This window comes from Microcoleus sp. CZ3-B2 (genome assembly GCF_036705055.1).
Lineage (GTDB): Bacteria > Cyanobacteriota > Cyanobacteriia > Cyanobacteriales > Microcoleaceae > Microcoleus.
The window spans coordinates 177422-235092 of record NZ_JAUBTN010000001.1; the positions used below are offsets into that span (position 1 = coordinate 177422).

A 57671-nucleotide genomic window follows, 5' to 3' on the forward strand; every position below is an offset into this window, starting at 1 on the left:
GCGGTTACTGCGGTGAATTCAGAAACCGGGTTTCTGGCGATATTTCTGGTGACTCAACCCAAAATCTCCTAGAAACCGGGTTTCTCGCCCCTGCGGTGAATTCAGAAACCGGGTTTCTGGCGATATTCTGGTGACTCAACCCAAAATCTCCTAGAAACCCGGTTTCTCGCCCGCGCGGTGAATTCAGAAACCGCGTTTCTGGCGATATTTCTCGTGACTCAACCCAAAATCTCGTAGAAACCCAATTTCTGGGGCCCGCGCCTCAACCCTGTAGTTTGTAGTTTTGAGTCACCAAGCAAAAAAAACTTTATAAAGTTTTGAAATTAGTTTTGCAGCCAAATCATTCTTGAGTTCGGTTAAACAAGAGATTTTCCCTCTGAACCAACACTATTCTGCAGAGCCTAGAAACTTCTCTGAGAAAGAGATTGAGGACTATCCAACCACCTGCTGTTTCGGACAAAACACTGCTGCAGAATTAATCCCGACAAAAAAAGTCGGGTATGGTTGACGGGGTAGATCCACCGTGTTAATCTGTCCTAAGAATTAGAAAACATCGCAAAACTAGAGAGTTGAGCTATGACCCAAGCAACCAGAACCCAATCCACAGCAGCAACCTTCACAGCCCTCAAATGTAAAGAATGCGGCGAAGAGTACGAACTCCAAGCCAAGCACGTCTGCGATTGCTGTTTTGGCCCGCTTGAGGTCAAGTACGACTACGAAGCAATCCGCCGCCGCGTCACTCGCCAAACTATCCAAGCAGGCCCCAACTCGATCTGGCGCTACCGCGAATTTTTACCCGTCGCTACAGAGAACGTCATCGATGTCGGCACCGGCATGACTCCTTTAGTAAAATCCCACCGCTTGGCCCGCCGCCTCGGTCTAAAAAATCTTTATATTAAAAACGATGCCGTCAATATGCCCACTCTCAGCTTTAAGGACAGAGTGGTGTCAGTCGCCCTCAGCAGAGCGAGAGAATTGGGTTTCACAACGGTATCCTGTGCCAGCACTGGTAACTTAGCTAACTCCACCGCTGCGATCGCCGCCCACGCCGGCCTCGATTGCGTAGTTTTCATCCCCTCCGACTTAGAAGCAGGCAAAGTCCTCGGCACTCTGATTTACAATCCAACTGTAATGGCAGTTCACGGCAACTACGACCAAGTTAACCGCCTGTGCTGCGAAGTCGCCAATACACACGGCTGGGGATTTGTCAACATTAACTTGCGTCCCTACTACTCCGAAGGCTCGAAAACCCTCGGCTACGAAGTTGCCGAACAGCTAGGCTGGCAGTTGCCCGACCACATCGTCGCCCCCCTCGCTTCCGGCTCTTTGTTCACAAAAATCTACAAAGGCTTTAATGAATTCATCGAAGTCGGTTTGGTTGATGAGAAGAAAGTTCGGTTCAGCGGCGCTCAAGCTGACGGGTGTTCGCCGATCGCCCAAGCATACCGCGAAGGCCGCGATTTTGTAACGCCAGTCAAACCGAATACTATTGCTAAGTCGATCGCGATCGGCAATCCAGCAGACGGTATGTACGCCTTGGAAATCGCCCGCAAAACTAACGGGAACATCGAATCCGTCAGCGACACCGAAATCATCGAAGGCATGAAACTGCTAGCCGAAACCGAAGGCATATTCACCGAAACCGCTGGCGGCACGACGATCGCAGTCTTGAAGAAACTTGTAGAAGCAGGTAAAATCAACCCCGACGAAACCACCGTCGCCTACATCACCGGCAACGGTTTGAAGACTCAGGAAGCCGTCCAAGGTTACATCGGCGAACCCATCACCCTCGAACCGAAATTAGAAGCCTTCGAGCGCGCCCTAGAACGCGCCCGCACGCTCGAACGCTTAGAATGGCAGCAAGTTTCGGTTTAATTATTAGTCATTGGTCATTGGTCATTAGTCATTAGTCATTGGTCATTAGTTATCAAGCTGTTGACTGTTGACTGTTGACTGTTGACTGTTGACTGTTGACTACTAAGAGGGCGGGCCCGCACCATCCACCGCCCCTACTGACGACTGACTAAGGACTACTGACTACTGACTAAGGACTACTGACTACTGACTAAGGACTACTGACTGCGGGCTACTGACTACTGACTACTTACTACTTACTACTTACTAAGGACTAAAAAAATGAGTGTTAAAGTTTTAATTCCCACTCCGCTGCAAAAATTCACCAACAATCAAGCCACTATCGAATGCGGCGGCGAGAATATTTCTGAGTTGATTGAATCCCTCGAATCAAATTGTCCCGGTATCAAAAAAAGCTTGTGCGATGAAAAGGGAGAACCCCGCAGGTTTTTGAATTTCTACGTCAATAGCGAAGATATCCGCTTTTTGGACGGTTCACAAACTGCTCTCCAAGATGGCGATGAAGTGAGTATTGTTCCAGCAGTTGCTGGTGGTTGATGTTTTGCCAAGGCAGATGCTGGCAGATTAACACAAATGGACGCAGATAGAAGAATTAACTACTATCTGCGTTTTTTTACGTTCGTCTGCGGTTGAAAAATAAATCCCTGGCTTTACCAGGGATTGTTAATTCTAGGAGACGGTGGAAGCGACCTTGGCTGCAGTCCGGGGGCGACGACGACCTGTTACTTTATTCACAGGAACTGGCGCTGGCGGCGGCGTTGGTGCTGATGTCGGTGATGAACCTAATAGTTTGGGTGCTTCTAGAGAACCTGGTGTTACTTCTGCTGGTTCCCGCCGCACAAATGATGCTCCTTCGGGAATTTGCATCAGGAATACTAGCATGGGATTGCTTTGAAGTTCCCGGCGCAGCACTCGTGCAATTGCTCGTTCTATTTGCGTTTGCACTCCTGCCCAGTCTACGTCAACTCCTGATTCGGTAGTTGCAGAAGGCGTGACGAATTCTGACCAGCGATCGCTCAAAACTGTGTCTATCGTTTGAGCGATCGACTGTTGTAATAGTGCGCGATCGGCTGATGTGACTACACCTTTCAAGTGTATTTCTGGCTTAGCAACTAATTTGCCTTCTGCATTCAACGCCGCAGCTACTGTTACCGCGCCATCTCCGGCTAACTGCTGACGTTCTTTGAGGACGTTTGCTTTGACAACGCCCGATCGAGAAGAGTCTACTAATTCAATTCCTGAAGGTACTGTACCAGCAACTCGGATCGAATTTTCTGTTAGTTCTACGACATCGCCGTTGTCAATAATCACCATATTGCTCGCGGGAATGCCCATGCTTTGAGCTGTCTTGGAGTGCTGAATCAGCATCCGGTGTTCTCCGTGTACCGGCAAGAAGAACTTGGGACGGGTCATGTTGATCATTAACTTTTGATCTTCCTGACACCCGTGCCCGGAAACGTGAATGCCTTTGTCGCGCCCGTAAACTACGTTTGCTCCCAGCATCATCAGTTTGTCGATCGTGTTTACCACTGCGATCGTATTTCCCGGAATCGGATTAGCTGAGAAAATCACTGTATCGCCTTTTCTGATTTTCAGTTCGTGATGTTCGCCGTTAGCAATCCGAGTCATCGCCGCCATCGGTTCGCCTTGGGAACCTGTAGTCAAAATCAAAATTTTGTCTTCAGGCAAATTGCGGATTTCTCTGAGCGGTTTGAACAGACTGTCTTCGCATTTAATGTAGCCGAGATTGCGGCAGTGAGCGATGACGTTCAACATCGATCGACCTACCACTCCCACAAACCGATTGTTTTTCTTAGCCAATTCTAAAACAATTTGCAATCGGTGTACCGATGAAGCAAAAGTCGTCAGCAGTACCCGTCCCGTTGCTTGAGCGATAATTCTATCTAAATTCGGAGCTACAGAACGTTCTGAAGCGGTAAAACCGGGAACTTCCGAGTTAGTAGAATCGCTGATCAAGCACAGCACGCCTCTCTCGCCGTATTCCGCCAGCTTTTGCAAATCGAAATGTTCGCCGTCTACAGGAGTGTGGTCAATTTTAAAGTCTCCGGTGTGGATGATAATTCCGACTGGAGTGTGAATCGCCACCGTAAAGCTGTCGGCCATTGAGTGAGTGTTGCGGATGTATTCGACTAAGAAATTCTTGCCAATTCTCACCGTATCCCGCGGTCTAACAGTCCTTAATTCTGTGCGGTGAGATACTCCCGCTTCTTCCAATTTTCCGGCTAGCAAAGCCATCGCCAAACGCGGGCCGTAAATGACGGGAATTTCAAATTCTTTGAGGTGATAAGGGATGCCGCCGATGTGGTCTTCGTGACCGTGAGTCACGATCATACCTTTAATTTTGTGGCTGTTTTCCCGCAGGTAAGTCATGTCTGGGAGGACAATATTTACACCGTGCATTCCATCTGTCGGGAATGCTAAACCTGCATCTAAAAGAATTATTTCGTCACCGTACTCGAACACGCAAGTGTTTTTGCCAATTTCGTGCAGCCCGCCGAGGGGAATCACTTTTAGAGCCGATGCAGTTGTATTTTTGATCATGCGTATCCTTTGTTAGTTATTTTTGACTGTTAACTGTTAACTGTTGACTGTTGACTGTTGTCTGTTTTCTACTGTTTTTTGTCGTCTGCTGTTCGTTGATGGGGGCGATTTTTTCCAAGATATTTGTGAAAAATTCCCCTACGGGTTTTACTCTCCCGTACAGTCAGTTGTCTTCCGCCTTCAATCTTTAATTCTCAGTATTTAATCCTTCACTATTAGCTACTTACCAAAAGTTAATGACTAATGACTGAGGACTAATGACTAATGACTCATTACAACTAATATTCAGTTGTCTGAAAACTCGTTCTCGCCTATCTAGCTAGTAGATACTGCTGCTAGCTTATCCAGTACGTCCTTTAACTTTTTAGTTACCTCAACGGGCGGATCGCACAGGGGCGGACGGGTGGAACCTACATCCCAGCCTTGAAGTTTGAGAGCTGCTTTGACGGGAATGGGATTTGTGGTGAGAAAGAGAGCTTTAAACAAGTCAAAAAGTTGCAAGTGAATCTGGGTAGCGACTTGAACTTGACCGGTCTCAAAAGCTTCGATCATCTGTTGCAGTTGCTCTCCTACCAGATGGCTGGCTACGCTAACTACACCAGATCCTCCTACAGCCAACATCGGCAAGGTTAGGGAATCATCTCCAGCATAGATGGCAAATTCAGGTGGTGTCAAGCGTCGAATTTGGCTGGCTTGATCCAAGTTGCCACTTGCTTCTTTTACGGCCACAATGTTGGGTATTTGGGCCAGTCGAGCTACTGTTTCCGGCAACATATTTTGGCCTGTGCGACCGGGGATGTTATATAACATTATAGGCAATTCTGGAGCAGATTGCGCGATCGTCCGAAAATGATTGTACAAACCTTCTTGCGGCGGCTTGTTGTAATAAGGAACCACCTGCAAGCACCCGTCCAATCCGAGTTTAGCTGCTTTTTTCGTAGCTGCGACTGCTTCTGAAGTAGAATTCGATCCGGCTCCTGCTATTACCAAAGCTTTACCAGAGACTGCCTTTTGCACCACCTGAAATAATTCGTACTCTTCATCCCAGCTCATAGTGGGAGACTCGCCTGTAGTTCCGCACACTACCAAGCTGTCCGTACCGCGATCGGCTAAATGAACTGCCAACCGTTCTGCTACTGCATAGTTAACGCTGCCGTCTTCCTTAAACGGCGTAATCATTGCAGTCAGAACCCGTCCAAACTTTACCACACTTTCTCCGATTTTAGACTGTTGATTTTTGATTTTAACTTTTTGATTTTAGATCGAAGGTTTATCTAAAATCGCCATTTCTCTTGCCAAATTGCCAGCTTCAGTCGATTTTAGATACTTCGGCTTCGCGAGCCTACAAGTTTGAAATTTTTCGACTTGCTTCGGCTACGCTGGCTCACAAGTCGCTCTTCGGGCAAGTTTTTGATTTTAGATTTACTTGCAGCAGATTTATCTGGGAGCTTAACTCGATCCTAAAATTTTGGGTTTTTTACGACACTACTTAAACTTAAGTAGGAGGCTTCTATCCGTTTTTTTGGGTCGAGTCCACCTTAATTATAAGCAGCCGCTGCTTTGATTCGCAACAAATCTTTTTCTGCTAGCAACTCAGCTATCTGCACCGCATTTAAAGCCGCCCCTTTGCGAATTTGATCGCCGCTCAGCCACATCTCCAACCCGCAGGGGTGAGAAATATCTTGGCGAATCCTGCCGACTAACACCTCATCCTTACCACTGGCTTCTACAGGCATCGGGAAATAATTAGCTTGCCAGTCTTCTACCAGCTTAACCCCGATCGCCCCCTTTAAGATTTCCCTGGCCTCGATCGGACTAAAAGGCTCTGCAAACTCTAGATTAATCGCTTCGGAATGGGCGCGGAGTACGGGAACCCGCACGCAAGTTGCAGTAATTTTAATTTCGTCCGTACCGAATATCTTCCGAGTTTCGTTTAGCATTTTCATCTCTTCCTCACAATACCCCAAATCGTTAATCGGCGTATTGTGCGGAAACAAATTAAAAGCTAAGGGGTAAGGAAATATCTCAGTTTTGGGAGTTTCCCCAGCCAAAATTGCTCTGGCTTGAGCTTTCGTTTCCTCCATGGCTCTGGCTCCCGCGCCGCTAGCAGACTGGTAAGTCGCTACAACTATGCGCTTCACAGGCCTAACTTTGTGAAGTGGCCAAACGGCAACTGCCATCAAAATCGTCGTGCAGTTGGGATTAGCAATTATACCTCGGTGAGCTGCCACCGCTTGGGGATTGACTTCGGGAACCACTAGCGGTACCGTCGCATCCATGCGGAAAGCGCTGGAATTGTCGATGACCACTGCCCCAGCGGCCACGGCTTTCGGAGCCCATAGTTTAGAAGTAGAACCGCCTGCGGAGGCGAGTACTAGATCCACATTATCGAACGATCGCTCCGAAACTGCTTCGACCGTCAGCATCTCGCCGCCAAAGGGCACTTTTGTGCCCGCGGAACGCTCCGAAGCTAACAGCTTCAATTCAGAAATCGGAAATTTCCTGCTGTACAGGAGTTCTAGCAACTCGGCACCGACTGCGCCGGTGGCTCCTAATATGGCAACTCGGTAGGATTGAGACAAATTAGTTTCCTCCACAAATTATAGTTTCTACGATCGAAATCAAAAATTTAAATAACGGCACCACAAGCTGTTGCGCCTGAGAGATTGTGTATGGCGAATCAGGGGGAGAGAGTCCCAGAGTCCCAGAGTCCGAGGGGGAGAGGATTTTTAAGCTGTTCTGGAAATATACAATTTAAATTTACAATAGCTTATCAAAATTAATTTATTTTATGCGACATCAGGGCGCGAGCCGGTGGTAGAGCCGCAGTTAACCGCAGCCGTCGATCGCACTCAATCCCAGTTTAGCATCTTTCGCCTCGCGATCGCGTCCCATTCGCATCCGCTTAGCTTTTGGGAGCTACCTGCATTTTAGCAAGCGCATCCTTTGATAGCAGCGCCGCTCGTCCCGGCCACATTGACATCAGAGGGCGATTTGTGCTATTGTGCATCGGCGATTGGTGGATTTGACCTCCACATTTCTAGCAGCAAAAGCTAGTATCCTCAAACTAAAGCTATTTGGTAAGATCCAAAAAAGTAGCCGGAAACGACTTACAGTCTCATCCGGTAGAGGTGTTTGTAGCTGTACAGCTATGGAAAGCGTAGAAACTTAAAATGCAGGCAAAGTCAAATTTGTATGTATTTTTTGAAGGAGGCAGGAGGCAGAAGGCAGAAGGCAGAAAATCTTATTCAGCAGGGGTATCAATCCCCTTTTGAATAAAAGCCACCCAATTAAAATTTGGTGGGGTCTTAAAACCGAACTGCTGTCACAGGCAGAGGGTAGAAATCAGTATTCCTCCTGCCTCCTGCCTCCTGCCCTCTGCCTTTCTCGATAACTATTGTTTAATATCAAAAAAAGCCGATGAAAGTAACCCAGGAAAAACTTCCAGCCAGCCAAATTGGTCTGGAAATCGAAATTCCATCAGAAAAATCCAAACAAGCTTACGAGCAGGTAATTAAACAATTCGCTCGCGAAGTGAATATTCCTGGGTTCCGCAAAGGCAAAGTTCCCCGCCAAATTTTGCTGCAGCGCCTGGGCCAGACTCGTTTGAAGGCGACGGCTTTGGAAAATTTGATTAACGACTCGCTCCAAAAAGCTCTCGAACAAGAAAAAATTCAGGCAATTGGCAGTTTTGAACTGCGTACCGAGTTTGAAGAATTACTAGAAAAGTTCGATCCAGAACAGCCTCTGACTTTTTCGGCTAAGGTTGACGTACAACCAGAAGTGAAAATGAATCAGTACACCGGCTTGCAGCTTCAAGCAGAAGAAGTTAAGTACGATGAAGCTCAGGTGGATGAGGTACTGGCCAAATATCGATCGGACAAAGCAACTTTAATCCCCGTAGAAGGCCGGCCCGCTCAGTTGGGAGACGTGGCTTTGGTTGACTTCGCCGGTAGATTTGCCGAAGCACCAGAAGGCGAAACACCCGCAGAAATTCCCGGTGGCGGTGCAGAAGACTTTCAAGTAGAACTGTCGGAAGATCAGTTTGTACCTGGTTTTATCCAAGGCATGATCGGGATGAATCCCGGAGAAACAAGAGAAGTTTCCGTGCAGTTTCCAGACGAGTACAGCAGTGAAGAATTAGCCGGAAAACCAGCAGTTTTTACGATTACTCTGAAAGAACTTAAGGAAAAAGAATTGCCGGAGTTGGACGACGACTTCGCTCAAGAAGTTAGCGAGTTTGAAACTTTAGCCGAACTGCGCGCATCCCTAGAAACTCGGTTTAAAGCAGACCAAGAAAACAAGTTATCAGCTAATAAGGAAAAAGCCATATCAGCAGCACTTGTGCAGCTAATTGAAGTGGAAATTCCCGAAACAATGGTCGATCGCGAAATCGATTATTTGCTGAACCAACAAGCGCTGCAATTGAAAAATTACGGCATAGATATCAACCAACTGTTTACCGAAGAAAATATGGGGCCGATGCGGGAACGCTCGCGCCCGGAAGCAATAGAGAAGCTGAAGCAGTCTCTAGCTCTGGCAGAAGTAGCCAAGCTCGAATCCTTGTCTGTGGAAGACTCGGAAGTAGCAGCAGAAGTCGCAAAAGTCAGAAAGCAGTTTCCTAAAGGAAATTTTGACCCTGAAAAGTTGCGGGAATTTGTAGGAGAAGACTTGCTCAAACAAAAAACTCTGAAATGGTTGGAGGAAAAAGGTACGATCGAACTCGTACCTGAAGGCTCTCTAAATCCTGCTCTAGACGAAGAATCAGAAGCAGAAGACGCTGAAGTTTCTGGAGAAGAAGCAGCCACTAGCGTTGTTGATGTGGAAGTCGTAGGCCAAGAGTAAAACCTTCTACTTTTTGGCATTGCCAAAAACTACCAGCCTAGGGTGCAGCGAACTTACCCGCAGGGGGCTAGAAACCCGGTTTCTATGTAGGTAACTGACGCATTCGATCGCCAAAAAACCGGGTTTTTACCGAATCGGCAGCCTGCAACGAAAGCTGTTGGTAAAAAAAACCCGGTTTCTGAACGCTCGCGCCTCCAGCAGTGTAGATGCCTCATGGCCCAAGGCTGATGTTTCTTTGAAACCGGGTTTCTGTTGCTAAGTTCTATACAAGCTCGGGGCGCGCACTAAAAACGAGAAACTAGAAACAGCGACGATCGATCGGTAAGTATTTCAACTCATTCACCCCGCAGTCGTGGGAAGTCGCCTCAGCGTTGCGCTTCGCGGATGAAAGCAATTTGCCAACTCAAAACTCCCGATTCCCCCCATGTCGGTTCAGAAAAGGCATAATAGTTAAAAGCTGACGGCTTAATTTCAAGCTTTCATCAGCAGCAAATTGTCTAGTATCCTTGACTGGTGTCTTATGGTTGTATCTCAATCTTCCAATTACCTAATTACAAGCTATAACGATTTTGATGTCAGCTCTAGTCCCAGCAATGTAGTGCCGATGGTACTAGAACAGTCGGGGATGGGCGAGCGGGCATTTGACATTTACTCGCGCTTGCTGCGGGAGCGAATCGTGTTTTTAGGAACTCCCGTAACCGATGAAGTGGCTGACTCGATCGTAGCTCAGCTATTGTATCTAGATGCCGAAGATCCAGAAAAAGATGTCCAAATGTACATAAATTCCCCCGGCGGCTCGGTGACGGCGGGTATGGCAATTTATGACACAATGCAGCAAATCCGCCCGGATGTGGTGACGATTTGTTACGGCTTGGCCGCGAGTATGGGCGCATTTCTGCTGACAGCGGGAGCCCACGGGAAGCGGATGTCTCTTCCGAGTTCCCGGATTATGATTCACCAACCGCTTGGAGGCGCTCAAGGTCAGGCAGTTGATATTGAGATTCAAGCTAAAGAAATCCTTTATCATAAGCGTAAGCTGAATCAACTTTTAGCGCACCACACGGGTCAATCCCTAGAAAAGTTGGAGGCTGATACTGAGCGCGACTTTTTTATGTCGGCCGAGGAAGCTAAAGATTACGGATTGGTCGATAGAGTTATCGAAAAGGAAAATCTTCCGACGGCGGGAGAAAATGTCACTGCACTGAAATAAGAGGCTGTTATGTCTAAGTACGACTCCCATCTAAAATGTTCGTTTTGTGGCAAGTCTCAAGAGCAGGTACGCAAGTTGATCGCAGGCCCTGGGGTGTATATCTGTGACGAATGCGTTGACTTGTGCAATGAAATTTTAGATGAGGAGTTGTTTGATTCGAGTGCAGTGCCGGCGGCGGCGGCGGTTCCGAAGCAGGAAACAACCCAAAAACGCCGCGCTACCTCGGGCAAAAGTATGTCGATGAGCCAAATTCCCAAGCCGAGGGAAATTAAAAATTATCTCGACGAAAATGCGATCGGTCAAGAAGAGGCGAAAAAGGTGCTCTCGGTGGCGGTTTACAACCACTACAAGCGACTGAGTTTTATCCATGCCAAAAATAGCGGCAAGCACCCGCCGGAAGAAGTAGAACTGCAAAAATCAAATATTTTGTTAATCGGGCCGACGGGCTGCGGAAAAACTCTCCTGGCTCAGACTTTGGCGGATATGCTGGACGTGCCGTTTGCGGTGGCTGACGCGACGACTCTGACGGAAGCCGGCTATGTCGGGGAAGATGTGGAAAATATTTTGCTGCGGCTGCTGCAGGTGGCAGATATGGATGTGGAAGAGGCGCAGCGCGGAATTATTTATATTGATGAAATTGACAAAATTGCCCGGAAGAGCGAAAATCCTTCGATTACGCGGGATGTCTCTGGAGAAGGGGTGCAGCAGGCGCTACTGAAAATGCTTGAGGGGACGATCGCCAATGTACCTCCCCAAGGCGGCCGCAAGCATCCCTACCAAGACTGCATCCAAATTGATACCAGCAATATCATGTTTATTTGCGGCGGCGCTTTTGTCGGTCTCGACAAGGTGATCGAGCAGAGAACGGGTAAAAAGTCAATGGGTTTTATTCAGCCGGGAGAAGCTGTGCCGAAGGAAAAACGGGCCGCTGATGTGCTCAGGCAACTGGAACCAGACGATTTGGTCAAATTTGGGATGATTCCTGAGTTTATCGGGCGGGTGCCGGTGGCGGCGGTGTTAGATCCGCTGGATGAGGAAACGCTGATGGCGATTTTGACTGAGCCTCGCAATGCTTTGGTTAAGCAGTATCAAAAGCTGCTAAAAATGGATAATGTGCAGTTGGACTTTAAGCCGGATGCGATTCGGGCGATCGCCCAGGAAGCCTACCGCCGCAAAACTGGAGCGCGGGCGCTCAGGGGAATTGTCGAAGAATTGATGTTGGATGTGATGTACGAGTTGCCGTCGCGCAAGGATGTGACGCGGTGTACGATTACTAAGGAAATGGTTGAGAAGCGATCGACCGCCGAGCTCTTGGTACTTCCGTCTTCGCTACCAAAACCGGAGTCAGCCTAAAAGCAAGGTTTTCAGCACAGCCGCTTATGGAATCTCGCATTCAACTATACCTGCGCTTTGCCGCCAGCCAGCAGCGCGACACCGAGCGGATCGGGCCCTTCCTCGCTACCTTCAGCCCCCACAGCGCTAACCCTTATCTGAACTATGCCATTCCCGACGACGGCGCAGCACCTTCCCTCGCCGATGTCAACGCCCTAATCGCTGCGTACTCTTGGCGCGGGCGAAAGCCGCGTTTGGAGTATGTCTCGAAACTAGCGCCTGCTGTCGAAGAAGCCCTGATCTCGGCTGGTTTCACTGTTGAGGGACGCTTGCCGCTGATGATTTGTACTCCGGGCTCGGAGAAATTGCTTCCCATCCCCCCAGAAATTGAGCTAATTTTGCCAGTTTCCGACGCTGAGCTCCTCGGTACTGTGGCGGCGCAACACGAGGCTTACGGCGAAGTTGCACCAAGCCCTGAAGACGTTGACAGTCTTCGCAAAAGTATCGCGGCGGGCAGCATTGCGGTACTCGCCCGCGTAGCAGCAACGGGGGAACCTGCGGGGGCTGGAGTCTGTACCGTACCGGAAAATCTGACGACGGAAATCGCAGGTATCGGTGTCCGCCCTTCTTTTCGGCGGCGGGGCATCGCAGGGGCTTTGACGGCGCGGCTGCTGCGAGAGGCTTTCGACGCGGGTGTTGCGGTGGGGTTTTTGATGGCAGGACACGAGGAGGAATTTCGAGTTTACACCCGCGCTGGATTTTGTGCGATCGGCGAAATCTTGCACATTTCCCTCCCGCCCAATTTGATTACCAACCCATAAAATCATCCCCATCAACCTCAGCAGATAACTCAGGAAAATCCGGTTCAGATTCCAATCTAAAAGTTTCCGACTCCCAAATCTCTAAATCATCCGACAAATCGACTACTTCCCCCTCAAATATATGAGCCCACTCCCTAGCTAAATTTCCCACATCTCGCGCGTCATCTCGCACCGCTACAGCCTGAGCTTTAGAGTCATTCTGAGAGTCTGTAATGTGGTTTTTATCCCGCAGAGGTTCAGAAATATTTGGCAGTTTGGCGGCGGTATTTTCAGCCTCCCAAGAGCGTTTTTGCTCTTCTCCTTCATCCCTATAAAGATTATCTGGAACTTCAGAACCCGCCGAATTCTGCATCTGTTGCTTCCCATCGCCCGCCGGATGAGAATTCCTCAATTTTTCAGCAACCAGTCCGTTAGAAGCTGGCAAATCCTTGATGCTGGAACTATGAGTTTCAGCGGGATTTGTCAAGCCCACTTTTACTGTTACTCGACGGTTAAAAATTTGCACAAAAGCTTCTTCAAGATTAGCTACTTTGTCTTTGACCATCTTGAGTAACGGCTGGGAACTAATCTTAACATAAGCACTATCATTGCTAAAAATTACTAGCTGTCCGTGTTGGCGGAGTAGCGATTGAGTGCCGGGAGGGCGCACGCGATCGAGTACCTGTTCCCACACTCTATCTAAATCAATTTCATCGGCTGAATTAGTCGAGGCATAATTTGTTTGATTCGTTTCAGGAGTTGGTACAGGTGCGGGAATTGCAGCAGGAGGTGTGCTTTCTATTCTATTAGCCACAGGCGGCGACTGAGGCGGAGAATTTTGCGAATTGGGAACTGAAGATTGTTCAATATGAGATGTCTGATTCCCCCCCGATTGTAGGGGCGATGCCCCCTGGCCAGCCCTAGGTTGAGAGGGGTGAATTTGGGATTGAGCAATATTTCTAGCTGGTTCTGCTGTTTGTTGCTGCTGAGTTCTAATTGCTGAGGGCAATAATCCCAAGAGGGTTACTTCCAGCCACAATCGCGGCTGAGTGCTGTTTTTAATTTGCACTTCCTGGGTTTGCAATTGTTTCTGACTTGCTAAAATTAACTGGGTATCCCAGTTGCGAGCAACATCGCAAAGTTTTTCCCAAGTGGCGGCTGTTAAAGCGACTAAATCTGAGCGTTTGGGTGCTGTTTTGGCTATTAGCAAATCTCGGTAAAAGCTGGCGAGACTTTGCAGCACTATTAGCGGTTCCCGACCGCGATCCATGAGGTGGCGGGTCATGTCTATTAATTCTGTAGGGCGATCTTTTTCAATTGCTTGCAGCAGTTCCATTAAGTCGTTTTCGGGGACTGCACCGACTAAATCCCAAACTTTTTCGATTGTTATTTGGTCGGGAAATAAGCTGAGTTGGTCGAGCAAACTTTCGGCATCTCGCAGTCCTCCTTGGGCGATTTGAGCAACCATTTGTACTGCTTCGCTGGCAATGTTGATGTTTTCTAATTGGGCGATTTTGTGCAGGTGGGCGGTCATTGAGTCGAGGGGAATCCGGCGGAAGTCGAATTTTTGGCAGCGTGAGATGATGGTGGGCAGGACTCTTTGGGGGTCGGTTGTGGCGAGGACGAATACGACGCGATCGGGCGGTTCTTCTAGGGTTTTTAATAAGGCATTAAATGCCTGGGTACTCAGCATATGAACTTCGTCGATTACATATACTTTGTAGCGGCACTGGACGGGGGCAAATTGGGCTCGTTCGATCAAGTCTCGGATGTTATCTACTCCGGTGTTGCTGGCGGCGTCGATTTCGATGACATCTAGTGTGGAACCTCTGGCAATTTCTTGGCAAACGTTGCATTTGCCGCAGGGAGTTGGGGTGGGCGCGCCGGTAGAAATACAGTTGAGGGATTTGGCGAAAATTCTGGCGCTGGAGGTTTTGCCGGTGCCTCTGGGGCCTGTGAATAGATATGCTGGTGCTATGCGCTGTTGTAGGATGGCGCTGGTTAGGGTTTGGGCGATCGCCTCTTGGCCGACTAATTCGGCAAATGTCTGAGGGCGATATTTGTGATGGAGGGGTTCGTAGGTCACGATCGAATATTGGTGGTATTAGCTGTAATCTTAGCTAAGGACACGTTGTTCGATCGCACCGTTAGCGATCGTCTCCAACCAAATCACTCGCTATACCAGGCGACGGGAGCGAGGGAGCGCGTAGCAATTAGCACCCTCCTGGCCTGTACCCGGACGATCTCCGGGCGATCGGTTGTTTGGCAGAATTGTTTTGGGCAATCGCTCTCAGAGTTACTATTAATTTATGTGTGTTTGCTGTTCTTTTCTGAGAAGCAGAGCCCGCCGAACCTACTTATTTTTGAACTGTACTGGTATAATATAACACAGAGAATCCGCCATTTCTTTTTCCCATTGGCCGATCGCGATTTTGCGATATTTCGGGAACCAGCTTGCAGTTAAAGATAGAGTATTAATTAGAGGGTGCCTGTTCGAGTTGTAGAAATCCGGTTGTAGACAGATAGTGATAGAAAGAGATCGATGTTAGTCGATCGAGTTGCACTGCCAGCTCTACTCTGGAGTCCTGTAGAAATATAGTGCCAAATTTTACCCTTTAAAAGCCCATGTCAACCAAAATAATCCTTGTAGAATCAAGGTTGGCAGTAGCCTCTCCCAAGCCCAAACAGGCTAAACCTGCAGGTTTAGCCTCCGATCAACTCTTGATGGGAGCATCCGGGGCACTGTTGTTATTGCTTATCGGTTTAGCGGTGTTTACCAAGCTAAAACTCAAAGATTTGAGCAAGAAGCTCAAATTTGAAGAGTTTAGAAATCGAGAACTCCAGAAAAAATACAAAATGGCTCTGGAAACCTTGACAAAGATGGAAAAAAATCCCGACCTCATCCACTCGCGAGACTTTAATTTAGACTACCTGAGAATGCGGATGGCGGAAGAGGTTTTTCACTTTGCCATTGTGAACAAAATTAAGGTAAAAGTCAAAGACAAAATTAGTATTGCCCTGCGTCCGACTCAGGGTGCTGTCGGAGATAAAAACGGAAGTGCAGGCAGCGGCAGACAAGTGGATTCGACGTTTGATATCGAATACGAAACTGGCGATCCGGCAGTAAAAATAGAAAAGCGAGTGCTGTTTCGGATTCAAATTAAGCTGATGAAACTGCCGACTCAGGCAACATCGGCGACAATTAATCAAATTATTGATTGTTTGGAAACTTACCTGAGTCCTTCCGACGATCACGACAGTTGGCAGCCAACAATTCAAGGTCGCATTGTTCACATTGAGTGGGATCAAAAAGCCAAGCCAACGCCGATGTTGGTGCTGGAACAGTCAAACGAAGGGGTGAATGTTAGCTTTAGGACTACGAGAGCTGCTGCGGGCAGACTTGCGAACGATCTTCCAAGTCAAGTTGCCTCTGTTAAAAGTTCAAAAGGAACAAAAGGTGTTACCAAGATTCCAAGTAAAACTGCATCTAAAAGTTCTAGTAAAACTGGGGCGAAGCGCCCTGCTTCCCGCAAATAAGCGGATTTAATTAAGTTTATTTGCTGGCAATAGGAGCGGTGGCGGTGTTGGTGGCGGTGTCTTGTGCGAGGTAGCCGTCTTCCATGTGAATAATGCGATCGGCTATGTCTAAAATCCGGTTGTCGTGGGTGACGAGCAATATTGTACTGTGCTGTTCTTTGGCTAAACTTCGCATGATTTCTACCACATCTCTACCAGATTTGCTGTCTAGGGCTGCGGTGGGTTCGTCGGCTAATATTAATTTTGGTTGACTGACTAATGCGCGGGCGATCGCAACTCTTTGTTTTTGTCCGCCAGAAAGACTGTCCGGGTAATATTCTATTCTTTCTCCCAACCCTACAGCTTCCAGCATTCGCTCTATTTTATCGTGAGTTTCTTGGCTAGAAAGATGGCTGTGCAGTTCCAGAGACATTTGCACGTTTTGCCTTGCTGTCAAGCATTTGAGCAAATTGTGAGCTTGGAAAATATAACCGATGTCGCGGCGGAGTTGAACTAATTTATTTTTCTTGGTTCCCCGCAATTCTTGGTCGAGAATTTTGAGACTGCCTTCTTGGATCGATCGCAAAGCTCCAATCAAGGTTAACAACGTTGTTTTGCCAGACCCGGAAGGCCCGGTCATCAGCACGATTTCGCCCGGATAAATTTCGAGGTTGATGTCAAATAATGTCTGTTTGCGAAGTTGTCCTTCGCCGAAGGAATGATTGAGATTTTTAATGGAAACAACTGGTGTAGCGTTCATAATTAATTGGTATTATTTAATGAAATCAACCCCTAAGGTTCAAAATAATCAGACAAGGCTCAAATGAGATCGGGCTCGACTCCCTGCGATCGCAAATAAGCAGCCAATCGCTCTTTTTGTTCTCGTTCAGCATCGGCGCGTTGGCTTTCAACATCGGCGTCGAGGTAACGCTGTGGGGTTGAAGCTTTGGGTCATAGCGCAGAACCGAGGAAGAGTGCGATCGAGAGGGATGCTCTCTTACAGCATAGCGTTCGATCGGCAAAGCTATCAATAACCAATCACTAATAACCAATAACCAATAACCAATAACCAATAACCAATAACCAATAACCAATAACAAATTTAAAAAATATCCGCCGGGTCTGCAGCCTGCAACTTTCTAACTGCGATCGCCCCCGATAGACAACACATCACAACTGTCATTACAAACACAGTTACAGCCTTCCCCACCGTCATGTACATCGGCAAACTCGTAGCACTTCTCCCTAAATTGTACAGCACCACAGAAACCCCAAACCCAGGCAAATAGCCAAGAATTGCTAATATTAAAGCCTCTTGAAAAACCACCCCCAAAAAGTAAAAATCCTTATATCCCATCGCCTTTAGCGTAGCGTATTCCGGCAAGTGATCGTTAACATCAGTATAAAGAATTTGGTAAACAATCACTATCCCGACGATAAATCCCATTGCCGCGCCGAGAGTGAAAATAAATCCGATTGCCGTGCCTTCTTCCCAATACTTTTTCTCAAAAGCCACAAACTCTTTTTTAGAATCAATCCGCACATCTGACGGCAAAGTTGCCCTCATTTTTTCCACAACAGCCTTAACATCCGTTCCCGGTTGCAAGTAAACAATACCAATATCAATTAAACCTTTTGTTCTCCGCGTCGCAAAAATTCGCAGAAAGTTCAAATCGGTAGTAACAATATTTCCATCTGCACCGAAAGATGCCCCTAAAGTAAATAAACCCTCTACCTTAACGCGGCGGTTGTCAACTTCAGTTTCAACAGTTTTTCCCCCATCGAAATATTCAGCTACTGGCCCGAATTCCGGGCGGGAAGCTCGGTCAAATAAGACCACATCCGACATCTTAATTTTGTCCAAATTATTTTGGATTTCGGGCATATCAAAAATCGGATGAGCGGGGTCAAAACCGATGACCATCAATTGGCGGGTATTGCTCTGGTTGGGAGCGGGATTTTTCCACAAGCCAAAGCCTAGATATACCGGGCTGATTGCTGTAACGCTGTTAAAACTCAAAGCTTGATACAAGCGCCGCTGGGGGAAGCTTTTCATGGCTATTAAAGCCGTAGATTGGCTGCTGGTGATGAAAATATCTCCTTGTAACTGTGAATGGAAGCTGACGGAACTTTCAAACAGCGCGTCTCTAAATCCGAACTGCATAAACATCAGCAAGTCGGCAAATCCAATGCCTGCTAGCGCGATGACTAAGCGCATTTTTTCGCGGGTTAACTGTGCCCAAGCTAAGGGTATTTTTGCCATAATGAAGGAAGGGGGAAGAAGGCAGTTGGCAGGAAAGCAGTTGGCAGGAAAGCAGTTGGCAGGAAAGCAGTAGTTAACGGTTAACAGTCAACAATTCCAAATCTTAGATGTCTATTTTAACTTGAACCTGCAAGTTTGTGAGCGATGCAACTTTCTTGCTCGATTCGGGGTCTAGGCGAATTCTGACTTCGATAACTCTCGCGTCGGTGTCGGCGGCGGGGTCAGTATTGAGGACATCTTTTTTGCCGATTTGTTTGCCGATTCGAGTGACTGTTCCTTCTAAATTGCCGACAAATACGGGGCTGGTGATGGTAGCGCGCTGGCCGTTTCGGACTTTGGCGATGTCGGTTTCGTAAACTTCGGCTATGGCGTACATTTGATCGGTGCGGCCTAGTTCTACGATGCCGTCTTGGGTGTTGATGCGTTCTCCTTGTCTGGTGTTAACTTTGAGGATGGAACCGGATACGGGTGCTTTGACGTAGCTTAAGTTTAAGTCTACTTGGGCTTTTTGTTTGGTGGCGATCGCACTTTCGACTGCGGCTTGGGCGGCTTGTACGTCTTCGGAACGGACTTCGGATATTTGGTCGAGATTTGCTCTGGCTTGATTGATTTGTGCTTCGCCGGTTTCTGATTTTTGTTTCAGCATTGCTTCGGCTTGATTGATTTGTTCTCGGCCTGTTTCTATCTTTTGATTTAAAGTGGCTCTAGCTTGGTTGATTTCTTGTCTTCCTGTTTCTAATTTGCGTTTAAGATTGGCGCGGGATTGGTTGATTTCTTGTTGGCCTGTTTCTAATGTTTGTTTGAGGGTAGCTTGAGTTTCAATTATTTCCTGTTGCACAGTTGCGACGGTTTTTTCTAATATCGCTTGTGCTTCTCTAACTTTTTGTTTGGCTGTAGCTACTGTTAAGCGTTTGGTGTCGTAGGTGGAAGCGGAAATTGCGCCTGTTTCGGAGAGTTCTTTGTTGCGTTGTTCCTCGGCTTCGGCGTTGGTTAATTCGGCTTTTAGTCGATCGACTGTAGCGTTTTGAGAGGCAATTTCGCCGCGCAATTGAGCTTCCAGCCTCGCGAGTTTGGCTTGCTGCGCTTGAGTTTCTCTTTGCAGTTGCGCTTCAAATTTGGCAAGATTGGCTTGTTCGGCTTCGGTTTCTCTTTGCAGTTGAGCTTCAAATTTGGCTACGTTTGCTTGTTCGGCTTCGGTTTCTCTTTGCAGTTGAGCTTCTAGGCGGGCGACATTGGCTGCTTCGCCTTCAGTTTCTCTTTGACGTTGAACTTCTGACTTGGAAACTTCGGCTTTTTGGGCGACGATTTCCCCGGTTTTTGCGCCTGCTTGAATTTTGGCTAATTCTGCTTGTTTGACTTGAACTTCTTTGTCGGCTTGTTGGAGGATGGCTTGCAGCCGATCGCGCGTATCGAGAACTGCTATGATTTGTCCTTGACTGACGCGATCGCCCTCTTCCACCCGCAACTCTTCAATTCTCGCTCCCTCCGACGCTGAAGGGGCGGACAATTTGATCACTTCCCCCTGGGGAGTCAACCTACCCAAAGCTGTCACGCTGCTGCGAGTGGAGGCTGGAGTTGCAGCCGCCGTTGCAGCCGCCTTTAACTCTTCGGCTTTTTTAATTTGAGATACTTGCCAAAAACCGACTCCTGCGATCATGACAGTAGCGGCGGTCGCTAAACCGATGACTCCTCGCCCTGGGGGTTTTAAAAATGACTTATCCTTGACCCGCGATTCCTTTCCCATGACTTATCACATAGGTGATTTCTTGATTAAGTTTTTTCACACCTATTGTTAAGTATTGTAAACTGATTTCAGCTATTTAGGGAAATCAAAAAGCACCTGAGTCATGTAATTTTCTGCCCAATCTTGACCGAAAGCTTTTTCTAGGACGCGGCGGGTTTTGTCGTTTTGCTGCTGCTGGGTGCAGTAGTAAATTTGAGCGTCGAGAATTTTCGATGCTTCGGCCGCAGAGACTGGTTCTGCTGCAACTGCGAGTTGGCAGTGAATTTCAACGTAGGATTCAACTATGTCCAGAAATCTGGTTTCTTCTTCCGGTGAATCGGGCCGGACAAACAGGCAAAATTCTGAGAAAATATCTCCCCAGTCAGGAATTTGGCGGGGACAGGAAAATTGGTTGACCGGCAAAGTTTGCAGTTGGGTTCGGTAGGCTTCCGACAAAGTGCGGCTCTGATTGAGGGGAGAAAGGTCTGCGATCGCCGCGCTAATTTTGCCTTTGCCTGCTACGATATCGGTACCGAACATTGGCAAAGCGTAATTCGGTCTGGGAAACATCACGCAGTGCAGAATATCCAGCACCGGCCCGACTTTAGCGAGTTCGAGATGTATTTTGCGGAACTGCGGAGTTTGATAGCAGCGGTTTTCCACGATCAGTTTTTCTCCCTCCAAGCGCCCTTCTATATATCCCAACTCAGCGGGGAGGTGGTAGGGTTCGAGGTCGAGATAGCGGTGCCATACTGCTTCCATCCGTTGTGCTAGTTCGCGGATGAGGTAGTGCTGTTGCTCGCGCAGGGAAGGCTGGGAGATTTCTAACATTCCTAATTTATCGGGCGATCGCTTAATAAAACTTGATTCTACGGTTGCAGGATGCAGGAAAAAAGGTAGATACTTTTAAGGATACCAGCAGATTGACTTGCGATCGAGCAAGTTTTAGAGGAGATGACTGTATGTTTGGTCTGGGATTGCCCGAAATGGGCATTATTGCGGTAGTCGCTATTCTAATTTTTGGCCCTAAAAAAATTCCTGAGTTGGGAAATGCTTTGGGTAAAACGCTGCGGAGTTTTAAGGAAGGGGTCGGTCTAGGTGATGATGAATCGGCTCTAGACGAGAAGGAGAAGGAGAAAGAGAAGGAGAAGGAGGAAGAAGGCCCACCGAAAATCTAAATTAGGTTCAATCGAGAAAACTTCACTCCTGATTTTTTTGGGACTTGCATTCCGATGCAAAAAACCTATGGCGGAAATTTGCCCTCTCTAACTTCTAGGGAATAATCTTTGACAGCTTGAGTAATTGTTTCTCGCAAATTAGTGTAAGCTTTGGCAAAAGGCGGTTGTTTTTCCGAAAGTCCCAACAAATCGGAAGTAACTAAAACTTGTCCGTCGCAGTGCGGCCCGGCCCCGATGCCAATGGTGGGAACAGTTAATTTTTGGGTAATTTGAGCGGCTAAATCTGGGGGAATGTGTTCGAGGACGATCGCAAAAACCCCGGCTTCTTCCAGTGCGATCGACTCTGCTATGATGCGATCGGCAGATTCCGCTGTTTTGCCTTGTTTTTTGTAGCCTAATTGGTGTACCGACTGCGGAGTTAAACCGACGTGTCCCATCACCGGAATTCCGGCGGATGTTAGCTGCGAAACAGTAGTCGCCATTGCTGGATATCCGCCCTCCAATTTGACAGCTTGAGCGCCAGTTTCTTTCAAAACTCTCCCCGCCGAGTGCATCGCTTGCTGCGGACTTTCCTGGTAAGTCAAAAACGGCAAATCGACCACAATTAATGCTTGTTTGACTCCGCGACGCACTGCTTTAGCGTGGTGCAGCATTTCATCGAGAGTTAGGGGCAGTGTTGTTTCGTAGCCCAATACTGTCATTGCTAGGGAATCTCCGACTAAGATGATGTCTGCGCCGGCTTGGTCGAGTAGTTGGGCGATCGCACAATCATAACCTGTCAGCGCGACAATTGCACGCCCTTGCTGTTTCCACTGAATAAGTTGGTGTGTAGTTACTGCCATTTATTGCAAAAATATAAAATTCGTTCAGACTATTACTTATGATATCAAATAGAACATTACCATCGAAATTATTATTGCATCTGTAGCGAGCGGCCTGGAAAGCTTTAAAACTCGACTGGGAAATTATTTACACTCGCGCACCGCCAAATTGAATAATATCAATGGAAGGTTTTTTAGCAAAAAAACTAGCATAAATCTGCCTCAAGCGCGATCGAACTTCCCCGGAATTTACCGGACGCTGCTGCAAATCCCATCGCCCAGATCCTTTATACAAAATTCTCGATAGTTAAACAATTATTTCAGATTTTCTTTAACTTTGAGCTTTTCAATAATCCCAACTTAAAAAAATATAATGCTTTTGTACAACTGATTCAGACTTGCTGTATAGTTTGCCAATAAATTCCTGACTCAAGAATATCGTAAAATCTAGCAACCACAATAAGCTGTTGCGGCATATAAACTGTATATCCAAAAAAAATAAAACAATGAGTGGGGAGTAGGGGTTGGGCAGGAGAGCCAGCCCTAAATATGCAATTCAAATGCGCGACAGCTTATCGGATAATGGTGAAGCAACCAACCAGGTAAACAGCATGAGTATTGACCAATTAAACACAGACTACGGCATTGCAGACAACCTCACCTTCGCTAGCGGAAACGGTGGTTTCCCGATGATTCACATCGACAACGGTCAAGCCAAAGCCGTGATTTCTGTGTATGCTGGCCAAGTGCTCTCCTTCCAACCAGCCACCGAAACCGCAGACGTGATGTTTTTGAGCGAAAAAGCTTACTACGCCGAAGGAAAAGCCATCAAAGGCGGTATACCCATTTGTTGGCCCTGGTTTGGCCCAGATCCCGAAGACTTGGGCCGCCCCAGCCACGGGTTTGTGCGGAATCGCCTGTGGAATGTGGTAGCAACCGCCACCACCCCAGAGGGCGCAACCAAAGTCACTCTAGGACTTCAGGATACCGAGGAAACAAGAGAAATTTGGCCTCAAGCCTTTGAACTGGCGATCGCCATTACCGTTGGCACCAGCCTCACTGTAGAATTAATCACCCGCAATCTGGGCGACAAAGCATTTCCCCTCACCCAAGCTTTGCACACCTACTTCCAAGTCGGCGACATCAACCGCGTGCAGGTTTTGGGTTTAGAAAATAGCCAGTATCTTGATAAAGTTGATGGTGGTGTAGAAAAAACTCAAGTAGGTGCAGTTGTAGCAGTCGGTGAGGTCGATCGCATTTATCTCGATGTCACCAATCAAATAGTAATTGACGATGCCGCCCTAAATCGTCGGATTCGCATTCAATCCTCTGGCAGCAAATCCGCCGTTGTGTGGAATCCCTGGGTGACAATTTCTGCAAACATGGCCGACCTCGACGATGCAGATTATCAGCGCTTAATCTGCGTAGAAACGACCAATGCGGCTACAGATATTGTGGAAGTCCCCGCGCATGGTGAGTTCTGCTTGCAAGCAATTTACAGTGTTGAGCGCGATTAAACAATGAGAGATTAATAAGCTGTTGCACGAGTTTTTGATTGATAGAGCAACTGCAGATCCAAGGCAGATTAACGCACATAATTTCAAGATAGTTGTAGATTTTTGTAATGTCGTGTCCGGTCGATTAAGAACAATAAGATTGTTGTGCTAATCGACCGGACATGATATAAGAGGTCTATTGAAAAGTTATGTTACCGCAAGGCACAATCATATCGAATCCCTGATTTCTCCCTTCTTTCTTTTTTAGTTTGTTTAGCACAGACATGGTTTCTAGGGGATAGATTTCAACCGCCGTCTGCATCTGTTTATGTCTTCTTCCTTCTTCCTTATTCCTGATGACTAGCCTTCGACTTCGCTCAGGCTAAAATGACTAAGGACTGTTGACTGTTAACTGTTAACTGTTAACTAATGACCAATGACCAATGACTAATGACTAATGACTAATGACTAATGACTAATGACTAATGACTAATGACTAATAACTAATTACCATCAATAATTATGCAAAATTTCAACTGGACAAAACTTCAAAATGGCTCAGACATTCGCGGTATCGCCCTCGAAGGGGTTCCCAATGAAAAAGTCAACCTCACCCCGGAAATTGTCACAATTTTAGGTCAGTCTTTTGTCAGTTGGCTGGTGGAAAAAGTCCACAAACCCGCTGCAGAATTGATAATTGCGATCGGGCGCGACAGCCGCCTATCTGGCCCAACTTTAATGCAAGCAGTCATGGAGGGAATCGCCTCCGTTGGTGCCACAGTATACGACTTTGAAATGGCATCAACCCCCGCCATGTTTATGAGTACCGTAACCCCCGGTTTTGATTGCGACGGCGCGATTATGCTCACTGCTAGCCATTTACCTTTTAATCGCAACGGCTTAAAGTTTTTCACCGCCAACGGTGGGTTACAAAAAAAAGATATTACCGATATTTTAACACTAGCCCAAAGCAATCATTTTCAGCCAGCCGCAGCGACAGGTAACATTACTAAGCATGATTTTATCTCTGTTTATGCCAACCAATTTGTCAAACAAATTCGGGAATCAGTCAATCATCCCGATAACTTTGAGCAACCGCTGACAGGGTTAAAAATTGTTGTGGATGCGGGGAATGGTGCGGGCGGATTTTATGTCGATAAAGTCTTAAAACCTTTAGGTGCAGACACTACCGGCAGTCAATTTTTAGAACCAGATGGTACTTTCCCCAATCATGTACCCAATCCCGAAGATAAACAGGCAATGCAGTCAATTTGTCAAGCGGTAATTGAAAATCATGCTGATTTTGGGATTATTTTTGATACTGATGTCGATCGCAGTGCGGCCGTCGATGGAGTTGGCAAGGAACTCAATCGCAATCGCTTAATTGCTTTGATTTCTGCGATAATCTTACAAGAACACCCAGGCTCTACCATTGTCACCGATTCTATCACCTCCGATGGTTTAACGCAATTCATCGAACAGGATTTAAAAGGGATTCACCATCGCTTTAAACGCGGCTACAAAAATGTGATTGACGAGTCGGTTCGCCTGAATCAAGCCGGACAGGAATCGTGGCTGGCGATTGAAACCTCTGGCCACGGAGCTTTGAAAGAAAATTATTTTCTGGATGATGGCGCTTACTTGGTGAGCAAATTATTGATTGAATTGGCTAAATCCAAGCTAGCCAATCAATCGTTACCAGATTTAATTGCTAATTTACAAGAACCCGCAGAAAGTGCAGAATTTCGGATTAAAATTAATGTGGATGATTTCAAAGTTCTGGGAGAGGCTGTCATCGACAAACTGCAAGATTTTACTTCAACGCAAGCCGACTGGAAAATTGTTCCCAATAACTACGAAGGCGTGCGAATTTCTTGCACATCAGCTAGCGAATCCGGCTGGTTTTTGTTACGCTTATCCTTGCACGATCCGGTGATGGTTTTGAATGTTGAGTCTAATGTTGATGGTGGTGTCGCTCTCATAGTTGCTCGGCTTTTAGCTTTTTTCCTAACAACAGAATCGCTAGATTTATCTGCTTTGTAAACCCAATTTTAATTGGGATTATTACTAAACCAAATCCTAGGAGGAATTCGATAATGTGGCTTTTAATTATTAATTGTTCTGCAGCAAGCTGGGAAACCCATTCCAAAGCTTTTAAGGCGATCGCAGAAAAATATCCGGCCACGCCTCTTTCTTCCAAAAAGATGAAAGGCGACGGTGAACGCATCATGGAATATAAACTTGAAAATGTCAATGATGTAGAGGACTTTATGGAAGAATGCTTGACTTTGGATGGCTTTACCGCTACTTTTGAATCTCTATAAATCCGGGGTTGGAACTCGAAAAATTCTCAATAAACTTCTTGCGTAAATCTTCGGTTGTTCGGTCAATTGCGGAGGTAAGGCAGATTATTTAATGAGAGTTTACGAATAAAGCAACTCTGCTTTGCATTTATGGTTTGTAGTGGGCGCGAAAGTCCTCTGTTTAATATCGTCCCCGGTAGATTGACCGATCGATTGGATCGCGCGTGCGTCAGTCAGTGTCCGCAACAAATGAGCGGACTCGCATTCCGTACTACGAACCTTTGTTAGATCGGTTAATCGATGGGACAGGGTATGAAACCTTTTGATTTATAGAGCTGCATTGGTTTTGGGAAGTGGGATGAATTGGTAATCGGGAGACTTCAAAGCCCAAGCTAAAAAACGTTCTGTGTAATACAAAGCTAATTGATTGCTAGGCCCATTAAAAACTGCATCAAAGGCGTGTTCTGCCCAAGGAATTTCGAGCAAAATAGCACGATTTCCTGTGGCGCGCAATCGTTCGTAGAGCGATCGCCCAAACTTAGCCTGTACGATATGGTCGCGACCTCCATAAACCAGTAGAGAAGGGGGAAGATTTGTTTTAATATAATTGATGGGAGAAGCCTGACGGTAAAGTTCCTTGAGTTCCTCTGGCGTTCCTCCGAGAAAGGCACGCAAGACGGCTCGAACATCGATCGCATCAGGAAAAGGTGGGTCATTGTATCCCCCAATCAGGTTATTGGGGCCGTAATAATTCACCACTGCTCTAATGGGAAGCGCGCTGGAACCGTAAGTAGTTAGCATTGCTAAATGGGCCCCTGCAGACCTTCCCATCAAAGCAATTTTATCAAGATCGATTTCCCAATCACCGGCATGAGTTTTGATGTAGGAAAGAGCGGCTTGCACGTCTTCAAGCTGAGCCGGAAACTTATATTTGGGAGCGTGGCGGTAATCAATTGCTACAACACAATAACCTCGCGCGGCCATGTAGCGGTTGAATTCTTCATTGTAATCGGGATTACCTCTTTGCCAAGCTCCTCCGTAAAGCATGATTATCGCCGGATATTTGCCAATTTGCATCGGCCTGTAAAGGTTGAGTTTCAGTGAAACTCCGTCAGGGTTAGCAAATACAATATCCCGATCGCTCCTGATGTCTCTCATGGGAATTCCCCGGAACGCATCTGCTAGGATAAACGGTTGAGGGCGTAGCTGCGCGCGCAGGGTTTGAGGAACGGTGGCTAAATAGTTTTTGCCTAAAACTGCTGGCATTTCGGTAGCTATCGCTGCGTTCGTTGCTGTTAGTTGCATCAGCGGAAGCAGGCTCAGAATGAGGGCGAACAGGTTACAAATTAGTAAAGTAATGTAGACTTTGCCTCGATGTCGTTTGAGCAGATTCAGCAAAAGGGCGATCGTATTTAGGCCCACCAACCAAGGACTAATTTCTGGTGCACCCACCGCCAAAGGGTACAAAAACAGCGTGGGTGCTGGTACGACGATCCAGAGACTGAGAAATAGCCCGATCGCGCTGGCGAACCAACGAATAAATCGCGAGACTAAGAACCCTGTCAATAATCGTAACTTTTTGCCGTTATTCTTGGGGAGCATCGGATTTTCGCAACCTAATTTTTAATCAGCTTAAATTAATCGGGCGGTTTTGATTGGTGATACGATCGCCCCTGCCACCACCAAACCATAGTAATGCGTTCGGGTGCCGCAATTTGTGAGATTGCTGACATAAGTAAGTCGGTGGGGAAAAACACAACTGTGTTAAGAAAGATAAATGAGGCTAAAACCCCAATCCCTCCTGCATTCTGTCTCCTGACTCCTGCCTCATCCCAACTACAAATATTTACGCCTTTCTACTTATTTCACAGTTTTTGATGCAAACAAGCCAAAATTGTGATAACATCATGTATGTACAAAAATCGGTTCCAACAACAAACCAGCGTTGGAAGAAACGGGGAAAATTCGGTGCAAATCCGCTGCTGTCCCGCAACTGTGATGAGATGATAGAATCTCTCAGTCAGAAGACCCGCCGATCGCAAACCTGTTCTTTTTCGTCTGCGAGGCATAGATGATGGTTAATTCAGTATTATTTAATCGATCGCCCTATAAAAAATTGGGGCCTTGAAGATTTACTTGCAGCGCAGTGAATCACCAGAGCTTGAATTCTCTGCTAAATTTTAGTGCCCGGTAGGATAAAAGTACGCGGCAAAAAACCGATTGTTGGGGTAAAAATCGCTCTATGGAATGAGAAAGATATTGATTTTACCTCTGGCATTCATTCACAAATTATCTGAAAAGCATCTGCGTTGCATCTGTGTCGATCTGCTTGACATCTGCGGTTGATCTATCGATCGAAGACTTATGCAGCGCAAGTCTATGAAATTTCACCGATTGCTGATAGATGCTCAGTCAGATAATAGCTGAGTCGTGACAGTAAAGACTAGGCGATAGCCCATAAATCGCTAACTTTTTCGCTGTAGTCTGTCGCAACAAATAGACATCGTGAATCAAAAACGCGCCAAGTTGGATTTTGTGCTAGCTCCTGAGATGATAAGAGAAAGGAAAAAATGAATTTATTTGTGGTATTTGGACTTTTGTTTGGACTGCTGGCGATCGCCCTTCTGATCTATTTAATCACGGCTCGCCCTTATCAATCATCCGACTCTGTGGCCAACTCCTACGACGAGTGGACAGAAGACGGAATTTTAGAATTTTACTGGGGCGAACACATCCACTTAGGCCATTACGGTTCGCCGCCACAACGGAAAGATTTCCTCACAGCAAAATCTGATTTTGTGCATGAAATGGTGCGCTGGGGCGGCTTAGATAAATTACCTGCTGGTACTACTGTTCTAGATGTGGGCTGTGGAATTGGCGGTAGCAGCCGCATTCTGGCCCAGGATTATAAGTTTGCTGTGACGGGAATTACTATCAGCCCGCAGCAAGTTAAACGCGCTCAAGAATTAACTCCCCCAGAACTCGATCTGCAGTTTCGGGTGGATGATGCTATGGCGCTTTCGTTTCCCGATGCGAGTTTTGATGTGGTTTGGTCGATCGAAGCAGGGCCCCATATGCCAGATAAAGCTGTTTTTGCCAAAGAGTTGATGAGGGTAATCAAGCCTGGTGGCCTGCTGGTTGTGGCTGACTGGAATCAAAGAGATTCGCGCCAAATCCCTCTCAATTTTTGGGAGAAACCTGTAATGCGACAACTGCTGGATCAGTGGTCGCATCCGGCTTTTTCAAGCATCGAGGGCTTTTCAGAACTGTTAGAAGAAACGGGGTTTGTGGATGGCACTGTAACCACCGCAGATTGGACGCAAGAAACCCTTCCTTCTTGGATAGATTCTATCTGGCAAGGTATAGTTAGACCCGTCGGATTAGTACGTTTTGGTGTATCGGGTTTTATCAAGTCTCTGCGAGAAGTACCGACACTTTTACTGATGCGATTAGCGTTTGGTGTGGGGCTATGTCGCTTTGGGATGTTTCGCGCAGTGCGATCGCATTCCTTGGCAGAATTAACCGAAATAAGTTCCACTAAAACTATGACAGGTGTTTAGGATCGAAAACTTAATAATATCAAATCCTCTCTTCATCGGAAGAGTAAATTCACTGTTGACAGTCAAATGATTAGTTAGTTGTTAGCTGTTAGTTGTTAGCTGTTAGCTGTTATTTGTTAGTTGTTATTTGTTAGTTGGCAGTTGGCAGTTGTTAGTTGGCAGTTGTTAGTTGTTATTGGTCAACAGCTAACAGTCAACAGTCAATAGTCATGTTTGAGTGCAACCGGAATTGATATAACAGCCCGATCGAACTCAAAAAAAATATTGGAGAGGTTTAATTAGCGCCAGCCCAACCACCTGAGCACGGGCACAACTAAATAATGACTCACTCCCAAACAAAGCCCGATCGTACTTCCCAACAAACCAAAAAAGGCGATCGCACCCCAAACTTGCAGCCAGAAATTAGTATTAGACGATTGTGACAAAATCGCAAAGAAACTCCCAGGAAAAATATTCCAAGTATTCAAAAACAGAAAAATTCCCGTAGAACAAACAGCCACCACCAAAGCATGAACTAATTGATGGCTACGCAAACCCATTCCTACAGTCATAGAGGCGATCGCAAAAGCCCCCAAAATAATCCCCTGCACGCCGCTAGAAGTTGTTGCTTCCATCCAGCACAAACCAGCCAATAAATAGGCTTGAGTTCCCATCAATCCCGACAGCCAATACTGTTTGTGCTGGCGAAAACTCCCCGCATCCGTCAAACCGATCGCAGTTCCCCAACCCGCAAAGGCAAACAGCAGCAATTCCGGCCCGACAGTAAAAGTCATGTCATGGATTAATTGGTGCAAACCTTCATTTAGAAAACTCGCAATTTCCTGGCCGACAGGCGCAGAACTCAAAACCAAACCGCCGATCGCCCCGGCACATCCACCAACCCCGCCGAGCACCATTTCCCAGCCGGTATCGAGAGAAGCTACTACGATTTGGGCGATCGCCCCGAACAGCAAAACCGTCAAACTTGCGGTTTTTTGCGCCCCCGCCACCACCACTTGCCGGCAGAATTCCACAATAGCTTGACCGGTTGGGGCCGTCGCAATTTTGCCCTTACTCCTAGCATAAATCTCCTGCAAGCGCGATCGAACATCTCCAGCCGCAGCCGGACGCTGCTGCACGTTCGATCGCACCATATCATCCAACAAATTCGCCAAAGCCGGACTCACAGACACAATATGTCGCCACCGCAACTCACCCGTCATCGGATCTTCAATTTCAGCGGGATATTTCCCCGTCAGCAAATGAATGCAAGTCCGCCCCAAAGCATAAAAATCCGTCGCCGGTACCACACCACCGCCCACAATTTGTTCCGGCGGGCTGTATCCGGGCGAAATCAAGCGCGTCGAGCTCGGAGAATCTTTCCCCACCGGTGCGCCACCGCCCATCTGTTTAACTCCCCCAAAGTCGATCGCCACCAATTGCAGTCCGCCCAAACCCTTGCTCAGCAAAACTTGTGGCGATTCCGGGTCTCGCAGCATCAAATTTGAGGGTTTAATGTCGCGGTGAATAATCTGACACCTGTGCAACTCCTCTAAAATATCCACAGCTTGACTCAGCCAACTAAACACCCATTCCTGCGGACACCCCTGAGAGTGTTCTTCGAGAACTGCTTCTAAAGTTTTGCCGTGAATTTTTTCCATGACCAAACAAGGCAAGTGCCTCGCTGTGACATTTCTATCCACGCCTGAAAAATTTTGAGTTTTGACATGAAAATAACCGTCCGGCTCGACTTTCGGGACACCGGGATGTCGCAAAAGTGCCAAAACCCAAGCTTCTTGCTCGAACAGTTTCAGCGCTTTCGGGGCAGTTTCGAGCAATACTTTCAGGACGCGATCGGTTTGAGTTTCTGTGTCCCAAACCGTGTATATGGCTGCAAAACCCCCGGAACCGAGAACTTCTAAAGGAACGTAGCGATTTTTTAGCCGCAGCGGAGTCCCGCAATTCTGACAAAAATTGTTGCCCCAAGTCTGAGGGTAAGGCCTTGGGCAATCTGGATTGATGCAGTGGACGGCTTTTGAAGGGGGGTGAGGCACAACCAGAGTAGAAATGGGGCTAGATATCCATATTAGACTTACGCGCAGCTAAGGCAGAAACCCGGTTTTAAGCGAAGTTTAATTGCTGTAACGACGGATTTTGGTTTGAAAAACCAGGTTGCTGCACCAGTCCTGTCCATATTATGTGCTATGCTGTCGATTTTTGACTTTGCCCTCTGAGAGTCAGGAAATTTTAGATTTTAGATTTGCGATTGTGGATTGTGGATTGTGCCAGAGTTGGCGCGATCGGGCTTTACAACCTCAGAAACCCGGTTTCTTGCTATATTTCTCGTTAATACACCCAAATTTTTCCCATAAACCCGGTTTCTTGGCCCCCCACGGGATTTTCAATTAAAGAATTGCATACTCGATTGCAGTTGAGCTCGATCTCCTACCCTAAAATTAAGTATTTATAACTAACTTTTCCTCCCCCCAACCTAAAATTTACCATCTCAAATTTAATCGATCTCCACCATAAAATTAAGTATTTATGACTAATTTTTCCTGTTTCCTCCATCTAAAATCTAAAATCTAAAATCCAAAATCTCCTCGATCCCCAGCCTTTCCCCCTGCATCCTTTGCCGCTTTCGTTTAATAAGATATGTTACAAAAAATATCTAAATATAAAGAAAAATAAACAATACTTATGAGGATTAAAAGAATATTAAAATTAAAGAGCACTCATTTATTGATATATTTTTAACAGCCTGCGATCGGGCAAAAAAATTAAGCGAATACTAGGAAGCGAGATATGGCTTACGCGCAAACCCAAACTCAATCAAAGGCTGGGTATAAAGCCGGAGTTCAAGACTATAAACTAACGTATTACACCCCGGACTACACGCCGAAAGATACAGATATTTTGGCAGCATTCCGCGTCACACCGCAGCCAGGAGTTCCCCCAGAAGAAGCTGGAGCTGCTGTGGCCGCTGAATCTTCCACCGGTACATGGACAACTGTTTGGACTGACCTCCTGACCGACCTCGACCGCTACAAAGGTCGCTGCTACGACATCGAGCCAGTCCCCGGTGAAGACAACCAATACATCTGCTTCATCGCTTATCCTTTGGATTTGTTTGAAGAAGGTTCCGTCACCAACTTGCTGACCTCTTTGGTCGGTAACGTATTCGGTTTCAAAGCTCTGCGCGCCCTGCGGTTGGAAGACCTGCGGATTCCCATTGCTTACCTGAAAACCTTCCAAGGCCCTCCTCACGGTATTACCGTTGAGCGGGACAAATTGAACAAGTACGGCCGTCCTTTGCTCGGCTGTACAATTAAGCCCAAATTGGGTCTGTCTGCTAAGAACTACGGTCGCGCCGTTTACGAAGTTCTGCGCGGCGGTTTGGACTTCACCAAAGACGACGAAAACATCAACTCGCAACCGTTCATGCGCTGGCGCGATCGCTTCCTGTTCGTTCAAGAAGCTATTGAAAAAGCTCAAGCAGAAACCGGCGAAGTCAAGGGCCACTACCTCAACGTAACCGCCCCCACCTTTGAAGAAATGATGGAACGGGCTGAGTTCGCCAAAGAAATCAAAACCCCGATCATCATGCACGACTACCTAACCGGTGGTTTCACTGCAAACACCAGCTTGGCCAAATGGTGCCGCAAAAACGGTATTTTGCTGCACATTCACCGCGCCATGCACGCCGTGATCGATCGTCAAAAAAACCACGGTATCCACTTCCGCGTACTTGCCAAGTGCTTGCGGATGTCCGGCGGCGACCACCTGCACTCCGGTACAGTTGTGGGCAAACTCGAAGGCGAAAAAGGCATCACGATGGGCTTCGTAGACTTGATGCGCGAAGACCACATCGAACAAGACCGCAGCCGCGGTATTTACTTCACCCAAGACTGGGCCTCCATGCCCGGTGTCATGCCGGTTGCTTCCGGCGGTATCCACATCTGGCATATGCCAGCTTTGGTAGAAATCTTCGGCGACGACTCCTGCTTGCAGTTCGGCGGCGGCACCTTGGGCCACCCTTGGGGCAACGCACCTGGTGCAGCAGCTAACCGCGTTGCATTGGAAGCTTGCGTCCAAGCTCGTAACGAAGGCCGCAACTTGATGCGCGAAGGCGGAGACATCATTCGCGAAGCTTGCAAATGGAGCCCTGAATTGGCTGTTGCTTGCGAACTCTGGAAAGAAATCAAGTTTGAGTTCGAGGCAATGGATACCGTTTGATGATTTTGGGTTACAGATTTTAGGTTTTAGGTCGCAAACTTGCTCTTAAGTCTTTATCTTTGAAGAAGATTTACAAGTAAGTTTGCATCTAAAATCTAAAATCCAAAATCTCAAATTTGAGGGAGCTGGGGTCAAAAATGGATCTCAAACAAGTTGCGAAAGACACCGCTAAGGTGCTGGCAAGTTACCTAACCTATCAATCCGTGCGGATTGTGGTCGCTCAGTTGAGCGAAACCAATCCTGCCCAAGCCATCTGGTTGAATGACTTTTCCACGAAGAACAAAATCCAAGATGGAGAAGCTTACATTGACGAGCTGCTGAGGGAAAATCAAGATTTAGGATTTCGGATCATGACTGTGCGAGAATATCTGGCTCACGATGTGACGGAATTTTTGCCAGAAATGGTTTGTACTGGCATTCAACAGGCGAATATGGAACACAGACGCCAGCATTTAGAGCGAATTACGCAACTTAATTGGTCTGTTTCTACCAGTCATCCTGAAGCATCAATAGATTCTGAACCGAATCTGGATAATTTGTCGAGTTAATCGATCGAGAAGTGCGATCGAACACACACCTTAGAGATACAAAAAATGAAGACTTTACCTAAAGAGCGTCGTTACGAAACTCTGTCCTATTTGCCCCCGCTGACAGACGCCCAAATTGCCAAGCAACTCCAATACATCCTCGATCAAGGCTACATTCCCGGCGTAGAATTCAACGAAAGTTCTGCTGCTGAAATGCGCTACTGGACTTTGTGGAAGTTGCCTTTGTTTGGTGCTCGCAGCGTCCAAGAAATCATGACTGAAATTCAAGCTTGCCGCCAAGAAAATCCTCAGTGCTACATCCGCGTTATGGGTTTTGACAACGTGAAGCAGTGCCAAGTGCTGAGCTTCATCGTGCACAAGCCAAACACCAGAGGCTACTAAGCTTTAACAACTCTATTTTGTAGAGAAAAGTTAGCTAAAAATTGAGGTAGGGAATTCTCCCCGCCTCATTTTTTTTTAGGGCGATGATGATTAGACTTATTAGATAAATCTTTTATTGATAGATATACCGTAGATGAAAGGCAGATAAACACATATCAACGCAGATAATTTCAAGAGAGTCTCCGAATCAAAGCAAGATGTTTCTTCTTTCTTCTTCCTTCTTCCTTCTTCCTTCTTCCTTCTTCCTTCTTCCTTCTTCCTTCTTCCTTCATCTACAGCTTACAAATAGCCTTTAAAACTTGCAGCAACAAAATTGAAGGTTCGGGTTCCATCAAGTTTAGCAAAGGCAATAGCTGATAGCTTGGGGTATTTCCCCCCTGAATATTCACGAACTGATAGTGCATTCCGTTGGTTGTCAAACCCCAGATAGTGTCTTGATATTTTAAATTTTGATAAGCATAGGTTAGCAATTGGGATAAACCCATCAATGCGTTGATTCCAGAATTTTTACTTTCAATTACCAAAACCCAAAAATATGTATCGCTTCTCATGGGCTTTATCCTGTTGACAGCCAAGATATCAAACCGTCCTTTAATGATAGTATCTTCATCTTCAATGCTAATTTCAGCGATGTCTTGTTCTAAACTAATTTTAATCGGGCGGCGGTAGAAGCCAGCCAATCGCATTAAGGGAAAGGTAGTCAGAGCTTTTACCAGTCCTTCTGAAACTCGATCCGTGGAAATATAGTCATCAAAATCATCCCTAATTTGTGTAAGTTCCTGCTGTTCGTGTTCTGTGATATCTTCAAGAGATAACAGAGAGGTAAATGAGTTAGTGTACTGCTTTTGAAAGCCGAACAGACGGTGTACTTCTGATAATGTTAGATTTTTTGCATTAATAACTGTCATAACTTTAAAACCAATTAAATCTCTATTCTAATCCTAACATATTAGGAAAAACAGGTTCGTAGTGAGGACTTTAGTTTTTTCTTCCTATGCTTTAATAAGGGACTAAAGTCTTTACTACGAACCTAATCCATCCGCTCCATTACAACTCCGTCAACTATTTCATAACCCCAACTAGAATGTCTAGCTGCAAGCTCTTTCGCCATGCCGTATTCGCCCAAACTGCAAAATTCTATTAACTGCTGAAAACCTAAACTTTTCTCGTGCTGCAATCTTTCCTGCCGCAGCTTTGCTCTTTCTGCATCCGAAGGATTTGCTCGCTCAACTCCCAGCGGATCGATATCGCTAACTCGTTTCACATTCGCCTCCTAAAAAAAAATGGATTCTATAATTTCACCATTAACAATTTCATAGCCCCATTGTGGATTAGCAGCGATTTGTTTTTCAACTATACTGCGACCGAGAGGAGTTTGGTAAGCTTTTTGTAAAGATGAAATACTGGGGATTTCGTCAGCGGTGATCTGTTCTTGTGGTTCGAGTTTTGGTGGTTCGGCGATAGTTTCAGATGTGGATTGATTCAGGGCAAATTGCGGCGCGATCGCCCCTAATTTTCGCATTACGCTATCCTTGGTGATTTGCGGTTTTTCGTTGAAGGAAGAGGGCAGATATGGTGTGTCAACGCCCTGCAGTTTTGCTTTCAGCGCATCATCAGCAATACGATCGCACTTTCGCAAAAAACCCTCCCACAAATCCTTCCCCAACACCGGATTTCTCAAGTCAGCGCGAGCCTTAGACACTGCTGCTTCCAGCGGTTCGCCCTTGTGGACGTAATACTGAATTCGCTCCTCTTCAAACGCCGGATAAGGCACTTCCGGCTCAATTTCCCAATCCCGCTTAACTTTCTGACTTTCTCCCAAAGGAATTCCCGCGATAAATTCGTCCCAAAAAGTCGAAGCTAAGCCTTTTGTCATGCTATCAATAACTTTAAAAGCCCATCCCGAAGGATTGCCAAATCCTAAGTTGCGAACTCTGGCATATTCTTCTAAAGCCCGCTGAAAGTTGTGCAATTCTTCTTGGGAATTCCAAGGCCCACTAAATTGGTAATTCGCGGTGACAGCAACGGCTATTTGCTGGCGCGGTTGTCCGAAATATTTGTCGGTTTTAACTGCACGCTGTGGGGGGGAAGTTTCCGATAATATTTCTACAGGGCGATTTGTGCGATCGCGAATTGGTTCTGTTATAGTCTCGGTGTGGTTGTTGGCAAAAAAGTTATTAAGTTTTTCCTCAAAAGCGTCAATGTCCGCCCAGAGTTCTAGGGTGTCCGTGTGGGGATTTGTGAATTTTTCTTTCAAGAGCGATCGCACTTTTAGCAACCCTCTCGCGATTTCTTGTTCTTCAGGACTTAAACCCGTGGCTTTTTCAATTTCGTTGCTGTTAGTTTTCACCCCTTCGCTAGAGTTGGAATGTTGCGCTTGCCATTGCAATAATTGGCAAAGAAAAATACTCGCACCCACTCCGCCGGTAATTTGGGCGAGTTTGGGATAGTAGATAGCGGGATTTCCTAAATTTCCTAAAAATATTCCTATTTTCATTTGATAAATTCCTAATTTTCTTGAATCCTAGGGTAGCAGTCGGCCTATCTTACCTAATATTAGAGTGTGCCAAATAACACGTTACCTCAACTAAACCAAGATTGAGAAACTTAAGATTTTCTTTAAGCTTCTGTCTATTCCAGACGGAATAAAGATTCTAGAGCAAAGACGGGGATCGCATATTCGATCGCCTGATTGACAGAACAGAATTAAGCGTAATAATAAATTATTTACTGTACCCATCCTCCCAAAATGAATCCAGAACGCCAAGAAGCTTATTTGAACTTGATCGAGCGAGTGCTCACCTGTCCTAACGGCCAAGAACCAGAGGTTTTAAGTTCCTGTTCCCATTTAATAGATGCCGGATTTGTGCAGATGCTAATCCAGATATCAGCTTCAATGGCCGGGGAAGGAGACAGAGATACTGCCAATTTTTTAGTGCAACTGGCTCGTTTGCTGGGGAAATCTTTGGGATTGTCGCCGGATTTAGTGCCGGCTGGGTACAGCAGCGCACAGGGGTAGATCGAAGTCCGCGCGACCTAGCCATCCCTCTTTATAAATCGCCTCGTTTTGTTTCAGAAAATCGGGGCAATTTTAACTGCATCAATGGCTTTACAGTTGATATTCCAGAGGCTCGCAAAAATCATTTACTCCAGTTTTAAATACATAAATAATCACGGAAGTTACCAAAATTTTAGGACAAATTTTTGCAGCGACTAAATCTCTAAATGCTGCATTCAATTGTCCGTTTGTCAACTCTTCTTTAACCTCAGATTTGCAGATAGCAACGCGGCATCTTTTGGCCAATCCGTCCAGCCACTTTTCCGAAATGTTCGGTTCTTGTCCGGCTTGAATTGCCAGAGATATTGCTGCATCTTCGATATTCCCTTCGCAATCTTCGATTTCGTCGAGGGCTTTTAGGGCTTCGGGATATTCGGCTAATTGCGATCGAAATTGGGCAATTTCTTGTGAAGTAATAATCACCATAAAATTTTAGTTTGTGCTTTGTTGACTGGAGAAGTTTAGGAGTTAAATTATATATTATAGCATTTTTTTGATTGATGTTGAGATTGGGCGATCGAACTTAATTATATTGTCACCTGAGATTTGGTACTTCGCAATAGTCCGAATCGGCTTTTAACCCCAGTCGGAAAGCGAAAGTCCTCCCTGGGAGGACTGATTTTAAAATTGATTTGTTTCGTCTGTCATTACGAAGGTCGTGAAGCAATATCACAGAGCAGGCGATAAATTTGTCATTGACAGAAAGCGGCGCTAAAATAGGTTGGCAGAACTCATATTTTTCGGGAGTTAGGAAAAATGACAACCGTTACTTTAAACTTAGATAGTGTCGAACTAACAGATGAACAGTTTTACCGTTTGTGCCAGATGAATCGAGATTGGCAATTTGAACGGACTGCTAAAGGAGAAATCATCATTATGTCACCAGTAGGCGGAGTCAGCGGCAATCGAGAAGCCGATTTAATTGGCTTAGTTTGGATGTGGAATCAACGAACGCAGCTAGGGAGAGTGTTTAGTTCTTCGACAATTTTTAGGCTGCCAAATAACGGAGACCGTTCTCCCGATGCGGCTTGGGTTAGCTTGGAAAGATGGTCGGCTTTGACAGATGAACAAAGGGAGAAGTTTCCGCCGATTTGCCCTGATTTTGTGATAGAATTGCGCTCGCGGACAGATGCGCTGCGGCCGCTTCAGGAGAAAATGCAGGAATATATCAACAGCGGTTTGCGCTTGGGTTGGCTGATTAATCCTCAAGACGAACAAGTGGAAATTTATCGCGCTAATTGCGAGGTGGAGATTGTACATTTTCCGGTGAGTTTGTCGGGTGAAGATGTGTTGCCGGGATTTGTTTTGAATTTGCCGATGGTTTGAACGGGAATTGGGAACCAGCAATGGGAATCGGATCTTGAAATCGCTTCTACAAAAACAAAGTCCGCGCAACGCGAGACTGAAGATTAGATTAAATTTTTACGGTTTCCAATGGGATTTTTTTCGGACAAATATCATCGTCGTACCAACCAGTCAAAGCCACCGCTAAAGCATCCGCCGCATCGTCCGGTTTCGGAATATAAGCCAACTCTAACTCCCGCGCTACGGCCTCTTGTACTTCAGATTTATCCGCATTACCGCGCCCAGTTAATGCTTTTTTGATTTGCGCTGGGGTAAACTCGAACAGCGGCACTCCACACTGCGCTAATACTAGCGTCAAAACGCCCCGCGCTTGGGCTACGAGTATGGTATTTCCCATTTTGTAAAAGAACAGTTTTTCAGCAATTGCCAAATCTGGTTTTATTTGTTCAATTACCTCGTGCAAATCATCATAAATTGTTTTCAACCGCTGTCCCATTTCCTGTTTGGGCGTTGTTTTAATTACGCCGCAATCAATCATGGAAACAAAGTTTTCATCTTGTTTTCCGGGGATGATTTGACAGCAAATAGCCCCGTAGCCGAGATTTGCTAAGCCCGGATCTAATCCTAAAATTCGTTTTTCCATTGCAGAAATTAGTAATTGGAAATGGGGAATGAGGCATTAAAAATTTGGGAAATGTTTCATCACCACCAATTACCAATTACCAATTATTAATTATTCCTCAGTTGTTTCTAGGCCGAATACTCGATCGAACACTTTAGTCACTTTATAGCCCGAATCGATCGATTCTAGCGGGTCTTTCCGCAATCGGTGCCGCAAACACAGGGTCATCACCCTGCGAATATCGTCTACAGTGACCTCTGTGCGACATTCTAGGGCGGTGAAAGCTTTGGCGGCCCGATTTGTGACTAAATCGCCCCGCAGTCCGTCTACGTCCAATTCGGCGCAGACTTGGGAAATTTTGACTCGCAAATCGCGATCGATAGTTACGGATTTTAGCCTTTCCTGGGCTTCCACCAATTTCTCCTGCATATCGTCTTGTTCGTGCTGATATTTCGCGAGAAACTCTGAGGGATTTTGGTCAAAACTCGATCGCTGTTCGACAATTTCTACTCTTAAATTGGGGTCTTTGACAGTCCGAATTTCGGCGTGCATTCCGAATCTGTCGAGCAATTGCGGCCGCAATTCTCCTTCTTCTGGATTCCCGGAACCGATGAGAATAAACTTAGCCGGGTGGCGGATCGAAATGCCTTCTCTTTCGACAGTGTTCCAACCGCTAGCTGCGGAGTCGAGCAAAACATCGACTAAATGATCGTCGAGCAAATTGACTTCATCGACGTAAAGAATGCCGCGGTTAGCTTTGGCTAACAGGCCTGGTTCAAAAGCTTTAACTCCTTCGGCCAAAGCTTTCTCGATGTCGATCGTACCGCAAACTCGGTCTTCGGTAGCGCCGAGCGGCAAGTCTACCATTTGGACTTTTTTGCGGGCGATCGGCATTGTACCGTGATGCAAAGTGCGATCGCGCACCTCATCGCTCATAAAATCCGGATCGGTGGGATGACTGTTAAAAGGATCGTCAGCCACCACCTCAATTTCTGGCAGCAAGTCAGCGAGGGCGCGGATTGTGGTAGATTTGCCCGTACCGCGATCGCCCATAATCATCACTCCGCCAATTTTCGGATCGATGACATTCAACAGCAGCGCCAGTTTCATCTCCTCCTGGCCAACAATTGCAGTGAAGGGAAAAACAGCGCGGCGGGCTGCGGTAACGGTTGGCAGAGCGCCCGCATTTACGGTATTGCTGACTTCGGCAGTAGGACTCACAGGATAACTCAAAATATAATAATTGCTTGTTTATTGTAAGGGATAACCGATTTTAGATTTTAGATTTGCGATTTTAGATTAACGTATTTCTGTCATTTGGAAGGTAGTGAAGCAATCTCAAAGCCTTGCTACACCGTCATAATGCGTCCCTGACTGAGAAGCCGAATTTTTGGGCAAAACTGGGCTATAGCTTTTAATCCCGGTAAAAAACCTGGTTTCTGTGGGAGTGCAGGGGCCTTAGCTGGGGCGGGCGGGGACTGGTGAAACCGGGTTTGATGGATGAAAATCTTCTCTCCTCTTGAAGGAGGCAGGAGTTGAAAGACAGGAGGCAGGAGGTTGGCAATTGGAAGAGGATTCAGACCCCTCCCAATTTCTGATCCCCTTTAAAGGAGAGGCTTGTACCGACTTAGGGGCAAGGGATTAAGAAAAAATCCTCCTGCCTCCTGCCTTCGGAGGCAGAAGCGGAGGTCACAGATTAGGTAAAAAACCAGGTTTCTGCGGTACTGATGCGTCCAAGACTGAAACTGCTGGGCGATCGTATTGAAAGATGTAATAATACTTTGCACCAACGTGTTTCTCGTCTCGCAAGAAAGACTCTTTCATTTTCTAAAAAATTAGACAATCATATTGGTGATATTTGGTATTTTATCCATCATTACAACTATGTTTTGAGCCAATAACCATATCACTACATATTTATTACTACCTGACTAATAACCAATGACGAACAACCAATAACCAATGACGAACAACCAATAACCAATGACGAACAACCAATAACCAATGACTAACAACCAATAACCAATAACCAACAACCAATAACCAATGACCAACAACCAACAACCAATAACCAATAACCAATAACCAATAACCAATAACCCACAACCAACAACCAATAACCAATAATCAACAATCAATAACTAATAACCAATAACCAATAACTAATAACCAATAACTAATAACCCACAACTACCACTGCGGCTCAGAAGCCATCAAAGCAGTCGCAGCCTCGCTCGGTAAAGGCTTAGCAAAAAAATAACCTTGACCGTATTCGCAGCCGATCGCCCTTAACCGAGCTAATTGTGCCGCCGTCTCCACACCCTCAGCAATCACATCCATCCCCAAAGCGTGAGCCAGAGCGACAATCGTCCGCACGATCGCCACATTTTCCCCCTCGCTTTCGAGCTCCATCAGCCCCACAAACGACTTATCAACCTTCAAAGTATCCGTAGGAAACCGACTCAAATAACTCAACGACGAATAACCAGTACCAAAATCATCAATTCCCAACTTGACATTAAGCGCTTTCATCTCCTTTAAAACCGCGATCGCCGACTCCACATCATCCATCACCACACTCTCAGTAATCTCCAACTTCAAACTCTGACCACTCAAACCCGTTGTTCCCAAAATAGCCCGAATGCGATCGATCAAATCCGGCTGAGCAAACTGCTTCCCAGATAAATTTACACTCATAATCAAAGGTCGATCGAAATCAAACATTCCCTCCCACAGCCGCAACTGCCGGCAAGCCTCCTCCAACACCCACTCGCCCAGCGGCACAATCGCCCCCGTTTCCTCAGCCACCGGAATAAACTTAACCGGCGAAATCAAGCCCCGCTGCGGGTGCTGCCAGCGCACCAAAGCCTCAAACCCAATAATCCTGCCGCTGGCCAAAGACACAAACGGCTGGTAGTAAAGCAAAAACTCCCGACGTTTTACAGCCATCCGCAAATCCGTCTCCAACTGCAACCTCTCCAACGCCAAATCGTGCATCGCAGCATTAAACACCTGATACCTTCCCGTTCCCAAAGCCTTAGCCCGGTACATCGCCGTGTGAGCGTCCCGCAGCAAGTGTTCCGGCTGTTGCCCGATCGCCAGTGCGGGTTCGCCGCCCACCGCAATCCCGATGCTAGCGGTGACAAACACTTCCTGGCCTCCGAGTTCAAAAGGCACAATTAAAGCTTGGTGAATGCGATCGGCCAAATCCACCGCACTCTGGGCATCAACATTCCTCACCAAAATGGCAAAATCGTCACCCCCCACCCGCGCCACAGTATCCGCCATGCTGACACTCGCCTGCAACCGCACCACCACCGCCATCAGCAACTCATCCCCCACCAAATGACCCAAAGAATCATTAATCACCTTAAATCGGTCTAAATCCAAAAACAGCACCGCAAACAGATAGCTGCGGTGGTGCCTAGTATTGACGATCGCCCGGCCCAAACACTCTACAAATAAATCCCGATTCGGCAAACCAGTCAGAGAGTCGTGAAAAGCATCGTAAAGCTTCCTGTAAGCGCTCAACCCCGCACCTGTCACCACCAAACCCACAGCCGGCGACACCAGCGGCACCCACCCACCCTCAGTAAAAATCAAAAAACTAATCCCCAACAGCCCCACCAAAGCCGCACCCACAACCAATCCCGCCCGCAATGGGTGGTGAATCCGCCAAGCCACAAGCCCGCCCAGCACCGCCCAAGCAGCGTTCCACAGAATTTCTGCCCATTCTGGCCACACCCAAAACACCGATCGCCCCTGCAAAACAGCAGTCAATATTTGGCTGAGCATTTGAGCGTGCAGCAACACCCCCGGCATTTTCGGATTTTGCTTTTTAACCGGGCTGTAGGGCGTGAGAAACACATCTCTGGTACTCGGTGCAGTCGTCCCGATCAGCACAATCTTGTCCTTTACCCAACTCGGATCAATTTCGCCCTTCAATACCTGCAGGATACTGACTTGTCGCGCCACCCCAACAGCAGAACGGTATTTGAGCAGAATTTGGTAGCCTCTGGCATCGAGATTTGCATAGCCACCGCTGTCAGATTTTAAAGGCACAAATTCTGCTTTCCCCCAGTTGATTTGATGGGGATTGACACGGCTATCTGTCGGCTGCAGCTTGTCCTTGAGATACAGCGAAGCCACTTGCAAAGAAAACGAGGAAGCAGCAGTATTGTCGGGTTTCGCGACTGAGAGCAAACTGCGGCGCACCACACCGTCTGCGTCTAGCACGAAGTCGTTAAAACCCACCCGATCCAGCGGCATCCCCGGAGGGGCAGGCACTCCCCCACTGTCTGAATCGTTCAATTTAGTAATCGCCACCAGATTCGGCGCCTTGAGCTCCGCCAGCAATTCTTGGTGTCCGGGGGCTTGAGGCAAATCGCGGTACAAGTCCAAACCGATGACTTTTGGCTGGTACTTTTGGAGTTTTGTCAAGGTTTTGGCGATCGCCCCGTCGGAAATCGGAAACCTCCCCAGAGTTTGAATATCCGCCTCAGAAATTCCCACTACCAGCATCCGCGGATCTGGGCCCGCATCCGGCTCCAAGCGCACCAACGAGTCAAAAGTTCCCAATTCCAAGCTTTGATACCACCCCAACCGCCGAACTCCCGTATTCAGCAGCGTTACAGTTGCGCCCGCCAACAAAGCAGGCAAAATCTTGACCCGCCGGCCTTGAGAACTCCGGTTCAGGCCAGTTGCCAGAGACATTACAGAACAAAGATTTCGAGAAAATTTGGCAGTCACAGCAAACATATACGGGTGCAAATAAAGCTAACCACAAGTTTGTTCTTACAGAATTGAGCTTATTATGAGATTGAGTATAATTTTTTCAGAACTTGTGCCGAAACCGAGTTTATGTAAGCTAATTAATCGATTTGGCAAAGTATTTCTCGGATGGGAAACTAGGTTTGAATCGTATCTGCCGAAAAGTGCTGTCTGGGATTCCTCCGTTTCCCCAAGTTTCCACAAGCGTTAAAATTTAGTCGATCGAACTTTCTGGATATTTTTGAGATTATGGCCAATCAACTTCCGATTCCGGTGATTGTTAACGGTGCTGGCGGCAAGATGGGCCGCGAAGTAATTAAGGCGATCGCCAGTGCTAGCGACATGACCTTATTTGGCGCTGTAGACCGCTCTCCTGAGTCCCTCAACGCCGATGCGGGAGAATTAGCCGGGTGCGGCCCGTTAGAAGTTCCCATCACCGACGACTTGCAAGGAATGCTGGCCTTAGCCGCTCAGGAAAAGCAGTTAGGCGTGATGGTGGACTTTACGCACCCTTCGTCAGTTTACGAAAACGTGCGATCGGCTATTGCCTACGGTATACGGCCCGTAGTAGGTACTACCGGATTGAGTACCGCACAAATTCAAAACCTAGCGGAATTTGCCGACAAAGCCAGCATAGGTTGTTTGATTGTACCCAATTTCTCGATCGGCATGGTGCTGCTGCAACAAGCCGCCGTCACAGCATCTCAATATTTTGAACACGTAGAAATTATCGAACTCCACCACAATCAAAAAGCCGACGCTCCCAGCGGCACAGCCATCCAAACCGCCCAAATGCTAGCAGAAATGGGGAAAACGTTCAATCCCGCCCAAGTAGAAGAAACCGAAAAATTGCCCGGTGCCAGAGGCTCTTTAGCCGACGAAGGAATTCGGATTCACAGCATCCGTTTACCCGGTTTAATTGCCCACCAAGAAGTAATTTTTGGCGGCCCTGGTCAAGTTTATACATTACGACACGATACCAGCGATCGCGCTTGTTATATGCCCGGAGTTTTGTTATCAGTGCGAAAAATCATAGAATTGCGATCGCTCGTTTACGGATTAGAAAAAATCCTGTAATTAGTTGTCAGTTGACAGTTGTCAGTTGACAGTTATCAGTAGTCAGTTGATAGTTATTATTGGTTTCGACAATCGCCTTAAACATTTGATGAATCTCCCTTATGGTCAAGTCTAGAACCCCCTAAATCTCCCTTAAAAAGACGAACTTCGATCTGAATTTTGTCCCTCCTTATTAAGGGGGGCTAGGGGCGATAGAGTTATTGTAGGGTGATTAGTTTATTCCTTCTTCCCTCTTCCTGATGACATTGGACGGAAAGCTCAGCGAGGACAGCACTAATAACCAATAACCAATAACCAATAACTAATAACCAATAACCAATACCCAATAACTAATAACCAATAACCAATAACCAATAACCAATAACCAATAACCAATAACCAATAACCAATAACTTCTTCCCTCGGACCTCTTCCGACGGACTTACATCCGTTACATCCGTTACATCCGTTACATCCCGTACATTGCTCGTTGCCGAACTTCCTTCTTCCCTCTTCCTATGCTAATTCCCTTAACCCGCGAAACATTTCAAGAACTAATTCCCGCCGTCGCCACCGGAGTGCAATACAAATATATGTGGGGAAAACCCCCCGACTTTCTCAGGCGAATGTTAATCTCAGCAGTCAGCGTAATTTTGGTGCTAGTCATCTATAGCTTCGTCGGTTCCGATGTCGGGCCCCTAGTTTTAATTACCGGATTAATCGCAGGTTTGTACTGGCTGTGGGGCCCGATTTTGTGGGCAAGTTTGCGGAATGCACAATGCCGCAAACATAAATATTGTGGTTTTTGGCAAGGACGAATTTTGGATATTTATATCACAGATGAAATCACCAGTCAAGAAGAAACAGTCAATCAAAAAGGACAACTCGTAATAATCGACAACCTAGAACCCCGAATCAACTTAGAAATTGGTGACAAAACCGGATTTACTACCACACTGCGAGCCCCCTTACGCAAAGAACATCAGGGAATTGTTCCCGGCCAAGCAGCATTAATGTTAATCATGTCAGATATAGAAGACTTGGGTACAATTGCCAAAGTTTCCGACATTTACATTCCCAGCCGCGACGTGTGGGTAAGCGACTATCCTTATTTACGCAGAGATTTGTTTGTAGAAATGAGCCAGCAAATTAAAAAAGGTAGAAAAAAAGGGCGGGATACCAACAATCAAAACAGAGAAGTCAAAAGACGAACCGCCGATTATTAAACAACAAATTCCCCAACCCCAGCCACCCAGAAACCGGGTTTTTCTCCCAAACATTCACCACCCACCCTAAACCTCCATAAAAACCCGGTTTCTTCAGCCCCAGCCACTCACCCAGAAACCGGGTTTTTACTCCGAAAACCTGTAGTTTCTCTCGCTGATAGCTGAGGCCAGATTGCGGGTTTAAAGCCCAAGAAATTAGAGTATCTGGAAAGTCAGACAATTGAGATGCCGCCGCGCGCTGTAGAGTATACTCGATTGCCGATCGATCTGGAAAATCGGCAAAATACGATCGCCATTAATGCCCAAAATTACACAGATAAATTAAATGAAATAAGTCTTGACATCAAGTCTCAAAAAACTTATAATGATAGTGATGCTAATTTGAGCTTCCTAGAATTATTCAGCAAAAAAAATTGCCCGCAGTTCAGCGAACAAATCAAATTTGACTTAGGCTATTTCAAACACGGCATCGGCTTGCTAGACAAAGCAATGGAAGCAATTCGAGGCCTTGTGGCGATCGAAGAAGCTTATCGCGACGCAAAATTAGAAGCAACAATTCAAATAGTAGGTTTTGGTTTAGGAGTTGTGGGCGTAGTGGCTGGTGGCGCTCCTTATCTGATCGAACAAGACGCGCCCGATCGCAAATTTTACTGGCCGTTACTAACCAATGTAGAAATTCATCCTTTTGTTTTGGTACTGTTGATTAGTTTGGGTGCTGGTGGTGCAGTCTGGTTTGTCTTGATGTTTGGTGTCAAATTCAAGCATCTACTAGCTAAAATCAAGCAGCAGTTGCCACCTTCATAGGGTGGTGTAGGGTTTGTCGGGTGCGCCGCCCTCAGATGCGCGATCGATCCTTGCAGATTGTAGGGGGCGACGCACCTTACTCTGACGCTACTGTGAGGTGCGATCGCTCCCACAATCATGACTGAGGACTAATGACTGCCGACTACTCGATCAACTGTTCCCCTCTTGGCCGTAGGCTTGCCAAGCCAAATCCACCAACCCGTTCATAATCGCCACAGCCACCACCGCCGAACCCTTGCGCCCCTCAATCCGAATGTGAGGAACCATCGAATCGTTCAGTCGCGACTTCGCCACATCAACCCCCACAAACCCAGAAGGAGTCCCAATCACCAAAGCTGGTCGAATTTCCTCAGCCTCAATCAAATCAACGAGGGCCGACAAAGCAGTTTGAGCCTGGCCGACGACAAAAATCCCTTCAGGATAGCGTTTAGCCAAAGTTTCAATCCCCCAAGCCGCCCGCGTCTTTTCCTTTTGAGGGCGCGTCAAAGCCTCCATCGAACAATAAACCGGATTAGCAAAGGTACTTTGAATTTGTGGAGTAATGCCCACCTGAACCATCGGTACATCTACTACGATCGTAGTTCGAGCAGCCAAAGCCGCCGCCCCGGCTTGCAAAGCCTGATCGGAAAAACTAATTAAAGACTTGTACTCAAAATCAGCAGTCGCATAGATCACGCGCCGGACTATTTCGTACTCCGCCGCTGAAAAACCGTGGTCGCCAATTTCGCTATCGATTAATCCCAGACTCTGGGCATCGCTTACGTGCCATTCCATTTGTTGGATAGCTGTCGCCTGTGAATTATCAAGTATCAGCTTACCAGCTTTTTGTCAGAACGGAAGGAAGAAGTCATTAGTCATTAGTCATTAGTCATTAGTGCTGTCCCCCCCGAGCTTTCCGTCCAACGTCCAACGTCCAACGTCCAACGTTATTAGTGCTGTTCCCCCGAGCTTTCCGTCCAACGTCATCAGGAAGAAAAAAGGAAGAAGCAGTCTAATCAAGGGTTTCAAAAATTACGCAGGGTGTCTAGAAACCGGGTTTTTTCACAGCAATACTTCGTTACAGCCGACAAAAAAGCTAAAAAACCCGGTTTCTTTGGACTTGCGCGCGAGGCTGAGAAACCGGGTTTGTTGACGAGTTAACTTCGTTGCCGCCCCCAGATTCCATAAAAAACTCGGTTTCTAAAAGTCACGCTATTGACTGATGACTGATGACGTTCGATCGCGGGGACAGCACTAATGACTGATGACTAATGACGAATGACTGATGACTCCTAAAAAACTAATTTTCCTCAGAAGGAGACTTGCCCAAAACCGGAGTTAAGAATGCTACCAAAGCCCCGATCGCAAAACCGGCCACATTTCGAGTCAAAGGCAACCAGTCAGAAGTCCGAGTCACCACAGGCCCAATTCCGAAAGCTAAAAACAGAATCCCCCACAGCGGCGAAAAAATCAGCGCCCACTGCCAAGCCACAAGCTGTCCGGGTTTCCGGGGCTGAGCGGCAAACCCGCAGATCACCCCGCCGAGCACCGATGAAATTAATGTCAGAACCCACTGTTCCCTCGGCAAACCGGGAACCACGCGACACCCCCCCTGACGCAAACAGCCTTGTATCGACTCTAAAGATTCAATGATCGATCGATCTTCGCCATTTTCCCGGACAAAAAACTGATTGCCGTAGCGAGTTTGCAGTTCCACCCAAAAACTGCGCGGCAGCAGCGGATACAGCGAGTCGCCGACATTAAAATTGAGCAAATTGCCCCCTCGGGGGTCAGCAACTAGCAACACGCTCTTGCTATCCAAGCCCCAATAACTTTTGACAGCTAAACCGGGCGTGCGATCGTACTGAGTCAGCACTCGCAGCTTCCAGCCGGTTTCCGTCTCAAATTCATTTAAATTTTTTGCCAAATCCTCTTCTTCAATATCCGTAAGGGCTTTAGCTAGGTCAATGATTGGTGTCTGAATTTCTGGCAACAAATCGGGATTGTTGAAAGCGTGGGCTGCAGGTGCGATCGTCCACAGGGACAAAGCCAGGAAAAAGGCAGCAGCAGAGGCTAGAAATTTGCGGGGGAAAAGCTGTGACATAGGAATTTCTAATTCAGGTATCAATGGTAGCTGGCGGTCTTAACCAAGGGATAAGAGAAAACTAATATTTCTTTACAATTATTTACTTTACAGGAAGGCGAGAGCAAGGGGAAGAGTTGGGGGAAGAAAGTTTGCGATCGGGGAAGGGGCTGACAATTAACTGTAGAGGCGCGCGATCGGGGGCCAACGGTCATTAAACAAGAGCTCGATTTCCTGACGGGGCGAGTATCTTGGGTTGTCCGTCTCCTTCTATTTTCATCTAAGGTGCGATCGCAGTTCCGTTAATTGATCGGGACTTACGCATCGGGGCCCGTGCGAAACCGGGTTTTTTTAGGAGAATACTTCACGGAGAGCAGCAGATGAGGTAAAAAACCCGGTTTCTTTGGTAGGAGTGCGTCCCGGACTATTAATAATAGAAGCCGATCGTAACAAAGAGAGACCGTATGTGCGATCGGTTATTTAAGTATTTTCCTGCCTCAAAAAACTTACCTTCATAAAAATTCAGCATAAACACAAAAACTCTCAGTCAATATACGGGAAATCAAACAGACTACCAACACCCAAAAAAAATATGAAATTCTGTATTTTTCCGAATATATTTATAATCGAGTCAAGCCGATAATGATGAGTAACCGCTGAAGAATGAATTAAAAGAAATTAACCATTTCTCAAGGAGTGCAAGCGAGTGCCTTTAACAGACCCGATTGGAGAACCTTTAATAGAAGTGGAATCCTTAATTCCCGGACTTGCCCCAACTTTCGCCCCACAACTGCCGGGAATTCCGACTCACAAAACCTTATTATATCAAACTCCCGGCTCTTCTGAAAACTCCGAACAACCTAACTTAATAGAAACCGCAAAGCCGCCACAATCCGAATTCAGTCGAGCCGAAACCGATGCTTTTATTACTAACAAAGCCTCCGATATTCACAGCATACCTTCTGCTACCATCAGCGAGCTCAGAACTAACAGCAACCCCAGAGATGCAGCAAATTCTGAAATTGACCCCCTAATTGGTAAACTCGACTCAGACTCAGGAGATTCCCTGACCAACCCGAATCCAATAACCTCACCCGTTATAACTACATCCACAACGAGCGAAAAAGCTTCTCCCAAAACACCATTACCCGCAACCCCTGAAACAAGTTCAAAACCCGAAGATAAAAAAACACCCTTATCGTCAGAGGCTACACTCAAAAGCGAATCAGAACCCAACAAAACATCACCTGCAACTGCATCAACCATAATACCAGATCGCAGTACAACTTCATCAGAAAAATCCGAAACTATTGCATTAACAAATTTAACCGAAACTATTGCGGCTAGCCCAAACATACCCTCAACCGATAAAACCTCTACAGACAAACAGTCCCCAGTTGCCAAAGCTGACGACAAGATAGACTCAGACAAGCAATCTCAAAACTCCACAATTGTGGAGAAAACCAACTCAGGCGAACCATCTCGTACTGCCGAAGTTTCCGACAAAATAGACTCCGATAAAACAGCTCCAATTCCTTCAACTTCCGAAACAAAAAACTCAGAGAAACAGCTTCCACTTGCCGAAGCTAGCACCCTGATAGACTCAGACAAAAAATCCCCAACAGTCGATGCAATACCGACCGAAAAACCCACTTCAGATTCTCAAGAACCGCTGACAACACAGCCCCCAACAGCCCCATTAATTCCACCCGCATCTAACCCTGTTTTACCTGACACTAATATCAACCCAGAAGTCAACTCAACCGATTCCACAAACCCAGTACAAACTGCCAGTCAAGCTTTAGCTGACAAACAGAATGATTCCGAAAAAGTTGACCCATTAAAAACCGAACCTGCTGCAATACCAAAAACAGCAGCCAGTGAAAATGTAGCGGTGACGACAGCGACAGCAGTTCAAACCCCAGAAAAATCTCCGAACAATACTGACTCAGTTTCGGAACTTAAACAGCCAGTTCAAACAGAATCTATTGTCAATCAATCAGCAGATGCTGAATCAATTAAAACCGACCAAACTGCAACTGCAAGCATTTCTCAACCCCCCGCAGAAACAGAGTCAGTTATCGCTCCACTTGCGTCACAATCTCCTGCCAAAACAGACTCGCTTGTCTCTAATGTTGGCGAACAATCACCAAAAGAAACCCACTCCAATGTTTCTACCGCATCCGAACAATTGCCAACAAAAAACAAGTCGATTATTACCGCAGAAATCAATTCTGGTACGGTGGTTCTGGACATCCCTGTCGCTCAAATAACAGGAGAACTTGAAACCGAACAACTGCCCACAAAAAACGAGTCAATTATTGCCGTACCCGAAGCGGATGATACGGTTGAACATAATATCCCTGTCGCTGAAATAACAGCAGAATTAGAAACCGAACAATTCCCAACAAAAACAGATTCGCTAGCTCCCGCAGAATTCACTGCTGGTACAATAAAACTGGATATTACTGTTGCCTTCATAGCAAAACTTGAAACCGATCAAACCCCAGCTATTACTGTTAATTCTCTCGAATCAGACTCGCTAATTTCCAACTCGAATCAACACATACAAACCGATAATTCAATACCAGCACTATTCTCAAATCCATCAGAAACAACAGCAGGTACGGCACTGATAGCCGAAGTCGAAACAACCGTTTCACCCTCAACTCTTAAATCCCCACCCGAACCGACTTCAAACAATTATAATAGCAATTCAAATCCAACAGAAACTGTCGCTGTTCTACCTGCGGATTCTGATACTGAAATTGCGCCGGAATCCGCAGAGATAACCAGCGGTTTGCTAGCGTCAGTAACCGAAAAATCTGCTCTCTTCTCAGACGATATTGCAGAATATCAGCCCAATTCAACACAGGGTGCTGGCAACTTCCAAACCAATACCAATCCCCCAAGAAATTTATCAATAACAACAACAGCCAATTTACCAATCCCCGGGACTTTTCTTGTAGATAACCAAGGAAAAGTCAGATTCGACTATGTATTTGACGGCGGCGGCTACGAAGGCGAACTCGGCATTTTCAGCCTGGCTGGAATGTCCGCATTTATACCCGGAACTCCAGAATTCATTGCCGAAGCATCCCGTAGAGTTTTAAGCAATTCCACAAACGGACACATTGTAATTAGCGACAGCATAGAAGGGGCAAAATTCACCGGTGCGATGCCCTTCGACGGAGACTGGGACAGCGGCGAATATCAGGGTATCAAAACTTTCTCCATGCTACCAGGCGACACGTTTGCCGTCATGTTAGTCCCCAATGGTACAGTACAGTCATCGCTTCAATCCTCATATTCGGGAAATTTGTTCCCCGAAAATCGTCCCTTATTTAGTATCGCCACAGCCAATCCCAACGATACCGCTCATCTGCTACAAATAGCCGACATTACCGGCAGCGGCAACACCTTTGCCCTGGAAGATATGTCGCCTCCTAACTCGGACAGAGATTACAATGACCTAATCTTTAAAATTAGTGGCGCAACAGGAAACGCACCCCTGCTAGATACAGTCATCAATCCTGACAGAGAATGGCGCAATACGACTCTAGGACAACAATTGCTCGCCGAAGCCAATCCCCCGAATTCTGACAACAATCCGCCCGTTGTTTCACCAACAAGCACTCGGACTTATACAGAATTAGAGACAACTATTTCATTAGACAATCTTGCCACAGATGCAGAGGGCGACCCCCTAACAATTAGCGTCCAGGGTCCAGTAAACGGCACAGTAATTTTCAATCCCTTAACGAACAAAGCATCCTTTAAACCAGCAACTGGTTTCTCTGGAATTGCCAGCTTTGATTTCCTTGCCAGCGACGCTTTTGGGAGTTCAACGCCCGCGCGGGTGACAGTCAATGTCAGCGACGTTCCGCTGCTGAATCTAGATTTTGTGAAGCGAAATCCGAGCCTCAATGCAGGAGAAAATACGGAATTAGTTGTGCTCGGAGATTTTGCCGACCAAAAAGGTGTAGTGCTGCCAGATTCTTATCTAACTTACACTTCATTCAATCCAGAAGTAGCACCAATTGATCCAACAGGGAAAGTGACAGGTTTGGTCAACGGCACTTCAATTTTGAGCGCGAGTCGCAACAACCTGCAAGCAGTCACCCCAATCCGAATTGGGACGATGCCAGCACCCACAACAGACGCTCAACTGCATCAGATACTAGCCGAACTATACGGACTAGACCCATACCCAGATGCCGTCTCCCTATCTGTTGGTGCAACCCGAAAACTCTCCCTCGGCTTGAACCCTGGGTTGAGCGAGGTCAACTTAACCGCAGCCAGTACGGGTACGCGCTATTTTAGCAACAACAGCAACATCTTGAGGGTCAGTCCCGACGGCACTATTACAGCAGTCGGCGTTGGCGATGCTGCGGTGACTGCGATTTACGGTGCAGCAGAAGCAACAATTCCAGTGCGAGTAGAAGCGCCGCGAAGCGGGCCTGCAACCGTGGGGGCTGCTGGCGGCGTCGTCCTCTCAAGCGACGGAGAACTTATGGTGATGATGCCTCCCGGCGCTTTGAACAGCGATACAAATGTCAGCATTGCCTCAAAAAATCGTTCCGAGTTATCGCTGCCAGTCCCGACTGGATTTGAGTTTGCCGGGGCTTTTAATTTGAACTTTGGCGATAACTCTCTGGAACAGCCCGTTCAATTAGCGGTGCCAGCACCAGAGGGCTTACCTGCGGGAACTGAGGTCTACTTCATGCGGAAGGGTGCGTTACCGGATGAAACTGGTGTCTGGAAACCAATCTGGCTTCAAGAAGAATCTGGTGTAGTTGGGGATGACGGCACGATTCGTACCTCTTCGCCACCCTATCCAGGGGTTGTCAGGCCAGGCGAATATATGGTTGTCTATTCAAGTCCAACTGGCAGTGCCACATTAGTTAAAGGCAAGCTAACCATTAACTATGATTTCCCCCTAGCATTTTTTGGCATCATTGACCCCTTGGGGGGTATCGGTCAGTTAATAGATCCAAGCAACTTTGTCACCAATTTTGGGTTTACAGTTTCTGACGACATCTCTTCAGTCAAAGTAATCGCGATCCCTAAAGTCGGATTGCCAATAGTTACTGAGTTGGGCGTCCAACGAAACTCAAACGGCGTTGCGACTTTGGAAGCCAACCTAAATATACCAACACCAGCAGCTTCCAATTCCGCAGCCGCACCTAAACTTCAAGCAGCCTCTCTGAAGTTCAAAGACGAAAACAATCAACCCTTTGAGGGTAACGAACCGATTCTTTTCCTCAAAGCCAGTAACGTTCTGGCGAACAATTTGGGCGATCCTTTGGGCAGCCGGATCGAAGACTTAGTTGTTAAATTCTACGTTGGCGATCGCGTTTACGAGCAGGCAGTATTGCCCAACCTTAGCGCAACTTTGGGAGACAACCAGTTTGAAGTGGCAGTTAAAGTACCTAATACTGTAGTTTTGGGCGAGTCTTACATTTCCTTATCCAGACGGCAGAATCAACTGGTCGATCAGAACCTGACGGAACCAGTGTATGAGGAGATCGAATACAACAGCAATCCCATTTGGCTGGACACTGGAACTGAGTATGTTTTTGCAGCGCTAAAAGGTGCTGATGCTGTCGCAGTTTTAGACGGTACCGATCCCGAGTCAGTTGTGGCAGCTTCTAGCAGTTCTAATTTACTGCTTTCTACCATTCCTGTGGGAGATGAGAAGAGCGACAGCCCGCGAGACTTAGCTGTGACGAGTGACGGAACCCGCGTTTACGTAATCCTGGAGGAGTCTGGTCGTGTGGCATTGGTCGATCCGATGGTTTTGCAACAGGTGGACACCAAACCAGATACTCCCGGCATCAACCCGATCGATTTGCCTAGCGGTGCAACGCCTCGGTCAATTGCGATCGACCCCCGCAACCAATACGCCTATATATCTGATAGGAAGCTAGGAAACATTTATGTCCTGGACATCGACCCCTTCTCCGAAGAATACCATCAGGTCATCCAGACTATCTCCCTAAGCTCAGTAACGGGTGGGTTGAATGAAATAGCTATTAGCAGTGACGGACGCAAGCTCTTCGCCGCTGCACCAAGCCCCCTAACTAACCAGATTTTCGCGGTGAATATCGATCCTGAAGACCAACCCCTCGATCCAAGCCAGAACCCCCGCAAGTGGCATCAGGAGATTGGTGTGGTAAATACTTTTGCTGGGGTGCAGGGAATGGCTGCTACCGCCTATCCGAATCGGATGACGTTTACTAACACCGGTAATGATAGTAAGGGCTTTGGCGTATTAACAATTACCAACGACGATCCCACTAGCTTTGTCGCTACTGCCAACGATTATGTGGCGCTAAGTTTGGGTGACCCCCTAATGGGCGGTTCCCTAGATTACTTTGATGTCAATCGGGCGGTGGCTGTCACGGTGATGCGCGATGGGTCCTATGCGTTTGTGGCCGCGAAAAACGACAGTTTGCAAACCGGAGTTGAAAGCATAGACGGGGTGCAAGCAGGAAGCAATATCGGCATCATTAAAGACCCGTTTGGACCCACTCCGAAACTGGTGGCGGCAACTCGACCGATACCGAAAGGGGCAACCACTGACTTGGTACTTTCTAACGATAACAAATACCTCTATGCTTCCTATCCCAGCGAGAGTGGCGGCGGGGGTGTCTATGTCTTCGATGTCGAGGAAATTATCAGAACTCTGGAAAACCCTGGAAATTTCAAAATCGACAACCTCAACAGAGGTGTCAAATCGCCTTACTTCAATCCTGCCACGAGCCGTCCGGTCAGCTCGAGTAAATTCCAAAGCGTTCCAATTGACGATATTAACCCAGCAATTAGTATCGCTGCTGACTATGGGATTGTTACGGGGGATTGGTCTCGCAACCAGTTTTTATACGGTGTGTTTGATAGCAAGCACAGTCCGATCGGGACTGCTGGAACTCCTTGGGGAATGGCAGCAAGCCCGATAATAACTGAAACTCCGCGCGAGGAAGTGCAGGAAATTAGCCGAAAAATCGCGAACGAACTCCGCAGGCGCGAGAATGCAAGTGATGCAGAAAAGGAAATAATTGATAGGAACATTGCTAAACATCAGAGCAATATGAAAATAGCTTTGCTAAAAGTTGTGCAAGAAGAGCAAGCTGATAATGGCGTAATTGAACCCATTGACGGAAAAAATGGAATTTACAAATTTACGCAGGGAGAAGAGTTGGATCAGACTTTTTACGGCACTACTTCTGTTATATGGAAATTGGCTCCTGTTTCACCATCTGTATTTTCTCTTGGTGAAGACATCCGCGCTCGGCCAACTAACTTGCCACCAGGAACCACACTTGCCACGACGTTGGGAGTTGGTGGCAGTACCGTACAGGGTCGCGTTCAACCTTACCCAGGGGATATTGATTTTTCTGAAAAGTTTGAGATCGAGGCTCCTAATAGTAACAATGCCGCTAAAGCTGCTGCTAACACCATTGTAGAATTTGTAACACGTACCCGTAATAATCCGAATTTGGAATTCCAAGGACTTATTATCAATACTCTGGAGGACGGACTTGATGGAAATAATAAACCCAAGAGAACTTTATCTTTTGAGGAACTTGCCAGTGGAGAGAAATACGATAAGCTGGTCGCAGCGCTGGAAAAATTAAATTCTAGAAATGGAAATGTCAACACGTTTTGGCGGGCAAAAGTTGACGGAGATCGCTTTATTGCTATTTCAAAAATTCTGGACATTACTGCCAAAAAAAGCACCACAGGGGAAGAGCTATTTTCAACTCGACAAACCATCGGCGAGGAAGAATTATTATTAAGTCAACAAATCACAGAGGAGGAGGACTTTTTCTTGACTCGACTCGGTGGTGCTGAATACCAGACCGCTTATATAGACGAACCCGAAAAGATCCCAGCGGAAAAACTGGGGGATTATGCAAGTCTCATGCGAAATAGCGCGCTCCAATTAATCGATAAAAAAGGAAAATATCTTAAGGCGGCAAAACGCGCTTTTAACTATTTTATGTCGATTGGAAATATTGAGGCGATGGAGGCTCTAAAACCAGTTTTTGAATCACCTCATGCTAGGGTTAACCAAGAACTTGCCGTGATGGAGGCAATAGGATCGGCATTAGATGCTAGAGTAGGAGCCGTGCCAACT

General features: G+C 46.7%; 45 protein-coding genes, 1 pseudogene and 1 riboswitch (2 of these 47 running past the window's edge). Of the genes and pseudogenes, 24 read left to right on the forward strand and 22 right to left on the reverse strand.

The genetic code is table 11. The annotated features are described in order from the left end of the window. The 3 genes from QUA97_RS00815 to QUA97_RS00825 form a co-directional block, all read left to right on the forward strand. On the forward strand, positions 1–134 hold the 3' portion of the coding sequence (locus tag QUA97_RS00815) for a hypothetical protein (RefSeq protein ID WP_333192146.1). 49 nt of this gene lie to the left of the window's left edge; 134 of the gene's 183 nt are visible here — the last part of the coding sequence; its start codon lies off the left edge, out of view; the stop codon is at positions 132–134. A 442-nt stretch (positions 135–576) separates the two neighbouring features. Then, positions 577–1875, forward strand: a complete 1299-nt coding sequence (thrC, locus tag QUA97_RS00820; RefSeq protein ID WP_194065676.1) for a threonine synthase — start codon at positions 577–579, stop codon at positions 1873–1875. 261 nt (positions 1876–2136) lie between these two features. Then, the gene (locus QUA97_RS00825) at positions 2137–2412 is read left to right on the forward strand and encodes a MoaD/ThiS family protein (protein ID WP_194065677.1); all 276 of its coding nucleotides are present in this window, start codon (positions 2137–2139) and stop codon (positions 2410–2412) included. 132 nt (positions 2413–2544) lie between these two features. Here the strand turns inward: QUA97_RS00825 and QUA97_RS00830 are convergent, their stop codons facing one another. From QUA97_RS00830 to QUA97_RS00840, 3 genes are all read right to left on the reverse strand, one after another. Next, a complete protein-coding gene (locus QUA97_RS00830; protein WP_194065678.1) occupies positions 2545–4437 on the reverse strand; it encodes a ribonuclease J in 1893 nt (630 codons plus the stop codon). 315 nt (positions 4438–4752) lie between these two features. Further along, a complete protein-coding gene (dapA, locus tag QUA97_RS00835) occupies positions 4753–5646 on the reverse strand; it encodes a 4-hydroxy-tetrahydrodipicolinate synthase (RefSeq protein WP_194065679.1) in 894 nt (297 codons plus the stop codon). Between the two features lie 329 nt (positions 5647–5975). After that, on the reverse strand, positions 5976–7019 hold the full coding sequence (locus tag QUA97_RS00840) for an aspartate-semialdehyde dehydrogenase (protein WP_194065680.1): 1044 nt from the start codon (positions 7017–7019) through the stop codon (positions 5976–5978). Between the two features lie 838 nt (positions 7020–7857). Between QUA97_RS00840 and tig the strand changes: the two genes are divergently transcribed. The 4 genes from tig to QUA97_RS00860 all read left to right on the forward strand — a co-directional run bounded on the left by tig (position 7858) and on the right by QUA97_RS00860 (position 12645). Further along, complete coding sequence (tig, locus tag QUA97_RS00845) at positions 7858–9282, forward strand: trigger factor (RefSeq protein WP_194065681.1); 1425 nt, start codon at positions 7858–7860, stop codon at positions 9280–9282. Positions 9283–9802: 520 nt separating this feature from the next. Then, the gene (clpP, locus tag QUA97_RS00850; RefSeq protein WP_194010717.1) at positions 9803–10492 is read left to right on the forward strand and encodes an ATP-dependent Clp endopeptidase proteolytic subunit ClpP; all 690 of its coding nucleotides are present in this window, start codon (positions 9803–9805) and stop codon (positions 10490–10492) included. Positions 10493–10501: 9 nt separating this feature from the next. Next, positions 10502–11845 carry an ATP-dependent protease ATP-binding subunit ClpX gene (clpX, locus tag QUA97_RS00855; RefSeq protein ID WP_194065682.1) on the forward strand — a complete coding sequence of 448 codons (1344 nt, stop codon included), beginning with the start codon at positions 10502–10504 and terminating at the stop codon, positions 11843–11845. Between the two features lie 26 nt (positions 11846–11871). Next, a complete protein-coding gene (locus QUA97_RS00860; RefSeq protein WP_333192160.1) occupies positions 11872–12645 on the forward strand; it encodes a GNAT family N-acetyltransferase in 774 nt (257 codons plus the stop codon). Here the strand turns inward: QUA97_RS00860 and QUA97_RS00865 are convergent. After that, entirely contained in the window at positions 12632–14710 is a 2079-nt protein-coding gene (locus QUA97_RS00865; protein ID WP_333192163.1) for a DNA polymerase III subunit gamma/tau, read from the reverse strand. The two genes, QUA97_RS00860 and QUA97_RS00865, sit on opposite strands and share 14 nt — an antisense overlap. Between QUA97_RS00865 and QUA97_RS00870 the strand changes: the two genes are divergently transcribed. Continuing rightward, the gene (locus QUA97_RS00870; protein WP_194065685.1) at positions 14690–15088 is read left to right on the forward strand and encodes a hypothetical protein; all 399 of its coding nucleotides are present in this window, start codon (positions 14690–14692) and stop codon (positions 15086–15088) included. The genes QUA97_RS00865 and QUA97_RS00870 overlap by 21 nt on opposite strands. Before the next feature lie 161 nt (positions 15089–15249). Then, positions 15250–16161 (forward strand): hypothetical protein, encoded by a 912-nt coding sequence (locus QUA97_RS00875; RefSeq protein ID WP_194065686.1) that lies wholly within the window; start codon positions 15250–15252, stop codon positions 16159–16161. A gap of 16 nt (positions 16162–16177) precedes the next feature. On the opposite strand, the gene QUA97_RS00880 is transcribed toward QUA97_RS00875, so the two are convergent. The 4 genes from QUA97_RS00880 to QUA97_RS00895 form a co-directional block, all read right to left on the reverse strand. After that, the gene (locus tag QUA97_RS00880; RefSeq protein WP_194065687.1) at positions 16178–16900 is read right to left on the reverse strand and encodes a DevA family ABC transporter ATP-binding protein; all 723 of its coding nucleotides are present in this window, start codon (positions 16898–16900) and stop codon (positions 16178–16180) included. A 342-nt stretch (positions 16901–17242) separates the two neighbouring features. Then, complete coding sequence (devC, locus tag QUA97_RS00885) at positions 17243–18403, reverse strand: ABC transporter permease DevC (protein ID WP_333192169.1); 1161 nt, start codon at positions 18401–18403, stop codon at positions 17243–17245. Positions 18404–18506: 103 nt separating this feature from the next. Beyond that, positions 18507–20147: an HlyD family efflux transporter periplasmic adaptor subunit gene (locus QUA97_RS00890; RefSeq protein ID WP_194065689.1), complete on the reverse strand. Its 1641-nt coding sequence runs from the start codon at positions 20145–20147 to the stop codon at positions 18507–18509. 72 nt (positions 20148–20219) lie between these two features. Further along, the gene (locus QUA97_RS00895; RefSeq protein WP_194065690.1) at positions 20220–20957 is read right to left on the reverse strand and encodes a phycocyanobilin:ferredoxin oxidoreductase; all 738 of its coding nucleotides are present in this window, start codon (positions 20955–20957) and stop codon (positions 20220–20222) included. Between the two features lie 32 nt (positions 20958–20989). Here QUA97_RS00895 and tatA point away from each other — a divergent pair, with 32 nt between their 5' ends. Continuing rightward, on the forward strand, positions 20990–21304 hold the full coding sequence (gene tatA, locus QUA97_RS00900; RefSeq protein ID WP_333192176.1) for a twin-arginine translocase TatA/TatE family subunit: 315 nt from the start codon (positions 20990–20992) through the stop codon (positions 21302–21304). A gap of 65 nt (positions 21305–21369) precedes the next feature. Here tatA and panB read toward each other — a convergent pair whose 3' ends face one another. Both panB and QUA97_RS00910 read right to left on the reverse strand, forming a co-directional pair. After that, the gene (gene panB / locus QUA97_RS00905) at positions 21370–22146 is read right to left on the reverse strand and encodes a 3-methyl-2-oxobutanoate hydroxymethyltransferase (RefSeq protein WP_194065691.1); all 777 of its coding nucleotides are present in this window, start codon (positions 22144–22146) and stop codon (positions 21370–21372) included. Between the two features lie 127 nt (positions 22147–22273). Further along, positions 22274–22420 (reverse strand): hypothetical protein, encoded by a 147-nt coding sequence (locus QUA97_RS00910; protein ID WP_194065692.1) that lies wholly within the window; start codon positions 22418–22420, stop codon positions 22274–22276. Positions 22421–22685: 265 nt separating this feature from the next. Between QUA97_RS00910 and QUA97_RS00915 the strand changes: the two genes are divergently transcribed. The 3 genes from QUA97_RS00915 to QUA97_RS00925 all read left to right on the forward strand — a co-directional run bounded on the left by QUA97_RS00915 (position 22686) and on the right by QUA97_RS00925 (position 25945). Beyond that, the gene (locus tag QUA97_RS00915; protein WP_333192182.1) at positions 22686–23642 is read left to right on the forward strand and encodes a D-hexose-6-phosphate mutarotase; all 957 of its coding nucleotides are present in this window, start codon (positions 22686–22688) and stop codon (positions 23640–23642) included. 501 nt (positions 23643–24143) lie between these two features. Continuing rightward, positions 24144–25664, forward strand: a complete 1521-nt coding sequence (locus QUA97_RS00920; protein ID WP_333192185.1) for a phosphomannomutase/phosphoglucomutase — start codon at positions 24144–24146, stop codon at positions 25662–25664. 53 nt (positions 25665–25717) lie between these two features. Beyond that, positions 25718–25945, forward strand: coding sequence for a hypothetical protein (locus QUA97_RS00925; RefSeq protein WP_194011858.1), 228 nt, complete (start codon positions 25718–25720; stop codon positions 25943–25945). 306 nt (positions 25946–26251) lie between these two features. Here QUA97_RS00925 and QUA97_RS00930 read toward each other — a convergent pair whose 3' ends face one another. Beyond that, complete coding sequence (locus tag QUA97_RS00930) at positions 26252–27526, reverse strand: alpha/beta hydrolase (RefSeq protein WP_194065695.1); 1275 nt, start codon at positions 27524–27526, stop codon at positions 26252–26254. Between the two features lie 304 nt (positions 27527–27830). After that, positions 27831–27975, forward strand: a riboswitch (cobalamin riboswitch). A 519-nt stretch (positions 27976–28494) separates the two neighbouring features. Here QUA97_RS00930 and QUA97_RS00935 point away from each other — a divergent pair. Continuing rightward, positions 28495–29484 carry a methyltransferase domain-containing protein gene (locus QUA97_RS00935; protein WP_194065696.1) on the forward strand — a complete coding sequence of 330 codons (990 nt, stop codon included), beginning with the start codon at positions 28495–28497 and terminating at the stop codon, positions 29482–29484. A gap of 278 nt (positions 29485–29762) precedes the next feature. Here QUA97_RS00935 and QUA97_RS00940 read toward each other — a convergent pair whose 3' ends face one another. Beyond that, positions 29763–31517 (reverse strand): serine/threonine protein kinase, encoded by a 1755-nt coding sequence (locus QUA97_RS00940; protein WP_333192191.1) that lies wholly within the window; start codon positions 31515–31517, stop codon positions 29763–29765. 751 nt (positions 31518–32268) lie between these two features. On the opposite strand from QUA97_RS00940, the gene QUA97_RS00945 reads away from it, so the two are divergent. From QUA97_RS00945 to QUA97_RS00955, 3 genes are all read left to right on the forward strand, one after another. Next, a complete protein-coding gene (locus QUA97_RS00945) occupies positions 32269–33699 on the forward strand; it encodes a form I ribulose bisphosphate carboxylase large subunit (RefSeq protein ID WP_194012734.1) in 1431 nt (476 codons plus the stop codon). Between the two features lie 137 nt (positions 33700–33836). Then, positions 33837–34247, forward strand: coding sequence for a RuBisCO chaperone RbcX (gene rcbX / locus QUA97_RS00950; protein WP_194065698.1), 411 nt, complete (start codon positions 33837–33839; stop codon positions 34245–34247). A gap of 45 nt (positions 34248–34292) precedes the next feature. After that, entirely contained in the window at positions 34293–34628 is a 336-nt protein-coding gene (locus QUA97_RS00955) for a ribulose bisphosphate carboxylase small subunit (protein ID WP_194063299.1), read from the forward strand. Positions 34629–34900: 272 nt separating this feature from the next. On the opposite strand, the gene QUA97_RS00960 is transcribed toward QUA97_RS00955, so the two are convergent. The 3 genes from QUA97_RS00960 to QUA97_RS00970 all read right to left on the reverse strand — a co-directional run bounded on the left by QUA97_RS00960 (position 34901) and on the right by QUA97_RS00970 (position 37125). Next, positions 34901–35536, reverse strand: a complete 636-nt coding sequence (locus QUA97_RS00960) for a restriction endonuclease subunit R (protein ID WP_194065699.1) — start codon at positions 35534–35536, stop codon at positions 34901–34903. 122 nt (positions 35537–35658) lie between these two features. Then, positions 35659–35892, reverse strand: coding sequence for a hypothetical protein (locus QUA97_RS00965; protein ID WP_333192198.1), 234 nt, complete (start codon positions 35890–35892; stop codon positions 35659–35661). Positions 35893–35901: 9 nt separating this feature from the next. Continuing rightward, complete coding sequence (locus tag QUA97_RS00970; RefSeq protein ID WP_194065701.1) at positions 35902–37125, reverse strand: hypothetical protein; 1224 nt, start codon at positions 37123–37125, stop codon at positions 35902–35904. Positions 37126–37377: 252 nt separating this feature from the next. Here QUA97_RS00970 and QUA97_RS00975 point away from each other — a divergent pair, with 252 nt between their 5' ends. Beyond that, positions 37378–37647 (forward strand): hypothetical protein, encoded by a 270-nt coding sequence (locus QUA97_RS00975; RefSeq protein WP_194065702.1) that lies wholly within the window; start codon positions 37378–37380, stop codon positions 37645–37647. 90 nt (positions 37648–37737) lie between these two features. Here the strand turns inward: QUA97_RS00975 and QUA97_RS00980 are convergent, their stop codons facing one another. After that, the gene (locus tag QUA97_RS00980) at positions 37738–38112 is read right to left on the reverse strand and encodes a hypothetical protein (RefSeq protein WP_194012741.1); all 375 of its coding nucleotides are present in this window, start codon (positions 38110–38112) and stop codon (positions 37738–37740) included. 330 nt (positions 38113–38442) lie between these two features. Here QUA97_RS00980 and QUA97_RS00985 point away from each other — a divergent pair, with 330 nt between their 5' ends. Then, positions 38443–39012 carry a Uma2 family endonuclease gene (locus tag QUA97_RS00985; RefSeq protein WP_333192205.1) on the forward strand — a complete coding sequence of 190 codons (570 nt, stop codon included), beginning with the start codon at positions 38443–38445 and terminating at the stop codon, positions 39010–39012. A gap of 88 nt (positions 39013–39100) precedes the next feature. On the opposite strand, the gene ruvC is transcribed toward QUA97_RS00985, so the two are convergent. Both ruvC and bchI read right to left on the reverse strand, forming a co-directional pair. Beyond that, positions 39101–39634: a crossover junction endodeoxyribonuclease RuvC gene (gene ruvC, locus QUA97_RS00990; protein WP_333091068.1), complete on the reverse strand. Its 534-nt coding sequence runs from the start codon at positions 39632–39634 to the stop codon at positions 39101–39103. A 90-nt stretch (positions 39635–39724) separates the two neighbouring features. Next, entirely contained in the window at positions 39725–40834 is a 1110-nt protein-coding gene (bchI, locus tag QUA97_RS00995) for a magnesium chelatase ATPase subunit I (RefSeq protein WP_194065716.1), read from the reverse strand. A 533-nt stretch (positions 40835–41367) separates the two neighbouring features. Between bchI and QUA97_RS01000 the strand changes: the two are divergent. Then, positions 41368–41514 (forward strand): annotated as a pseudogene (locus QUA97_RS01000) (IS1 family transposase); the annotation flags it as partial. A gap of 289 nt (positions 41515–41803) precedes the next feature. Here QUA97_RS01000 and QUA97_RS01005 read toward each other — a convergent pair. Then, positions 41804–44326 (reverse strand): EAL domain-containing protein, encoded by a 2523-nt coding sequence (locus QUA97_RS01005; RefSeq protein WP_333192208.1) that lies wholly within the window; start codon positions 44324–44326, stop codon positions 41804–41806. A gap of 306 nt (positions 44327–44632) precedes the next feature. Here QUA97_RS01005 and dapB point away from each other — a divergent pair, with 306 nt between their 5' ends. Both dapB and QUA97_RS01015 read left to right on the forward strand, forming a co-directional pair. Beyond that, positions 44633–45460: a 4-hydroxy-tetrahydrodipicolinate reductase gene (dapB, locus tag QUA97_RS01010; protein ID WP_333192211.1), complete on the forward strand. Its 828-nt coding sequence runs from the start codon at positions 44633–44635 to the stop codon at positions 45458–45460. Positions 45461–45957: 497 nt separating this feature from the next. Further along, the gene (locus QUA97_RS01015; protein ID WP_194071134.1) at positions 45958–46665 is read left to right on the forward strand and encodes a phosphate ABC transporter permease; all 708 of its coding nucleotides are present in this window, start codon (positions 45958–45960) and stop codon (positions 46663–46665) included. On the opposite strand, the gene QUA97_RS01020 is transcribed toward QUA97_RS01015, so the two are convergent. Then, complete coding sequence (locus QUA97_RS01020; RefSeq protein ID WP_333192216.1) at positions 46640–46885, reverse strand: hypothetical protein; 246 nt, start codon at positions 46883–46885, stop codon at positions 46640–46642. The two genes, QUA97_RS01015 and QUA97_RS01020, sit on opposite strands and share 26 nt — an antisense overlap. Before the next feature lie 5 nt (positions 46886–46890). Here QUA97_RS01020 and QUA97_RS01025 point away from each other — a divergent pair, with 5 nt between their 5' ends. Continuing rightward, a complete protein-coding gene (locus tag QUA97_RS01025; RefSeq protein ID WP_333192219.1) occupies positions 46891–47469 on the forward strand; it encodes a hypothetical protein in 579 nt (192 codons plus the stop codon). A 150-nt stretch (positions 47470–47619) separates the two neighbouring features. Here the strand turns inward: QUA97_RS01025 and QUA97_RS01030 are convergent, their stop codons facing one another. Together QUA97_RS01030 and QUA97_RS01035 are read right to left on the reverse strand one after the other, a co-directional pair. Further along, on the reverse strand, positions 47620–48243 hold the full coding sequence (locus QUA97_RS01030) for a precorrin-8X methylmutase (RefSeq protein WP_194008779.1): 624 nt from the start codon (positions 48241–48243) through the stop codon (positions 47620–47622). A gap of 505 nt (positions 48244–48748) precedes the next feature. Next, on the reverse strand, positions 48749–49552 hold the full coding sequence (locus QUA97_RS01035) for a TPM domain-containing protein (protein WP_194071138.1): 804 nt from the start codon (positions 49550–49552) through the stop codon (positions 48749–48751). Positions 49553–50237: 685 nt separating this feature from the next. Between QUA97_RS01035 and QUA97_RS01040 the strand changes: the two genes are divergently transcribed. Next, positions 50238–57671, forward strand: partial view of a DUF4114 domain-containing protein gene (locus QUA97_RS01040; protein WP_333192225.1) — the 5' portion only. Its footprint extends 279 nt past the window's final position; the window shows 7434 of its 7713 coding nt (coding positions 1–7434); its start codon is at positions 50238–50240; its stop codon lies beyond the right edge, outside the window.

Excerpts from the sequence above, each read along its gene's own strand:
- QUA97_RS00955 (WP_194063299.1), top strand. The coding sequence starts at position 34,293 with ATGAAGACTTTACCTAAAGAGCGTCGTTACGAAACTCTGTCCTATTTG.
- QUA97_RS00915 (WP_333192182.1), top strand. The coding sequence starts at position 22,686 with ATGCGCGACAGCTTATCGGATAATGGTGAAGCAACCAACCAGGTAAAC.
- QUA97_RS01035 (WP_194071138.1), bottom strand. The coding sequence starts at position 49,552 with ATGTCACAGCTTTTCCCCCGCAAATTTCTAGCCTCTGCTGCTGCCTTT.
- QUA97_RS00935 (WP_194065696.1), top strand. The coding sequence starts at position 28,495 with ATGAATTTATTTGTGGTATTTGGACTTTTGTTTGGACTGCTGGCGATC.
- QUA97_RS00960 (WP_194065699.1), bottom strand. The coding sequence starts at position 35,536 with ATGACAGTTATTAATGCAAAAAATCTAACATTATCAGAAGTACACCGT.
- QUA97_RS00980 (WP_194012741.1), bottom strand. The coding sequence starts at position 38,112 with ATGGTGATTATTACTTCACAAGAAATTGCCCAATTTCGATCGCAATTA.
- ruvC (WP_333091068.1), bottom strand. The coding sequence starts at position 39,634 with ATGGAAAAACGAATTTTAGGATTAGATCCGGGCTTAGCAAATCTCGGC.
- QUA97_RS00930 (WP_194065695.1), bottom strand. The coding sequence starts at position 27,526 with ATGCTCCCCAAGAATAACGGCAAAAAGTTACGATTATTGACAGGGTTC.
- tig (WP_194065681.1), top strand. The coding sequence starts at position 7,858 with ATGAAAGTAACCCAGGAAAAACTTCCAGCCAGCCAAATTGGTCTGGAA.
- QUA97_RS00860 (WP_333192160.1), top strand. The coding sequence starts at position 11,872 with ATGGAATCTCGCATTCAACTATACCTGCGCTTTGCCGCCAGCCAGCAG.
- clpX (WP_194065682.1), top strand. The coding sequence starts at position 10,502 with ATGTCTAAGTACGACTCCCATCTAAAATGTTCGTTTTGTGGCAAGTCT.
- QUA97_RS00875 (WP_194065686.1), top strand. The coding sequence starts at position 15,250 with ATGTCAACCAAAATAATCCTTGTAGAATCAAGGTTGGCAGTAGCCTCT.
- QUA97_RS00890 (WP_194065689.1), bottom strand. The coding sequence starts at position 20,147 with ATGGGAAAGGAATCGCGGGTCAAGGATAAGTCATTTTTAAAACCCCCA.
- thrC (WP_194065676.1), top strand. The coding sequence starts at position 577 with ATGACCCAAGCAACCAGAACCCAATCCACAGCAGCAACCTTCACAGCC.
- QUA97_RS00880 (WP_194065687.1), bottom strand. The coding sequence starts at position 16,900 with ATGAACGCTACACCAGTTGTTTCCATTAAAAATCTCAATCATTCCTTC.
- QUA97_RS00970 (WP_194065701.1), bottom strand. The coding sequence starts at position 37,125 with ATGAAAATAGGAATATTTTTAGGAAATTTAGGAAATCCCGCTATCTAC.
- QUA97_RS00985 (WP_333192205.1), top strand. The coding sequence starts at position 38,443 with ATGACAACCGTTACTTTAAACTTAGATAGTGTCGAACTAACAGATGAA.
- panB (WP_194065691.1), bottom strand. The coding sequence starts at position 22,146 with ATGGCAGTAACTACACACCAACTTATTCAGTGGAAACAGCAAGGGCGT.
- QUA97_RS00925 (WP_194011858.1), top strand. The coding sequence starts at position 25,718 with ATGTGGCTTTTAATTATTAATTGTTCTGCAGCAAGCTGGGAAACCCAT.
- QUA97_RS00895 (WP_194065690.1), bottom strand. The coding sequence starts at position 20,957 with ATGTTAGAAATCTCCCAGCCTTCCCTGCGCGAGCAACAGCACTACCTC.
- QUA97_RS01015 (WP_194071134.1), top strand. The coding sequence starts at position 45,958 with ATGCTAATTCCCTTAACCCGCGAAACATTTCAAGAACTAATTCCCGCC.
- QUA97_RS00870 (WP_194065685.1), top strand. The coding sequence starts at position 14,690 with ATGGAGGGGTTCGTAGGTCACGATCGAATATTGGTGGTATTAGCTGTA.
- QUA97_RS01005 (WP_333192208.1), bottom strand. The coding sequence starts at position 44,326 with ATGTCTCTGGCAACTGGCCTGAACCGGAGTTCTCAAGGCCGGCGGGTC.
- QUA97_RS01025 (WP_333192219.1), top strand. The coding sequence starts at position 46,891 with ATGCCGCCGCGCGCTGTAGAGTATACTCGATTGCCGATCGATCTGGAA.
- QUA97_RS01030 (WP_194008779.1), bottom strand. The coding sequence starts at position 48,243 with ATGGAATGGCACGTAAGCGATGCCCAGAGTCTGGGATTAATCGATAGC.
- QUA97_RS00920 (WP_333192185.1), top strand. The coding sequence starts at position 24,144 with ATGCAAAATTTCAACTGGACAAAACTTCAAAATGGCTCAGACATTCGC.
- rcbX (WP_194065698.1), top strand. The coding sequence starts at position 33,837 with ATGGATCTCAAACAAGTTGCGAAAGACACCGCTAAGGTGCTGGCAAGT.
- dapB (WP_333192211.1), top strand. The coding sequence starts at position 44,633 with ATGGCCAATCAACTTCCGATTCCGGTGATTGTTAACGGTGCTGGCGGC.
- QUA97_RS00945 (WP_194012734.1), top strand. The coding sequence starts at position 32,269 with ATGGCTTACGCGCAAACCCAAACTCAATCAAAGGCTGGGTATAAAGCC.
- QUA97_RS00975 (WP_194065702.1), top strand. The coding sequence starts at position 37,378 with ATGAATCCAGAACGCCAAGAAGCTTATTTGAACTTGATCGAGCGAGTG.
- QUA97_RS00830 (WP_194065678.1), bottom strand. The coding sequence starts at position 4,437 with ATGATCAAAAATACAACTGCATCGGCTCTAAAAGTGATTCCCCTCGGC.
- QUA97_RS00825 (WP_194065677.1), top strand. The coding sequence starts at position 2,137 with ATGAGTGTTAAAGTTTTAATTCCCACTCCGCTGCAAAAATTCACCAAC.
- clpP (WP_194010717.1), top strand. The coding sequence starts at position 9,803 with ATGGTTGTATCTCAATCTTCCAATTACCTAATTACAAGCTATAACGAT.
- devC (WP_333192169.1), bottom strand. The coding sequence starts at position 18,403 with ATGGCAAAAATACCCTTAGCTTGGGCACAGTTAACCCGCGAAAAAATG.